Here is a 54,385-nt window from a genome sequence, read left to right as displayed (position 1 = left end):
TGTGGACGACCTCGACCAGGTCCTGCTGCGCCGCCATCACGGCATCGATGTCCTTGTAGGCGGCCGGCGTCTCGTCGATCACGTCGCGGTCCTTGCGGCATTCGACGCCTTCGGTCGCGGCGCGGTGGTCGGCCAGCGTGAAGCGGCGCTTGGCCTCGCCGCGGCTCATCACGCGGCCGGCGCCGTGCGAGCAGCTGTCGAAGCTGTCGGCATGGCCCTTGCCGCGCACGATGTAGCTGCGCGCACCCATGCTGCCGGGGATGATGCCCAGCTGCCCGGCCTTCGCGCTGACCGCGCCCTTGCGGGTCACGTAGACGTCCTCGCCGAAGTGGTGCTCCTTCTGCACGTAGTTGTGGTGGCAGTTGACCGCTTCGACGTGGCTCTGGAAGCTCTTGCGGATCACCGTCTTCGCGGCCTCGATCACGCGCCGCATCATCACTTCGCGGTTGACGGCCGCGAACTTCTGCGCCCAGCCCACCGCCCGCACGTAGTCGCCGAAGTAGCGGCTGCCTTCCTCGAAATAGGCCAGGTCCCGGTCGGGCAGGTTCACCTGCAGGCGCATCGCATCCTGCTTGGCCAGCTCGATGAACATGGTGCCGATGAAGTTGCCGACGCCGCGCGAGCCCGAGTGCAGCATGAACCACACGAAGCCCGCTTCGTCGAGGCAGACCTCGATGAAGTGGTTGCCCGTGCCCAGCGTTCCCAGGTGCTGGATGTGGTTGGTCTTGGCCAGCTTCGGGTAGTCGCGGCACAGGGCCGTGAACTCGGGTTCGAGCTGCGCCCATGCGGTGTCGACCGAGCCCGGCGTCTTCTGCCACGCGCCGGGATCGCGCGCGCCCGGCTTGCGGCCGTGCGGCACGGCACGCTCGATGGCCGAGCGCAGCGGGCCCAGGTTGTCAGGCAGGTCAGTGGCCACCAGCGTGGTCTTGCAGGCGATCATTCCGCAGCCGATGTCGACGCCCACCGCGGCCGGGATGATGGCGCGCAGGGTCGGGATCACCGAGCCCACCGTGGCCCCGATGCCGACGTGCACGTCGGGCATGGCCGCGATGTGCCTGAAGACGATCGGCAGCCGCGCCGCATGGCTCAGCTGGCGCCTGGCCTCGTCTTCGACCGGCACGCCGCGCGTCCACATCTTGATGGGCACGCCGCCACCGGCTTCTTCCTCGATGTAGTTCTTGTCGTTCATGGTGTTTCTCCTTGTGCGGCCGTCGCGCATCACGCCACGTGCAGCTCGCCACGCCGCAGGCGCGAGCCGATGCGCTCGATGCGGCGCCAGCCGCTGTTGTCGTTGAGGGTGATCCAGCGCCGCTCCTCGGAACGGTAGAACCAGTCCTTGTCCTGCTGGTAGTACACCTGTGCGCCGCTGGCTTCCCAGATGTTGGCGATCTCGTTGCTGTGCGCGCGCTGCTCGTCGAAGTCGGTGGTGGCCTTCTGGCCCATCTCGCTGTAGAGCGCGTTGAGCTGCAGCAGCAGCGCGGCGACCTCGGCCGGCATGCGCTCGGCGGCCAGGCCGATCTTCACCGCCTCGTCCAGCAGGATCGGATAGTTGTGCGAAGGGTACTTGCCGTTGAGTGCGCCCGCAATCGCCTCGGCCTTGGCCTCGTCGGCGACGTGGTAGGCCAGCAGTTCGCGGCACAGCATGATCGACAGCGACTCGGCCCGGTCGACCGCGCCGATCACCAGCGGATGCACGTACTGGAACAGCGACTTGTAGGCGTTCTCGGGCACCTCGCCTTGCTGATCGCGCCACAGGCGGATCACGCGCTGCAGCTCGTCGAGGCTGACGCCGACGCGGTCGTTGTCCCGGTCGACCGGCGACAGCGAGTGGTTCAGCGAGGTGTCGACCGCGGTGAGATAGGCTGTCGGGCCCATCAGGATCTGGTCCGCGCCAAGCGCCACCATGGTGGCGGCCGACGCGCACTCGAGCGGCACCAGCGCGACCAGCCGGCGGCAGTGCTGCCGCAGCAGGTTCACCAGCCGCAGCGACACCTGGCCGCTGCCGCCGCTCGACTTCAGGAACAGGTAGATCACCTCGTGTTCTCCGAGCCGCTGCAGCACGTGGTACATCGCGACCACGTCGCTGTGGCACACCGAGCCGCGCGGGCCGTTCCAGTAGGCGATGAGCGGCGCACCGAGCTGCTCGGCCAGCTGGGCGATCAACGCCTGCGTCTTGCCGAACAGCACCGGAGGCTGCTTGATCTTCACCTCGATGGCCGGGAGTTGTTCGTTCTTCATGTTGTTCTCTTTCAGTTGATGGGGCTGCTCAGCGCAGCCTCGGACGCCGTGGCGCCCGAGCCGCGGCAGCGTCAGCTCAGCCGCGATCCCTTCGGCAGGCGCGCGGCCAGCCACTCGTGCACGTCGGCGCGGATGTGCCGGCCCTCGAGCAGGAAGCCCTCGAAACGGCTCGGCACGTAGGGCAGGTAGACCAGCGGCATGCGCGCCTCTTCCGGCGTGCGGTCGGCCTTGCGGCCGTTGCACGCGCCGCAGGCGGCGACCAGGTTCATCCAGGTCCAGCCGCCGCCGCGCGATTCGGGCACGATGTGCTCGCACTGCAGATCGCGCTCCGTGAAGCGCTGGGCGCAGTAGGCGCAGGTCATGCGGTCGCGGCGCAAGAGCTTGCGCTTGCTGAAGGCCGGTGCGACGTCGAACAGGTTGACGCGCGAGGCGCCAGCCAACGCGATGATGGGATGCACATCGATGACCGACTGGCGGCCGCGCTCGACATTGAAGCCGCCGCGCAGCGTGGCCAGCGGACCATCGCCATCGACCCATGCGACCGAGCCCGTGGCCACATACAGCGCCGCGTGCTCGAGCGAGATCCACGCCTGCGGCGTGCCCTGGATGTCGAGTTGCAGCACGTGGCTGTGGAGCGGGTGCATGGGTGGCCTCCTTTCATGGCCGGGTCGGGGGAAATGCTTGGATGAATGGGGTGCACGAACGGAATCGAACCGTCGTCAGCGGGATCACGACCAGCGGCTCTGCCATTGAGCTACGCGCACCATGATCACCACTCGCCCAGTTCTCTCACGCGTTGGTCGAGATCCATGCGCCCGAGGCGATCCGGCGCCTGCCGGTGGAAAATCAGGGCGCCGAGACGCCTTGCCACGGCGCGAGCCAGCGGATCGCGTGGCTTGGCTGGCCGCACGACGATCGTGCGAATGGGGGTGTTGCATGTGCGCATGGCGGCTCCTGTGATGAAGTTGAGTTGGCGTTCCGCAGGGGAGTCGAACCCCTGACTTCCTCCTGGACAGGGAGGCACTCTGGCCACTGAGTTAGCGGAACAAGGTCTGGTCCGTGCGGCAGGTTTCGAACCTGCGGCCTCGTGCTCCCAAAGCACGCGCGCTGTCTGCTGCGCCACACACGGCAAAACTGAAGATGGCGTCTCGTGCGGGGGTCGAACCCGCGATCTTCGGGATGAAAGCCCGATGTCCTTGGCCACTAGACGAACGAGACAAGAAGAGAAAGTTGGTGCCCCAGGGGAGAGTCGAACTCCCAGGATTCCGCTTCTGAGGCGGACACGTCTGCCGGTTCCGTCGCCGGGGCCTTGAACGATCCATTTCGGTTGTGGCCTCACGCGATGGGCAACGCGTCGCGCGCGCTGCCCCGTCGACATCGCTGCACAGGGGTAATCGAGCCCCTGCACATCCCGCCAGGCCGTCCACGCGGCTGATCCCTGGCGGTGGGGTGAAGTCACACCCGAAATGGAGCGGGCACCGAGCGCAAGGCCCGGGGTCCGCATCTTGCGAAGCGGCGATCCGGTCCAGTGTCCGGTCGCGCCTCGCGGCAAATTCTTAAGGAGCATCCACCGGATTCAGACCACGGTGCGTGCAGCGCGATCACTGCAGAAAAACAAAAAGGCCCGGAACCTTTCGGTGTCCGGGCCTCTGCAATAGAGAGCTTGGAGGTACGCGCCTACGCGCTCCCTCCACCCGGTGGCACTTGATCCTCATACGCCTTGGCCCACAAGCTGGCTTGCGTGGCGTGCATGGGGTTCAGGCGCAGATCGAATTTCGACGGCAGGTTGCCGAGGTCGTGGCACGACGAGACGCGCACGAACGTCCGGCCCGATGCGGGTCGAATGCTGGTGTGGCTCAGAGCTGCGTTCACGTTGGTTCCTGCTTGCGTTGATGAAATTCGTGCGGCTTGGGCCGCGAAGGAAGTGGACTGTAAATAGTCTTTACTGAGGCGTCAACAGGCTCGACAATCTTTTCCTGTCTCGTTGTTGTTTTTGAACAGTGCTCCCTCTCACCGTCATCCGTCGCCGCAACGCGCTGCTGCTCCATCGGCGCTTTCTCGAACAGGCGATCGCCGCCGGCCTGCCGGCCAAGGGCCTCGACCAGGCCTTCGCGAAGAAGCTCGAGATCTCGCCCAGCATGTGGAGCCAGATCAAGAGTTCGCGGCCCATCGGCGACATCCTTGCGCGGCAGATCGAGCGGCACTGCGATGTCGATGCCGGTTGGCTCGACGAAGAAGACCTGGTCGCCGATGCGCCGGATCCGGCGGAGGAGCGCTTCATCGGCGCTGCGCGGCGGGCTTGGCGAAGGGCCAACGCGAAGGGGAAGCGGGAGCTGAGTCGGTCGCTGCGAGCGATCGCGCTCGAACAAGCGCCATCGCCGTAGCCTCATTGAGGCCCCTCGGCCCACGCCCTATACTGCGCCCGTCACGTCAAAAAAGAGGCCGTGATCGGGTTTGACAGCCCGTGCAATCACTGCGGACCAAAGCCGCAGTTCAACCACGCAGGACCTGCGGCTTTTTCGTTCGCGCCTCCATTTTTGGCGGCTCGGACGGGAGGGCGCGAGCCCTGCCGGTTTCACGCAAGTGGTTGCCCGGTCTGTCAACCCGTTCGAGCTGCCGCCCTTGATTGACAGCGAGTGCGGCGGTTGCAGCAAACCGCAATCACTTGGAGGCCTCACATGGCTGATTCCGCTCCCGCATTCGCGCCATCCCCCCAGCGTTCCACGTCTCGCAGCATTCGCGATCCAGTTGCCACCGAGGCGCTCGCCCCGCGCCCGCACAGCGCAGCATCGCTCGCCTTCAAGGCGCAAGCCGAACTGGACCACCTGTGCGACGTCCAACTCGCCTACGCCTGCATCGAACAACTGCTCGATCCGGACCGCTTGAGTGACGACGAGGAGATGCAGATCCACGCCACGCGCAGTCAGTTCAGCGCCCTGTTGAGGCTGCTCAACGGGGAGTTGAAGCAGCGTCTCGAGTCTGTGGGTGCCGCGCTGCAGTCGGTGCGCGGTGCCTTGGAGGGCGGGGCCTGACAGGCGCCTCCTCCGGTCGACCCAACCGCGATGTTCTGTTATATATGCAATTGTTGATTTTTATATAAAAAAAGCAACATACTGCGACATGGCCAGCCACTCCCAAAGCACCCAGGAAGACGCCATCCTCGCGCTGGCAGCTGAGCACCCGCTGCTGCGGGCACGCGAACTGCGCGAGCACGGGTTGCCGACGATCGCCCTCAGCCGCCTGGTGGGCGCCGGCAAGCTCGAACGCGTCGCTCGCGGCGTCTACAGCCGGCCGGGGCGTGCAATCAGCGAGCATCGCTCTTTGGCCGAGATTGCGCTGCGCGTCCCGCGCGGTGTGGTGTGCCTGCTGTCGGCACTGCGCGTGCACGGGATCGGTACGCAAGCCCCCTCCGAGGTTTGGCTGGCCCTTCCATCCAACGTGCCCGCCCCACGCATCGACCAGCCGGCCCTGCGCGCGATCCGCATGTCCGGTCCGGCGCTCACCGAAGGCATGGAGCATCTGCTGATCGACGGCGTGCAGGTTCCAGTCTTCAACGCGGCGAAGACCGTTGCCGACTGCTTCAAGTACCGCAACAAGATCGGCTTGGACGTGGCCCTCGAGGCACTGCATGACGGCTGGGCGCAGCGCAAGCTGACCATGGACGCGCTCTGGCACTACGCGAGCGTCGATCGGGTCGCCAATGTGATGCGCCCCTATCTCGAAAGCGTCACCCTATGAGTCGCAATGTCGCCGCGTCTGTTCGAGCGCGCCTCAAGCAAATCGCGGACTTCTCGAAGCAGGATTTCAACCTCGTCCTCACGCACTATGGGCTGGAACGGTTGCTGTATCGGCTGTCCATCTCTCCCCACGCGCCCAACTTCCTGCTCAAAGGTGCGCTGCTGTTCTCACTCTGGTACGACCATCCGCACCGACCGACGCGAGACGTCGATCTTCTGGGCTTCGGTCCTGCCGACATCGACTCCGCTGTTGCAGCGTTTCGCGAGATCTGTCGGATCGCGGCGGACGACGGCATCTTGTTCGACATCGGATCGATCAAGGGGGCGGACATCCGCAAGGAAGCTGGCTACGGCGGTATCCGGATCGACATCCGCGCAACGCTCGATGGCGCCCGCATCGCGTTGCAGGTCGACATTGGTTTCGGTGACGCGGTCACGCCGACAGCGGAAGCCGTCATCTACCCGGTCCTGCTTGAAGACCTGCCCGCACCGCAATTGCGCGCCTATCCCAAATACACGGTCGTCGCCGAGAAGCTCCATGCCATCTGCCTGCTGGGCATGGTCAACACGCGGATGAAGGACTACTTCGACCTCGATGCCTTGATGGCCGAGGGCACTCTGGACCCCACAGAATTGCGCCGTGCGATCGATGCGACGTTTGCGCGTCGCGTGACGGCGTTGCCCATTTCCATGCCACCCGGTCTGGACAAGGCCTTCGCGGCCGACGCCGTCAAGCAGGTGCAATGGGCCGCATTTCTGAAAAAGAACCGGCTGGACCCAGTCGCGTTGCAAACCGTGGTCATGCGGCTTCAAGAAGCATTTCGGAATGCCGGGGTCTTCTGACCCGCGCCTGCATCGGCTCCGCAGCGCCGAAGCGCGGCATGACCTGCACAAGGTCAGGAAGAAGCCGCGCTTGTAGAAACGCCCCAGGGCCCTGAAGGGCGCTGGAGCGCATAAATATGGTGGCCTGGGGCTGGATCGAAAAAACACCTGCAGCCCGCGCCAGCACTCACTTTCAGAACTACCTCGATTCTTGGGGCACCCCTTGGGGTACACCAGACCTCGAACCCCGATTCTATTCCCGCCATAGCCCGCTGCCGACCGACCAGGCACTAGAAGCGGAGTCGGCGATTCAATGGACTTCAAACGCGCGAATTTGCGTCAGCACCTGGGAGACAACCAGCGGAAGTCTCTCGCGGGAGCAAGCCGCATTCTTGATCGCCTCAGACGCGGCCGAGGACTGCAGCTGCCACCGGACAAACCTATCAGATGAGATCCCCGCATGTATTCGGAGGTACCGCTCGACGATGATGGCCGGAAGCTTCGCAAGCACGAAGTGACGGGCGTGAGGGGCACCCTCAAACCAATTGGAGAGCACCATCGCCACCTCATCAAACCTTCCGTCCACGGAAAGCTGTTGAACGATGTCGAAGACCGCCCCGCTTGGGCTGCCATATCGAGTGTTCAGAGCGTCTGCAACGATTTCAGTGACAACACGCATAGAACTTTCTCCGCAAATCTCATCGACCCTTTGGGATCTACTTTGGCGCGGCCTTTAGCTTCGCCTTCTTGGCCGCTACAGGCTTATGGCCGACAGCCGCACCTACTACTGAAGGTTTTTTTTGCTTGTTGGCAGCCATCCCCAGTTCGATGTACTTGCGGATCAGATCATTTTTACTAGTGTGCAGCTTGAATGCCTGATCGCGAAGCTCATCATCTATGGTGGGACTGATGTAAACGGTGCGCAGCACCATGTTAGAAATACCCATTTACAACCTCCAAGCGTACATATGTACATATGTACACGATAGGCACGGAAAAGTCAAGTCACAGGTACGATCTGAGAATAAGGTCGGACATCGCGCCAAGAGCCATCAGGTTCCCATAGCCTGGTCCCTGGGTGCTCGAGAGCATCGGGGCATGCAGCCGCGGAAATGTCCAAGGTGCTCCTTGGAACTCCAGCGACTCATTGAGTCCATCGCGCAGTGCATCCCTGTAGACGTCGGACCGCTTCATCGCAGGCGGGACGCCCGTGAGCAGGTTCAGGAACCACCAAGAATCGAAACCGGCCGCATCAATCAACAGTTCCGGTCTCAGAAGGACTGGAATCGTGTCCCCCCGACGTACGGCGACCTCAACGTGCGTAGATTGCGGCGTGACCCGGGTAGCACGCCCGTTTTGAAAGCGGACGCGCGAAGCAGTGGCAACCTCGTTCATCACTGTGCCCCAAACCACGCCCCGATTGAGTCGATCAAAGAATTCTCTCTTGCTTGACGGAGAAAGAGAATTCCAAGCTTCATCGTCGCTGAACAGCCTGTTTTCGAATACGCTGTCGCCCCGTGTGTACAACGCCCCTTGATCGGCGATGATGAAAATCTCCCGGTCACGATGCCCGTTCTTGCAGAGCCACGCGAGGACTGCGGCCGCCGTGCCGCCAGCTCCGATGATTGCTATCTGGCCATCTTTGCGAGACGCGGGAAGAAGCTTTCGTATCTCGCCGGTCCGCTGCCAAAAGTCGATGCCGTTGAAGATTCGACCACTGGATCCGGATTTGCTGATCCCCCGCGCCGGACCTGGCCCCGTCACGACAACACCATCAAACAGGGTGTCTGAGGCAGCGGACCAACCGCCGCCTGGAGTTTTCGACAAGATCCTCCATTGTTCGCCCTTCTCCGAAAGCCGCCCAACACTCGCTTTTACGACGCTCGCGTCAGACTTCTTGACACTCCAGTCAAGATAGGCGGCAAAGTCCTCGTGCGTGGGCGGGCGTCTGCCCCCATCCACCCAGTCCCGATACGAAGGCCGCTTTGAGCCAAGAAAGGTAGCCCAGGAGAACTCCTTCAGCGTGAAGGAAGCAACCGGCTCACCGAGGATCGTTGTGTAGGGGAAGCCTAGGTCCCGCTCTGCCGGCGTACAAAGTCGCTGAGCACCATCTGTGTAGCCCGCGCGGCCATTCCAGTTGGCACCGATCACATCCTGCTCAAAGATCGTCACGCCGATATCGGCTACGCCCTGCTTTCGGAGTGCATATGCCTTTGCGGCCAAGGCGGCAGCCTTCGCACCTCCACCTATCACAGCAACATTCTTTTTTGTCATCGTTGACCCCATGCGGACGCCACGATGGCGTGTCATACCTTCAGTCAGCAATTTTCCCTGAAAAAGGAGGGCGAACCGGCGACGTGCCTATGCGGAGGTTCAATCCAACGCTACGAGCGGCTAGACGGCCGTGCCAACTGGACGCGGCCCTTGAAAGCGCGATCGCGAGCCATAAAGTGCATCAACATGTGCGGGATAAGGGAGACCGCATCTACCGACTCGCCATATGCCTGGGAATGTTGGGCGGCATACCGGTCCAACATGTCCTTCAAATCGGCAGGCAATGTCACCACGACCTTCACGGTCGTTGACTTTGGCAATGGGCCTAGACGGAGCTTTGCTCCGCTCATTGCGACGCTCCCCGCTGGAAGAACAGCGGCTGATACGGCCGCAGCACCAAGTCCTTGCTCACCATCACCCGCATCGGGAAGCCCGGCCGGATCGTCAGCGTCGGCTGGATGCTCATGTTGCGCTTCGTGATCTCCTGCCCGACTTGGTTCACCGTGTCCTGCGCGCTCTCACGTCCCGCAACGACGATTCGGTTGCCATCGGTGCGGTTCTCCGGCGCCGCCAGCTCCGCGCCGATCCCTAGCAGGGTGGACAACGCAGCGCCGGCCAGGATGCGGTCCCAATGCCAATCGACGCCATCCTCCAGCCCGGCGTAGCCGGCAGGGTCGATGCCGGGCAGACGGTCGAGCGCAACCGACGATGTGTCCGGCAGGATCAGCCGTGTCCATACCAGCAGCACGCGCCGCTGACCGAAGGCTACCTGGCTGTCGTAGCGGCCGATCAGGCGCGAGCCCTGCGGAATCAGTAGATGGCGGCCCGTGGCAGTGTCGTAGACCGCTTCCGACACGTTGGCGATCACCTGGCCAGGCAGGTCGGAGTTGATCCCGGTCACCAGCGCCGCCGGGATGATCGTGCCTGCCATCACCTCGTAGGGCGACGCCGGCAACTGCAAGCTCCCGGGATTGCGCGTGGATGAGTCGCTTGCCTTTGCGATGAACGCCTCCTTCTGATCCTGCCGGTTCTGCACAGCCGTCGGATCGGAGTGCTGCGCTGCGGTGGCAGTGGTCCCCATCGGGTTAAACGGCTGATTGCCTGAAGCGAGCGCCGAAGGGTCAGCGGCGGCCTGTGCGGCGCCCGGCTTCGGCCCAGCGTTGCTGCCGCCGCTTCGGAAAAAAACCGAGGACCGCGCCGCCTCTTCGGCCGCCAGACGCTCGGCCTGCGCCGGATCCACGCCACCACCCGGCGGTCGAGTTTCCATCGGCTGCTGCGCCTTGACGATGGCAGGCCCTAGATCCCCCGGCAGCGGCTCGCCCAACACGGGGGGCGCCGGCTTCAATGCCGGCGGGATTCCCGCATAGTCCCTGGGCAACCGGTCCAGGTTCTCGGCGCGAGAGACGCGATCGACGTTGAACAGCTCGGTGGCCAGATTGCGCTCGCGCTTGTTCGGCTGCAGCGACCACAGGGTGCCGCCGAGCACGGCAGCGGCCAGGACGCCGGCACCGACGGCCAGCATGCGGCGGTTCAGGCGCGTGACGGGGCGCGGCGAAGCGCGCAAGGCCACGGATTCGGGTTCGACCTTCGGGGCTGCGGCCGGCGCCGTATCGGGCATGTCGGACGTCGCCATGCTCAGTTCCTCCGGTTTGCGCCTGTTCCAGCGCCCGCACTGACACCATCGGTGCGCTCGATGCGCACCACCTGCGCCTTGTCGCCGCCCAGCCGCAGTTCGGCCGCGCCGAACAGGCGGTCCACCACGTAGTACGGCGAACGGAAGCGGTAGTTCACCAGTTGCCCATCGCCTTGCGGCCCGATCACGAATAGCGGCGGCAACTCACCTTGGGTGATGCCGCCTGGGAACTGGATGTAGACGCGCTCGCCATCGTCGAAGGCGCGCAGCGGCTTCCACGGCGGACTGTCGCCACTGACGGCGTAGCGAAATCTGATCTGCTCGAGCGTCATGCCGGTTTCCACCGGCGCGCTGGCCTGGGCTTGCTGCGCCTGCTTCTGCAGGGCCTGCATCCGGTCCTTCGGGTAGTCCCAGGACACAGAGGCCATCCAGGCCTGCGGCGTCGACGAGAGTTCGAGCAGGTAGGTGCGACGGTTCGTCGTCACCACCAGGTTGGTCTTCAAGCCAATGCGCGTGGGCTTGACCAGGATGTTCACGCGCAGCGTCACACCTGACCCGCTGGCTGTATCCCCCACGATCCAGCGCACCGTGTCGCCGGCCGAAACCGTCACCAGCTCCTCGCCCTGCTGCAGGGCAATGACGGTGACGCGTCCCGGACTGGTGTAGACCTGATACAGCGCGCCGTCAGCGTAGGGCCAGACCTGGATCGCATTGACATAGCCCTCGCGCGTCGGTGCGATGCGGGCCTCCAGGTTGGCACGGGAAACGCGGAGCTTTTCGTCCGCGGGTTCCGGTGTCAGCTTCGCGTCGGAGTCGCTTGGCAGCGCTTTCATCTGCTCGGGCAGCGGCAAGGGCTTCGGCATCTCAACCACTTCGATGGGCTTCGGTGGATCCGGTAGCGGCTGCGCGGCAACGGCAACGGGCTCGTCCAGCGAGATCGTGGGCGGGGCCTTGCCCTGCGTGGCGCAGCCAGCGAGGACCAGCAAGATCAATGGCAGTACGGATTTACGGAGATGCGTGTTCACGGCTTTGTTCCTTTCATTGCATCGGTGGATTCGAGTTCACGGCTCCAGGACAGCCCGTTGACATAGATGCCCAGTGGGTTCTTGCGCAGCCGCTGCTCGGTGCGCGGCGGCTGCAGCACGACGGCCAGCACGGCCGTCCAGCGCTCCATGCCAGAGGGCGAGCCGTTCGCGAAGCTGCGCTCGATCCAGCGCACCTGGAAAGACGTGTCGCTGGCTCGCACAACGCTCGTCACCTCCACGGCCACCGAGCTTTGCCCAATGCGCGAGAACGGATCGTTCGCTCGCGCGTAGTCGTTCAAGGTGGCCGCTCCACGGTCCGTCGTGTACTCGTAGGCCTCGAGCCAGTTCTGCCGCACCACGATCGGGTCGATAGACAGCGAACGCACGTCGGTGACGAAGCGCGCCAAGTGGTGCGCGATCTGCGCGTCGTTGGGCTTGTAGGGCGTGGCCGCCTCGCCCACAGCACGCACCTGACCGGCGTTGTCCACCTCGACGACGAATGGCGTCACGATGGACTGGGCCGAACGCCACACGAGGCCGCCGGCCATCAGCAGCGCGAGGGACAGGCAACCGAAAGCCATCAGCCTCCAGTTCTTCGCCTGAACGCGCGCGCTGCCGATGCGCTGGTCCCAGACCTGCGCGGCGGCCTGGTAGGGGGTGACGGGTTCGGGCGTCGCCGAGTACCGCACCTGGGGTCGTTTGAACCGCATCTGGATCTCCTATGAATTTGAGTCAGGTATTCGAGCTGTCATGCAGGCTCGGGCTGGCGCCACTTCCTCCGGCATCGCCCGAACGCAATGTGTGCGCAGCCGTCGTCGCCGCATGCGTCATCTGCTGTTTGCGGCGCATCTGCTTGGCCCACGCGGGCTCAGCAGTTGGCGCATGGGCTTCGGACCCATCGGCCGCGGGCTTGGCAGCGGCAGGCGCAGCCGCATCGGCAACGAAGCTCGCCACCCCGTCTTTGACGGCTTTGGCGCCGGACGCGACGCGCTGGCCCACGGCGCTGGTACCACTGCGCGCGACGTTGGCAAGGCCTGCACCGGCCGCGCGCATGCCGCTGGCGCCCGATGCTGCAGCGCCGGCTTGGTAGGCGGATTTCGCCCCGCTGGCCACGGCCGTTGCAGAGCGCGCGGCGCTTGCGCCGCCGCCGATGGCTGATCGCGCGGCACCCGGCGCCATGCGAGCGCCAGCGGCCACCGCAGAACCCGCACCTGCCACAGCAGCACCGCCGGCCACGGCCAAGCCGGCGGCACCCAGCGCCGTCCCCGCCGCCGCACCCGCTCCGAGCTGGGGTGCGCCAGACACCAGACCCGTCGCAATGCCCGGCCCGAAGATCCCCAGACCCAGCATCGCCAGCGCGGCCAGCATGATGACCAGCGCATGGTCGATGGAGGGCTCGGCGCCCGGCGGCACTGTGAACTCGGCGAACAGGCCTGTGCCGATGCCCACGATCACGGCCAGCACCAGCACCTTGATGCCCGAAGACACCACGTTGCCCAGCACCCGTTCGGCCAGGAACGCCGTCTTGTTCCAGAGCGCGAACGGCACGAGCACGAAGCCTGCGAGCGTGGTCAGCTTGAACTCGATCAGCGTCACGAACAGCTGCACCGCGAGCACGAAGAAGCTCACGATCAGCACCAGCCAGGCCAGGAACAGCACGGTGATGACATCAAGGTTCGCGAACACCTCCGGAAAGCCCGTCAGGTCGCTGATCTGCTTCATGATCGGCGCGCCGGCCTCCACGCCCACGCGCGCCAGCCGGCCCGGCTGCAGCAACTGGCCCTGGGTCATCGACGAGCCCGACGCCACCAGCCCCAGTCCGGCGAACGACCGGAACACGATCCCCGACAAGCTGTTGAAGTTATTCAGGATGAAGGCGAAGGCGCCGACGTACAGCACCTTCTTGATCAGCTTGCCGATCACGTCGTCGCCACTGCCGCCGCTGGCGTTGCTCATCGCCCAGAAGAGGCCTGCCAGCGTCATGTCTATCGCGACCAGCGTGGCTGTCAGGAACCCCACCTCGCCGCCCAGCAGGCCGAAGCCCGAGTCGATGTAGCGCGAGAAGACGTCCAGGAAGCGGTCGATGACCGACAGGTCGTTCATCGGTCAGTCCTTGGGCGCCGATGGAGGCACGGGAGACGGTGCTGCGGACGCCGATGCCGCGGGCGGAGAGAACGCTGCCGGCGGCGGGGATGTGGTCGAAGAGGGCGGCGTGTACTTCGGCCCGTCGCTGCCAAAGAACCGCTGGCGCGTTGCCTCTGCCACCGCGTTGCACTGGGCATCGCCGACCTTGGCGTGGTCAACCTTGCATTGCGCGCGCAGTTCCTTCAGGCGCTCGGGATTGGCCATCAGCGACTCGACGGACTCGATGGGCGCGGGCTTGCTGCAGGCAGCAACCAACACCGCTGCGACAGCGGCCAGGATCATGATCAGAAGCTGTCTCATGGCCGCCCCTCAGTTGCTGTAGAAGTTGACCGTGTAGGGCGTGTACGTCGTGCCGTCGCCCTGGAAACGCCGGCGCACCTCGCGTGCGCGCTCCTGCACCGCGACCTGCCGCGCCTGCTCCAGCGCCGTCGCACGATCCTGCGTGATCTGGAGCTGCTGCGCCTGCATCGCCTGGCGCGATTGCAGGGCCAGCAACTGGTTCGTCGCTTGCATTGCCTGCAGGGCCCCGGCGGCCGACTGGCTGCGGTTCACCAGGTCGGTCAGGGTCCGCTCGTCGGACGTGAAGTTCTGCACTGCCTGGGACTGCACCTTGGCCGCGGTGCGCAGCGCTTCGAGGGAGTTGGTCCAGCGCGTGCGCGCGTCGGTCGCCATCTGCGTGCCCGAGATCGCCGCCGAATAAGACTCGGGGTACAGCCGACGGAAATCCGTCTCCATCTGCGCAACGTTGAAGGCCAGGCCCTGGCCCTGCTGGATCAACTGGTTCGTCGCCGATAGGGCTGCGCGCAGCTCATTGAGCGCGCTGAAATCCAGGCTGGTCAGATTGCGTGCCTGATTCATCAGCGATTGCGCCTGGTTCTGCAACTGTTTGATCTGGTTGTTGATCTGCTCAAGCGTGTTGGCGGCCGTCATGATGTTCTGCGCCAGATTGGTGGGATCGATCACGACCCACTGCGCATGCGCGGCGGGAGCAATGGCGATCAGCGACGCCGCAGCGGCGGCGAGAAGCTGCTTCTTCATGGTGAGTTCTCCTGAAGTGACGAAGGAATGAATGGAAACGATGGGATGAGGTCAGCGGCCCAATCGAGGTCGCGGTGGCGCAGCCAAGCTGCTGCGAAGCCCGAGGAAGTGGCGGCTGCGGACACGGCGTCGATGGCCCGTTGGTCTTCGGGTGTGGACGCTCCGGCAAACGCCAGCGCCACCGACCCCAGTCCGAGGTCGAAAACCCGGTTGCCCAGCCGCGACTGGTAGTAGTAGTCGCGTTTGGGTTGCGCAGTCGCGACGATTTCCATCTGCCGCCCGTTGAGTCCGAAACCCTCGTAGATCACCCGAATCTGCGGCTCGGTCGCCTGCGGGTTCGGCAGGAAAATGCGGCTTGCGCAGCTCTCCACGATGGCCGGCGCAATCGTCGAATCCTTGATGTCCGCCAGCGACTGCGTGGCGAAGATCACCGAGACGTTCTTCTTGCGTAGCGTCTTGAGCCACTGACGGATGCGCGATGCGAACACCGTGTCATCGAGGAACAGCCAGGCCTCATCCAGAATCAGCAACGTAGGCGCGCCATCGAAGCGCTCGTCGAAGCGGGCAAACAGGTAGCCGAGCACCGCCAGCACTGCCGCCTTGCTGTGCATCAGCTCTTCCATCTCGAAGCCCTGCACAGATGCAGTACCGAGCCGGTCCCTTTCGGCATCGAGCAGCTTGCCGTGCGCGCCACCCAGAACGTAGGGCTGCAGGGCCTGACGCAGGGCGTTGGACTGCAGCAGCACCGACAGCCCGGTCATGGTTCGCTGCTCGAACGGAGCGCTGGCCAGACTGTTGAGCGCCGACCAGACGGCGTCCTTCTCGGGCGGGCCGACGGTGACGCCTTCTTGAATCAAGCGCCCCTCGATCCACTCGGCCGCCCAGGTGCGGTAGCCGTGCTGGTCGATGCGGGCGAGTGGCTGGAACGCAATGGCGCCCTCGGTGCCGAGGTCGTAGTGTTCGCCGCCGAGCCCGAGAATGGTGGCTCGCATGGAGCGGCCCATGTCGAAGGCGAAGATGCGCGAGCCCGGGTAGCGACGGAACTGCATCGCCAGCGTCGCGAGCAGAACCGACTTGCCCATGCCGGTCGGTCCCACGATCAGTGTATGGCCAACGTCGCCGATGTGCGTGACCAGACGGAACGGCGTCGCTCCATCGGTGCGGGTGACGATCAGCGGCGGGCCATCAAGGTGCGCATTGCGCTCCGGCCCGGCCCACACGGCCGACACCGGCATCATGTGCGCCAAGTTCAACGTCGAAACAATGGGTTGGCGCACGTTCGCGTAGGCGTGGCCCGGCACCGATGACAGCCAAGCATCGACCGCGTTCAATGTCTCGGGTATGGTGACGAAGCCGCGACCCTGGATGGCCCGTTCGACGGCACGCAGCTTTTCGTCGGCCGCAGTGGCGTCGGCGTCGAGTACGGTCACCGTGGCCGTGACGTAGCCGAAGGCCACCTGGTCGCCGCCCAGCTCCTGCAGTGCCGCGTCGGCGTCCGTTGCCTTGTTCGAGGCATCGGAATCCACCAGCGGACTCTCCTGCTGGAAGATGGTTTCGCGCAGCAGCGCAACGATATTCTTGCGCTTGGCGAACCACTGGCGGCGCAGGCGGCTCAGTTCCTTCTCCGACTCAGCCTTGTCCAGGCACAGGAATCGCGTGCTCCAGCGGTAGGCGAAGCCTAAGCGGTTCAGATCGTCGAGCAGGCCCGGCCAAGTGGAGGTCGGAAACCCGCGAATCGACAGCGCCCGCAGGTGCTGATTTCCGAGCATCGGCGCCAGACCGCCCACTAACGGTTCGTCGGCCAGCAGCGCGTCCAGATGCATGGCTACCTCGGGCACGGCCACCGCATGCCGGCGCGTGGACACGCAGCCATGCAGGTAGGTCAAGGTCTGCGCGTCGTCGAGCCATGAGATCTCCGGCATCACGCCGTCGAGCAGACCGAAGAGGCGTTCGGTCTCGGACACGAAGGCTTCGAGCCGCTCACGCCAATCCACGCCTTCGGACCGGTGGTTCTCATAGAGCATCCGGGCCGCGCGGGCCGTCGACTCCTCAGGCGGCAGGTACAGCAGCGTCACGTGGTAGCTGCTTTCGAAGTGGCTGGCGTCCTCCTCGAAAGCGGCACGGCGTTCTTCGTCAACCAGCCACGAGAGCGGCTCGGGAAAGCTCGAATCGGGATAGTCAGCCGCTTCGCGTCGCACGGCGTCGACGAACAAGGCCCAACCGGAGCCGAGACGCCGTAGCGCGTTGTTGAGCCGCGCCGACGTGGCGACCAACTCTCCTTGTGTCGCGCTGTCCAGGTCCGGCCCCCGGAACCGTGCCGTGCGCTGGAACGAGCCATCCTTGTTGAGCACGACGCCGGGCGCCACCATTCCGGCCCACGGTAACCAGTCGGCCAGCAACGCGGGGCGCTTGCGGTATTCGGTGAGATTCAACATCGTGACCTCACACGTCCAGCAACTGCCGGTGCTTGATGTGTCGCGCGAAGACCTGCATGAATTGCGGGTCCAGGCGAGCTCCCCAGACGGCGAGCGAATGTCCGATGACCCATAGCCCGAAGCCGGGAAGCCAGAGCTGCAGGCCCAAGCCGACTGCGGCGGCCAGCGTGCCGTTGGCGATCGCCACGGTGCGCGGTGCCCCACCCAGCAGGATCGGCTCGGTCAAAGACCGGTGCAGCGGCACCTCGAAGCCGGCCAGACTTCCGATGGTGGAGTTCATGCCAGCACCGCCCCGCCCGTGAAGCTGAAGAAGGTCAGGAAGAAACTGGACGCGGCGAAAGCGATCGACAGACCAAACACGATCTGGATCAATTTCCGGAAGCCGCCGCTGGTGTCGCCGAAGGCTAGGGCCAGGCCAGTCGAAATGATGACGATCACTGCAATGATCCGTGCCACCGGTCCCTGAATGGATTCGAGCACCGATTGCAGCGGTGCCTCCCAAGGCATGTTCGAGCCGGCCGCATGCGCGGGCAGCGCCACGGCGAGCAGCAGCGCCGCTGCGGCGGCAACGTAGAGAAGCGGTTTTGCGGAAACGCGTGAAGTCGTCATGAAGGATCTCCTGTGGAAGAAGGGTTGGAAGGAGGAAGCGACGGGAAGAAAGACAGCTCGGTATCGAGCTGGTAGCCGTGGCTGTCATGGCCGACGACGCGCGCGATCTCTCGCACGCGGCGCGAGCGGCCACGGCCGGCAATGAAGACGATGACGTTGACCGCCTCGGCAATCAGGGCGCGCGGGATGGTCACGCTGACCTCCTGCACCAGTTGCTCCAGCCGCGTGAGCGCGCCGTGCGCCGAGCCGGCATGCACGGTGGCAATGCCGCCGGGGTGTCCAGTGCCCCAGGCCTTGAGCAGGTCCAGTGCTTCGGAGCCGCGCACCTCGCCGACGACAATGCGGTCCGGTCGCAGCCGCAAGGTGGCACGCACCAGGTCGGCCATGGTGCTCACGCCCGGCTCGGTGCGCATGCACACATGGTCGTCGCTGCGGCACTGGAGCTCCACCGTGTCTTCGAGGATCAGCACACGGTCGCGCGTCTCTGCGATCTCGTCGAGCAAGGCATTGGCCAGCGTGGTCTTGCCGGTGCTGGTGCCGCCCGCGATGACGACGTTCAGGCGCTCGCGCACCGCGCGGCGCAGGAACGCCGCCTGCTCCTCGGTCATCACGCCATCGGCCACGTAATGGGCCAGCGTCATGATGTGCAGCGCCCGCTTGCGGATCGCAAACGACGGCGCGCGCACGACGGGCGGCAGCACCCCAAGGAAGCGTTCACCAGTCTCAGGCAGCTCGGCCGACAGGATCGGTGCGCCCGGATGCACCTCGGTCCGCACGTGCGCGGCCACCAGCCGGATGATCCGTTCGGCCACTGCGGGCGGAATCGCTGCGCCGGTGGCCTCCCGGCCCGAGCCCAGCCGGTCCACCCAAAGCGAGCCGTCCGGGTTCAGCAGCACTTCGACGACTTCGGGGTCCTCCAACGCGGCCGCAATCTCCGGCCCCATGGCTGTGCGCAGCATGCGGATGCGCCGCTCCAACGAGGCGTCCATGCCGTTCGGATCAGGCAGGTTCACGAGGAACCTCCATGGCGTCGGCATCGGTCCCCGACTGGGCATCCGCCTGCGTCGGGTCAGCTGCAGCGGGTCCAATGTCCTCATGGACTTCGCGCACCAGGCTGCGCCCGCGCTGGATCTGGCGCGCGAGCTGTTCGATGAACTGCACGTAGCGGGCGCGCCCCTGCGCGCGAGCGGCCTCCTGCTGTCCCTCGGGAACAGGGATCGAGACCGTCAAGAAGTAGCGGACGTAGAGCGCCACCGTCTCGATCAGCACGTTCTGGTCGCGCTCCAGGCGGTCGAACTGGCGTGAAAGCTGGTCCAGGCGTTTGGCGATGGCGGCCTCACGCTGGTCCTCCCCATCGGGCGAGAGGAACGAAGCCAGCGCCGCAGCGATCACGGCGGACTTCGACACGCCCTTGTGCGCCGCGATCTGGTCCAGACGCTTCGCGTGCTCCGGCTCGATGAAGATGTTCAGCCGGGCGCGGGTCATAGCGCGATCCCGTCATCAGGGTCCAGTGCGACCAAACGCGCGGTGCGCATCAACTGCCGGTCCACGTCTTGCGGCCGCAGCGGCACGTCGTCTTCGTCATCAAGCACCAGCAGGCCCTCGCCGTCAGGCACCAAGGGCGCATCGGCGGTGAAATCCAGTTCGGGTTTGAGCTGGTGGCCACCCTCGTCGGCAAGACCGCCCGCATCGCCGCCAGAAGAAGTCGACAGTGCAGCCAGCGGTGGCAATCCGCTCCAGTCGTCAGGGCGCGTCGCGGGACGGTCCGCGTACGCGCCGGCAACCAGCACGGGCGCGGGCAGGACGCGCGTGGTGAAGTTCCGGTCCTGGTAGTACCGCAGCTTCTTCGCCTTGATCGGCGGATGGCCGGAGACCATCACGACCGCGTCGTCCTGCGGCAACTGCATCACCTCGCCAGGCGTGAGCAGAGGACGGGCCGTCTCCTGGCGCGACACCATGAGGTGGCCGAGCCATGGCGCGAGCCGGTGCCCGGCGTAGTTGCGCTGGGCGCGCAGCTCGGTCGCTGTGCCAAGCGCCTCGGAGATACGCTTGGCCGTGCGCTCATCGTTCGTCGCGAACGCGATGCGCACGTGGCAGTTGTCCAGGATGGAGTGGTTCTGGCCGTAGGCCTTGTCGATCTGGTTGAGCGACTGCGCGATCAGGAAGGCACGCAGGCCGTAGCCCGCCATGAAAGCCAGTGCGGATTCGAAGAAGTCCAGCCGCCCAAGCGCAGGGAACTCGTCCAGCATCAGCAGCAGCTTGTGCTTGCGTGCAATGCCGTCTGAGCCGTCCAGCGACTCCGTCAATCGCCGGCCGACCTGGTTGAGGATCAAGCGAATCAGCGGCTTGGTGCGGCTGATGTCCGAGGGCGGCACGACCAGGTAGAGCGAGACCGGATGGGCAGCCGAGATGAGGTCGGCGATCCGCCAGTCGCAGCGCGAGGTGACTTCGGCGACCGTGGGGTCACGGTACAGGCCCAGAAAACTCATCGCGGTGGATAGCACCCCCGAGCGCTCGTTGTCGCTCTTGTTCAGCACTTCACGTGCAGCCGAGGCGACGACGGGATGGACCTCTTCACCCAGATGCCCGGTGGTCATCATCCGGTGCAGCGTCATCTCGAATGGGCATGCCGGATCGGACAGGAAGTTGGCCACACCGCGCAGCGTCTTGTCCTCGCCGGCGTAGAGCACGTGCAAGATGGCACCGACCAGCAGGGCATGGCTGGTCTTCTCCCAGTGGTTGCGCCGCTCCAACGCGCCTTCAGGATCGACCAGAATGTCGGCGATGTTCTGCACATCTCGGACTTCGTACATGCCTCGCCGTACTTCGAGCAGCGGGTTGTACGCTGCAGACTTGGCGTCAGTCGGGTTGAATAGCAGGCAATGCGAAGACCGCGCGCGCCAGCCGGCAGTGAGGTTCCAGTTTTCGCCCTTGATGTCGTGGATCACTGCCGAGCCTGGCCAGGACAGCAGAGTCGGTACGACCAGGCCCACACCCTTGCCGGAACGCGTCGGAGCAAAGGCCATCACGTGCTCTGGACCCTCGTGGCGCAGGTATTTGGCGTCCCTGTGCGCGGTCTTGCCAAGGAACACACCGGCAGGCCGAGTCAAGCCGGTTTCGGCAATCTCCTCGTTCTCGGCCCATCGAGCGGAACCGTAGGTTGTGACGTGCTTGGCCAACCGTGAGCGCCAGATCGCCATGCCAATGGCCGCGCCCGTGGCCAGCAATCCGCTCGACGCGGCGATGACCCCGCCGCGCTCAAATACCTCGGGTGCATAGGCACCATAGAAATACCACCACTCGAAAAGCTTCCACGGCTGGTAAACCGGCGAATGCGAAACGCGGAACCAAGGTGGTCCAAGCCTGGCCTGATTGCCAAGCGCATGCGCCGTCCACTGCGTGCCAGTCCATAGGCCGGCGAGGGCGATACCCAGCACCACAACAATCTGTCCGAACAAAATACCGGTCGCACCCCGAGTCGGCATGGGCTACTCCTCCTTTGCGTCTGGATTCCAGCGCGTGCATGCTCCAGCGGCACCGCTTGCCCGAGTTTGGAATCGAGGCCCCAAACCGCACACCCATGGAAGAGCGATGGGGCGGGTTGTGGCGTAAGCTGGCGGAAGAAGCTGGGGCCGTACGACAGAGTTGCGCTTTTAATGCGTTTAACTCGTCAGCGAGTAGCAGCATCGAGGCAACTACGCGAACTGTCCAAGACCGATCACGCCATGCGGCGCGTCGTAGGAGCGATAGCTGTAACGACTAATGCAAAGTTTTGGTGTGCGCAACAAATCGTTGCAGCGAATGCGGTAGACCGAAGCGCTGGTGTTTGTGCAGCACGTACGTGGTGATACGCTCGTCCTCGTGCAGTGGTACGGCCACAACATCCGAGCGGCACAGCGTGGCAACGTGACCCGCGTCTGCCAAGCCCACTCCCAGGCCTGCAGCGATGCGCGTGAAGTAGCCGCTCAGCGTGGAGGCTTCCCCTGCGAATGTAGGAATCGTCGAGTGGCGTTGCGCGATAGCCCGAATCTGATGCAGAAGGCCCGGCAGCCGATCGGCATGGCAGGACAGGAGCGGAAAGGCCAGCACCTCGGTGATAGGTAGCGTAGGCTGCAATGCGAGTTCATGCCCAAACGGCAGCAGTGCCATGGCGCGGTAACTCCACGCGGGCTGCTGCGAGATGGTGTCGTCATTCGGTAGACCGAATGAAAAGCCTGCATCGAGCTGTTCGCGCTGCAATGCTGCCGCCAACTCCGAAGCACGCATCTCGGTCAGCTCCAGGGGCACCTCCGGGGCCACTTCGCGCCAGCGTACCAAGCACTCGGAAAGTTTGGGTTGCGCGATTCCGTCGGCCACCCCGATTCGCAACGGTGCGCGGAAGCGGACGTCCGTATCGCGTACGGCGCGATAAGTGCGTTCGACGCGGATGAAAAGCTTCCGTACCTCCTTGAGCAAACGCAGACCGGCAGGCGTCAAATGCAACTTGCGCGGGGTGCGGACAAATAACTGCACGCCCAGCTGATCTTCGAGATCGCGGATGGTCCGCGATAGCGGGGTCTGATCGATGTGCACGCGTTCTGCGGCACGGCGAAAGCTAAGTTCCTCAGCGACTGCGATGAAGTAGCGTAGGTGCCGCAGCTCGATCATTGCCACCTCACCGTGTCTGCTAGAAAACGCACGGTGATGAAGGTGGCAAGACGATAGAGAGAAAGCGTCAGGCTAGTGACATCAGTGCGATTCATTTTTTTCACTCCTTGATCTTGCCTTTCGGCAAGGTGCCCTGACTCGAACACGCCAGGTCGACATCGATGCAGTTCACGCCGCGCTGAAAAATGGCTCGATTGGTATCTCTTGCTCCCCCTTTCCGCGGGGCCCCGAAGACTCGGCACTGTCGATGCCTAGCCCACAATCCAGTTGTCTTCGCAGTCGGACCTAGTCAACTTGTCTGCATGCGCGAGTGGGGCCTACACACCAAGCACAACAAGGCGAAGCGGGCGGGAGACGCGAGAGTTGAGCATCCACTTCCCTTCCATGGAGACTTATTGGTGGTCGAAGAGCAAATCGCCCAGCAGTCGCGCGACATGCACCGCATCTCGACCGACCCATCGGCGATCTGGGTAACTCGGGTTGTGCTTCGGGAACGAGCTTGAGCGCTTTGAGGATTGACTCGTCCATCCCGTTTGCTTGGCGGATAACGATTCGAAGTTCCTGCGATGGACATACGTGCTCTATACCTACGCATATGCAAAACTCGTACTGCTTCCCCTGCAAAACCGGGGCTCCTGCGGGGCAAGGACTAGAACATCGTATTGCTGTTGGCCGATTCCGCGGGCACTTCCTGGATGACATCCCAGTGCTCGACGATCTTTCCGTTCTCGACACGGAATATTTCGACCGTCGCAAGTTCCTTGCCGAAGAAGAAGCTCTTCGCGTGAATCCAGACGAGGTCGCCCTCTGCGACCACTCGCTTCACTTCTGCCTTGGTCGGAACGCCGCTGTCAATTGCGCCTTGGATAAGTGCGCGAATTTGTTCCTTCCCGTCCGGGTAGAGCGGGTTGTGCTGTATGTATGAATCCCCCCAGTAGCGATCAATTGCGGTCAGATCCAGATTCCCGAAGAGTTCTTGCGCCGCCTTGAGGACGAGCCGCTTATTGGCGTCGGCCGTTGATGTTGATGCTGTTGTCATGAAGTTAGCCCTTTCAGTTGTTTGTAGTTACATTGCTGGTCGTTCAGAGACTTGAGCGATTGGTGTGTCGCACGAAGCCACTCTTATACGAGTACGCCAATTGCGGCGGGATCGAACTCTTTCATAGCGTAGCCAGGGTTGGCGCCTACCTTCTCTGTCCAGTGGATATCGCACATTGGGACTCGTCCGACAGCGATCAGATCGAACTCCTCGCACTCCGTCCGATCGACCAATTGGTCGAGGCTTGCGGCTTCTGAGCGCTCTCCGCCTGTGTGTGCTGAGGAACTCGTTGTTATGTCCAATAGCATCGACGCTGATGGTCGGCGCCCCCAAGGGCTTTTTCGCCCATCCGGTGATGGTTGAGGCCGTTTTCGCCATGCCACGTTCAAATGACTCCACGCGGCAGGCGCGAAACAGAACGTCATTTGGGGTCGAGGACACTTTGAAAGGCTCCACTGGGAAATGACCCGACATTCACAGGAAGAACATCGAGAAAGGTTCGCCGCTTCTCGAGCAACTTGGCGGTCGATCTTTCGATCATCTTGAGGAGCCGCCAACCGCCCGCATCTCATCCCGCCGGATATTCGATGTCGGAGGCAACCTTGCCGCCCCCGAACGACCAATCTTCCATTACGGTGTTCGCCGAGAGGCGGACGAAAACATCGTCCGGCGACAGGCCTGGTAATACCGAAAGCTTCTCCACGAGACGGGCCACAAACGCCTTCTTCTCATCACGCCGCCTTGCGTCGGACTCGATGTTGATGAGGATGAAATCGTCACTTCGCTCGCCGTCGATCCCAAATCGTCGATCGTATATAAGCGTCCCGGGCTCCAACTGTTCGATGATCTGGAACATGTCGTTCTCAGGCATGAGATAAGCCTCAACGAGGGCTTCATAAATGCTCTGTGATAGCTGCTTGATGTATTCTGAAGACTTACCCTTCAGCATAGTTACGCGAACGAGTGGCATGGTTTTTTCCTTTTCTGTGGTTTGGGGATGAATTGGCGAAAAACGAACATCAGAGTGGCACGCCTATCTGGCCACGATGGTTTGAACAGCTATTCCTCAACGCTGAAGCTCACGCCGGCGTGCCGCCTCAATCGCTCGACCAGGCTGCCGCGCAGCGCAGCGCCAGGGGTCCAGATGCCACCTGGCACATCCGGCGCACCCATCAGAGCGATCGCCGTTTCAGCGAGCATTTTTGATGACGCGCCATAACCGGGGTCGATATCGCCCTTCACTGACGTGCGCACCTTCCGCCCGTCCGCTCCGATTCCGATGAACAGGATGTCGTAAAAGCCGGCCTCACGCTCATCCTTAGTCGGCCCCTCGCCGGGCTTGGGCAGGAGGCTCATATCCCCTACGCTCGGTATTTCGCCACCGCCAACCACCATCTCGTCGTAAAGGAAATCCCTGCCATAAGGATGACCCATCAAGAGGTTCGAGCGATGGACGTTCTTGGTATCGAGCGCCGCCATGATGAACGGCCCAACGGGCCCCACGTCGGGGTCATCTCTGACCGCGTCGCCTTGAGGTTGGGTTGGCCCCTCGAAGCCAGGCGTTAAGCCAAACGGGCTCATGAAGACCGCGCGCTGCACAGCATCGTTTTGAACCGCCGCCATTGTGGCCATCACACTCGCGACAGAGCCCCCCGAAGGGCCGCCTTGCATGGCCCGCAGCCGAGCTTTCACGTGCGGCGCGGGGGCGCCCAGCGTCGCCTTAGCCGTCTCTTGGGCGTAATAGACTCCAAGCTCGAACACCAGCGAATCGAACCCGCATGAGAATAAGATCCGTGCGCCAGACGCCTTCGCCGTCGCCTCGTGCGTATCGATCATCTGACGAATCCAGGCGGGCTCGCCACACAAGTCTAAATAATCGACCCCAGCAGCCGCGCAGGCGGCCACCAAGTTTGAGCCGTAGAACTGATAGGGTCCGACGGTCGAGACAATCGCCTTGGTCCGCGCGATCATCGAGGCGAGTTGAGCCGGGTCGTTCGCGTTGGCCTCCACCAGCGGCATGTCCTTCGGCGCCCCGAGCTGATCGCGCACCTCTGCCAATTTCGCTTGGCTGCGACCGGCGATGGCCCACTTCACCTTACCGCCCACGCCATAGTGCCGCGCGTAATGCTCCGCGACGAGTCGGCCGATGTAGCCGCTCGCCCCAAAGACAATAATGTCGAACTCCGCCGCCGGGTTCATGGCAGGCTCCCTCTAGCTAATCGCATGTGCTCTTCGCTCCAATTTGCCCGAGCTGGCAAGCATTCCTCGCAGGCGTCATCGGGGCGCCCCATCGCGAAATGCCTCAACAAATCGGTTTAACTTTACAACCACCGCCCAGATGGTACTCTGCTTGGTTTATTTTTGCAACCTACGGCTTGAGTACGAATCGATGCAAACCAGGACACCACAGTGACTGCGGCGCTGTCGGAACGTGGATCGTCTATAGCAACAAGCCACTGGCATGCACACATCGGCATGAAGGAGTGAGATGAAGGGCAAGCGTACAACGCTGGAAACCAGCACTTGCGCGATCGCGCGATCCCTCGAGTCAATTGGTGACTGGTGGTCGCTGCTGATTGTTCGTGACGCCTTGGCGGGAACGCGGCGTTTTGGGGAGTTTCAACGGAGCTTAGGACTAGCGAAGAACATCTTGACCACGCGTCTGCGGAAGCTGGTTGCCTGCGGCGTTCTCACCACGGCACCCGCCTCCGATGGATCGTCCTATAGAGAGTATGTCTTGACCGAGAAAGGTGAACGGCTCTACCTAGTGGTCGCCTCGCTTTGGCAATGGGGAGAAGAATTCTGTTTCCCTCCCGGGCAACTCTCCTACGATCTGGTGGACCGACAAACGCACGAAAAACTCCGCCCACTTGAGTTGAAATCACAGGACGGTCGCACGCTCGGCCCGCACGACTTCGTTTCGCGCGCGCTCGAACGAGAAGACAGAGATCCTTCTTCAACCGCGCTGAGCTCAGGGGATCCGCTAGGAAAATGAGCGCCTGACAAGCATCCACGTCAGCGTAGCTTCACTTCGCGAGATGTTGCGGGTCAACAATTGGTATTTTTGCTCGCTCGCGTATGCGAGCCACGCTCTTGCCCTCGCGTCTGGCCCGCTGCAGGTGCGGCTGCCAACGCTTCGGGTCGATCTTGGGGATGCTGGTCAATACGTGCTCCTTCTTGTTTGATGAAGCTCGAACATCTATCGCCTTCTCGATCAATGCGGTAGGGCGTGGCTTATTGACGGCTTACGTATCACCTGCAGCATGAGCCGCGGAGACAAGGACAACTCGGCGATGGAGAGCTTCTTCAGTTCATTGAAGACCGAGCGCCGAGCGCACGGCCAGGAAGGTGTACCGGTGTACCAGTCACGTGCGGACGTGTTCAACTACATCGAGCGGCTCTACAACCCTACTCGACGTCAATTGAAACTCGGCTGGTCAGTCCGATTGAGTTCAAGAAGCTTGGGTCGGTGTCCACGCAATCGGCAGCAGCCCATGGCGCAGGTAAGTTCGATCGAACCGGCCAATATGCTCGCAAGCTCTGACACGGTTGGTCCACCCGCCGATTCCACTTCAATTAACACAGCCAGATTGACTAGCGCGAGTTAACGCACCGTTGCCATGTCGATGACGAAGCGGTACTTGACATCACTTTTGAGCATCCGCTCATAGGCCTCGTTGATTTGCGGCATCTTGATGATCTCGACGTCAGAGACGATGTTGTGTTTCGCGCAGAAGTCCAACATCTCCTGAGTCTCAGCAATGCCGCCGATCATCGACCCGGAGATACTGCGTCGTTTGCTGATGAGGCCAAATGCGCCGGGCGAAGGATTCGGCGAACTCGGTATCCCAACCAAGACCAAAGTGCCGTTCATCTTAAGCAGTGTCACTAGCGGATCCAAGTTGTGAGCGACCGCGACCGTATCGAGAATGAAGTCAAAGCTGTTGCTATGGATCGCCAATGCGTCGGCATTCTCCGAAACAACGACTTCCTTGGCTCCCAACCGCAGCGCGTCCTCGGTCTTGCTAGGCGAAGTGGTAAATAGGACGACGTGCGCACCCAGCGCTGTCGCGATCTTTATCCCCATGTGCCCAAGCCCGCCCAGCCCAACAATACCCACCTTCTGGCCCGGACCAACCTTCCAGTAGCGCAGAGGCGAATAAGTTGTGATGCCCGCACACAACAATGGCGCTACAGCAGCTAGGGCCTTTTCGTGGTGTGAGATTCTTAGGACAAATTTTTCAGATACCACGATGTGGTCCGAGTATCCGCCCAACGTATTGGCGCGCGACACTTGTTCCTGGCTGTTGTAGGTCCCGGTCATGCCGTTGTCGCAGTACTGTTCGAGACCTTGAGCGCAAGGTTGACAGTGCTGGCAACTATCCACCATGCAGCCCACGCCGACGAAGTCACCCACTTTGAATTTTGAAACGTCCGTTCCCACTTCACTCACACGTCCGACGATCTCATGGCCAGGCACACAGGGATATACCGACGGGCCCCATTCGCTCCTTGCGGTGTGCAGGTCAGAGTGGCAGACGCCGCAGTACAAAATGTCAATGGCAACATCCCGCGCCGTCAGAAATCTACGCTGGAAAGTGAACGGTGCGAGTGGGGTGGTGGCGGACTGGGCCGCATAAGCATGCGCGAGTGTCATAGCGTTTCCGATGTGGACGTTCTCGAAGGTGAACTCTATTTTTGACTTTATGAATGCCAGAACAAGCAGGATCCCCTGATATGCCGTTCTATTGAGAGTTCGATTAAAGATGGTCTGCGTAAGCTGTTTCAAGGTGCATCGATGTTCTGATTCGCATCGATTCGTATGCTCAGGCGCCTGGTATCAGTTCGCCTGGCGAGTTCAATCTGCCTGCATTCCCATCAAACTGCACTGCGCAATCCAAAGGTTGGGCAACGCAACCGCGTGTGCACCTGCATTGCGAACTTTGAAGCGGGCCGACTAACAAACCTGTCCAATAGTTCAAGCCGCGTTGGATACATCGCATGGGACTCAGAATGCACATGCCAAATCGATCATCCCAGTACTCGCTGCTCAGAAAGATCGGTAGCGCCTCGCACTTCGGCGATATAGCTAAAACGCGGTGAAAGCACTGGCAGACTTTCAAGTGCATTCACTATGTGAAACATAGTTGGAAGCTCCTCCCATGTAGAGCGGATAAATTTGACTTCTCCAATACCTGAAACAAAAGAGGTATATCGAGGCTTGGCTGAACTGACTTGTGGAGACAACACCATTTCGTCAACAGCGGCTTCGCCTACTTGGCGCAGGCTAGGGATGTAGCGATGGTGCAGAATTCCATCACTTTCCGGTGACTTCGGCGGCGCCCCGACCACCAAGTCGCTGAATGCCATCCGGATAAATTCGTGCCCTTCCCAAACGGCCGTGTGGAGTCGAGTCCCTTGTAGGATTCGGGGCTCTGGCAGCTCACAGTACAGCTTCGAAAATCCTAGTTCCTCACGGCCAGTAAGGATTGGTTCACATCGGTTTTCCCATAGGACAGACATGAATGACCCGCGAACTGATTCGCTAGCGCCGCGGTAGCGGACTGGATATGAAACCGAAAGCAGTGAATAACCGCGCCCGGCGAGCCACTCAAGTTCTGTCAACGTCACATGTTCCACAGTGACGATGGGTTCACCGTCGAGTTCGCAATTCGGCGGCAGCAATTTGCGAAGCTCAGCTTCATCCGTTAAAAAGCTGATTGAAGCGATAGTGCGCGGCGCATCACTAAGGTCAAATCTTTCTCCATTCGGTCCTTGGCGCGGTCCGGGACTGGGTCCAAACACCGTCGGCATTCTGTAACGCGAAGGAGTATCTATGCTATTTGTCATGATCAATTAAATACGAAAAGTGAAAAATATGCTGCAGGCTCTAATCGTCACGGGATTAGGTTCAATTAGCGCTTTAAGTTGCAGCCGCAACCTGAGTGGGGAAAGATGTGAAATGATGTGTATGCAATGCTCCGCGTGGGCTGCTAGATTAGATAATGCTGAACAGCTTTTTCATCCCATTCCAATCCCACGCCGGGGACATCGGGAATTAGGAGATTTCCGCCCTTGACCTCATACGGGGTCTGCAATATTACGTTGTGCCAGTCATTCCACTCTAGCCAATGGGCGGTTTCCGACACTCGCATCATATGTGCTGAAACCTCGGGATAAACGTGGGACGATAAGGGCAACCCTGCGGCACCCGCAATAGCAGCCGCTCGCGTCCATCCAGTTACGCCGCCGATGCGCATTAGATCCAGCATGACTAGATCAGATGCCTTCTTTTGAATTGATTTGTACAGCTCCCGCGACCCGTAAATGTTCTCGCCCATTTGCAGAGGAGTTTTAAGATCTGCCGCTAGGCGCGCATATCCATCAAAGTTGTCATAAAGCAGTGGTTCTTCGATCCAGATCAGTCCATGATCGTCAATCAAATGACATCGCTGTAGAGCCTCGGCGAGGTTAAGACCCTGATTAAAATCAACCATTAAATCAACTTCATCACCAACCGCCTCTCGAACTGCATCGAGAGTGGCAAGGTCATCAGCTATCTTTTCTCGACCCAATCTCATCTTCAAGCTGGTGAATCCACCTTCATCCATAAGTTCCTTAGCTTCTTCGGCCGCGGCCCTTGGTTCCTGAAGCCAAAGACCGTTAGTGTTGTAGCATTTGACTGAGCCGACAGAGCCACCAAGCATTGCACACAACGGGAGTTGCGCGCTCTTTGAAAGCGCATCCCATGCCGCCATGTCGACACCTGAAGCAGCAATCATTGAGAAACCTTCATAACCAATTAAATGAAGCGATTTCCGGACTGCATTGAACAAGTCAATCGGCGACACAGCTTGACCTTTAAGCATCGCCCCGACATCTTCAAGAGCAGCTACCAAATAACGCATAGATTTAATGATGTAAGGCTGCAGATAGCTGCGACCAATCACACCATCTTCCGTCATCAAATCAACCAAGACAATGGGCCAATCAGCAAACGAACCCATTCGCGTAACAATGGGTCGTTTGAGCTTGATGACGATTGGCCTGGCGGAAATGCTTCGGATTTTCAAAGATCTGTTGATCATTGCTTTAACCTCAAGTCTGGTGTTCAAAAAGGAAGTAGAGATTACCGGGCGATGCGTAGATCTCTTTGCAGGAATATTCCCCTCGCTAGGCGGAGCGACCTCTTATCGGTCAGCGTCATTCCTTTAACCCGCAGCGACAATCGGATTTCGAAGAGTTCCTAGCCCGCTTGCACTGATCTCGCAAACATCGCCAGGGACCATCCACAGCGGCGGCTTGCGTGCAGCGCCCACGCCAGCTGGCGTTCCTGTGACGACAACATCACCTGGGCGCAAAGTCATAACCGCACTCAATTCGGCGATCAGCGTAGGAATATCGAAAATCAGATCGTCCGTGTTTCCGTCTTGCACCAGATTGCCATTTAGGCGAGTTTGCAGCGACAGTCCCTTTGCACCTTCGGGCAACTCGTCAGCTGTCACGAGATACGGGCCAAACGCACCTGTTTTGTCGAAATTTTTGCCGATAGTCCATTGTGGCGTCCGGGTTTGATAGTCACGCAATGACGCGTCATTGAACAATGAATAACCAAAAACATGTTTGAGCGCTGTCGATTTTGAAATGTTTCGCCCGCCGATTCCAATCACAAACGCAATTTCACCCTCGTAGTCAAGCTGCTCTGACGTCTGAGGCCTTTCAATCGGATCTCCATGGCCGATCAAACTTGAATTGAAACGAGAGAATACAGTCGGATAAGCTGGCGGCACAAATCCACTTTCAGCCGAGTGATCCACATAATTCAGACCAATACAAATGATTTTTTCTGGCGAGAGCAGCGGCGGTCTAAGCGAAACCTGCGCCAAATCAACATCTTCGCCAAGTGAAAGAGTGCGCGTCAATTTTCGGATGGCGTTCGGGCCACCTTCCAGCGCGGTCTGCAGATCGCCAGCGATGCCCAATTTATCTAAGAAAAGTCCTTTAAAGTCCATTCCATCAAGGGCTACGGCCAAGCCATCGCGACCGTGCTCTGAGAAGCGCGCAATCTTCATATTAATTCCAATTTCGTAAGTATTTAAAACAATTCACCCGTGGGAAAATTTAATCTAATTAACCACATTAACGTCCACAACACCGAGCCCGGAGAACTCGGCTCGAATGTGATCTCCCGATGAAACAGGAAGCTGACGCAGAAATGAACCAGTCATGACGACCATGCCTTCAGTAAGCTGACGCTGGTATTTCTCCAGCCGCTGCTTTAGCCACAAGATCGAATTCAGCGGATTTCCCAACACAACCTCACCGGGAGCGGAGTCAATCAGTGATGTGTTTTTGAACAACGTACAAACGACTTGCCTGTAGTCTCTATCGATTTGATGCCTGACGGGCTGGCCTAGAACGATTCCCGTGTGTTCCGCGTTGTCAGCAAAAGCCACGCCCATATCGAGAACCGTTACACGCTTCTCGATGTATTCGAATGCTGGGTATACAAAATCAACAGACTCAGCCATGTCTTCAAGCGTACGGGCAGATTTGATATTTTTGTTGAGCAGAAATGCCAGCTCGCATTCAATGTGCGGCTGAATAAGCTGGCTCGAAGCTAAGGCAGCCCCAGACCAAAGCACTTTATTTTCATAAATCGATCCGAATCCAGGCTCGGAAACTCCGAGTTGTTGCTGAACAGCCTTGTTGGTTGCTGCAACCTTCCAACCAAATCGGCGAATTCCGTGGGCTTCATAGCGATCTCCCACTTGAATCTGAATAAGACTGCCTTCATCAACAGAAAGTTGGCCAGCCCATTGCATAGGCGTAGGCGTTCGTTCCCAAGCGGATCTCCAGAAAGATTCAAGTACTTCGTGCTTTTCAGTCATGATGCTGGATCCTGTAAAAAATCTGACAGAGCTATCTGGTTATGTGACGCGGCATGTACGATGCCGTTGCTTGGAGTCAGTACTCTCGGCTGGGCCGCGGCATTCAAGAATTCTCAATTTATTTGCGAGAGGTTTTCTGAGTCGATGAGTAGTGCGCCAGCATCAAAGAGCGAATTAACATGCTCCTCTGACACTCCGATACTCGAAAGTACCTCTCGGTTGTGCTCGCCTCGGAATGCAGGCGATCCAGGAGGCGTTAGTTCATCCTTGGAAAACCGCCACGGACGACCGGGCAATATGTACTCTCCGCCGCGGCGGTTCGGCACACGCTCTACTGCGCGCCAATGTTCAGCCCACACTGAGGTAGTCAAGGCAGACGCCGTACGGATCACACCCATCGCGATTTTCGCTTCGTCCAATTGGCAATCGAGAGCTGCAATGCCCTGAAATGTGTAGAACCATGTCTGCACTATCCGATGCAAGTCGGCCACATTCTGTTTTCGAGCGGTCGCCGTTGCAAAGCGCACGTCAGACGCTAGGTCAGGTCGACGCATCGCTTTAAGAAAGAATGGAAACGTAAGAGAGCCAACCAAGCTCGCACTCAACACGATCTGCTCACCGTTCGGTCCTTCAAAGAAAGGACAATCCGCCGCGCCGAGAATGGGTGGTTCGTCGTTAAGTTCCTCCGGATTCAGATCGAAATGTGCACGCTCACTCATTGCGAGCATCGTGGCAGCCATCGGAACATCGACGTGCTGACCAACACCGGTCAGGGACCGCCGGTTCAACGCCGCCAATGCGGCGATTGCGCCTTGCAAGCCGGTATACACATCAGCATGCGAGAGACTGTCGGTCATTGACCGCTCTAACGCTGCGCCGTAATGGTCCAGACTATTACGCGTAAATCCGGACTCTGCCTGAATTACAGGTGCGTATGCCATCCTGCTGGCCCAAGGTCCGAGTTGGCCATACCCGGAGATGGATACATAGATCAAGCGCGAATTGCGCGCTGCCAAGGTCTCATAATCCAATCCCAGAAACTTCATCGTTCCGGCGCGGAAATTCTCAACGACAACATCTGCTTCGTCACATAGCTTGAGGATGACGTCGAGTGCTCCCGGCACGTTGAGATCAATGCAGACGTTGCGCTTTCCAGCGTTCTGCTGCGCGTAGTATCCCGACATGCCCGAAGTCCTTGGGTAGGCGAACCGGGAAAGGTCTTGCCGTGGCGGTTCGACCTTGATCACATCGGCACCCAGATCCATCAAGGTTCGGGCACACAATGGGCCGGCGAGCACACGTGAAAAGTCAACGACTCTGATTCCACTTAGTGGGCCGCTCATGGCTAAACCCCCTCGTATTTGGTCGAGCCCAAGTCGCCTGCTTTGTACGCAGCAAGCCCGAGCACGAGGTCCTTGGAAGCCCAGATTGAGGCCTGAAGCTGCGTCATCGCCGCGTCTGCGGCGGCTACTCCCTGACTCACAGAAATGCGAATTAGTTGCTTTGATGCGGTGTGAGCGACAGTGGGGCCGGCAGCGATTTCGTTAGCAATGCTCAGCGTGGCCGACTGCAATCGGTCGTCTGGGACCACCAAGTTAAGCAAGTTCCATCGCTCCAGAGTAGAGGCGTCGTATCTGCGTCCAAGAATCGCCATCTCACTTGCGCGCAATGCACCGGCGCGTTGGGTAATCCGCTGGACTGCACCCATCAACGGATGCAAGCCGACGACCACTTCAACACATCCCAGCTTCGCCGACTCGGATGCAATGATGTAGTCGCAAGCGATTGCCAATTCCAATCCCCCCCCCACGCAGATGCCGTGCACGCTAGCGATTACTGGCAATCGACATGATTCGAATCGAGTGAGAAAGCCGGGAAGGTCATACGGATGTGCACGACCCGCGATAGCGGCGTTTCGCACTTCATTCAAATAGTCGACGTCCGCGCCTGCAGAGAAATTCTTGAGACCGCTGCGCAGAATGACCGCTCGTGACCCTGCGGACTCAGCTGCGGACAAACCATCCAGTACCGCGTCCAAAAATGCAATACTCATAAAATTGTGCGGGCGTGCTTCCATCGACAAAATGGAAACTGGGCCGTCAACACTATGCTTAATCAAATCATTCACAATTCCGCCTCTTTCTGTCATACGTTAGATACTTTGGGTCACATAAAATTTGGAGCCAGCCGCGGTGCACTCCGAGCTACAAAAATTTCTTTCGGCAAAGACCGCGCTTCTAGAGATCACTGCGGCTGCAATTTGAACTTGACCGCCATATCTGCGTACTGCTTGATAGCTGATGCGTAAAAGACATCAGCTTCTTTCAGCGACATACCGAATGGCTTGGCGGCACTATCTTTGGCAAATCTTTGGAATTCAGGCGTTTCAATCGCCTTGCGAATAGCGATGTTTAGCCTTTCGGCAACGCTCTCAGGCACATCCCGCTTCACCATAATCACACTCCAGGAGGCGTATTCAAACGTGCGATCACGCCCCTCCGCGAGAGTTGCTACATCGGGAATCTCTGCGTTGCGCTGCGATGCAGCTAGGCCGACTGGAATGATCCGGCCTTCTTTGATCATAGAAATGCTGTTGGCTGCAATAGGCAAAAAGGCTAAGTCGACATGGTTCCCGAGAAGATCCTGAATGATTGGCGCCCCTCCCTTATAGGGCACTCCTGTGATTTGCATTCCGGCGAACGAGGCAAAATCTTCACTGGCCAAATGCGATAGCGATCCAAGACCCTGGTGCGCGATGGATAGCCCCCCCTGCGCTGTTTTACTCATCTCAACTAAATCTTTGAGCTTTTTTCCTGCAAGCCCTGGCCGAGCTACAAGAATGAAGTCGCTGCGAGATAATGGGGTGATCAGCCTAAAGTCGCTCGCCTTGTATTGGGCGGACGACAACACAAGTGGCGCGAGAATCAGATCGTTCGCGTGGGCAAGCAGCGTGTATCCGTCCGACGACGCTCTCGCGACGTTCATGGCGCCAATAGCACCACCTACGCCCGGAAGGTTTTCAACTACGACGGGTTGACCAAGCGAACTTTGAAGCGCTGCGAGAATTTGCCTGACAACCCCGTCTACTCCACCTCCGGCCGGAAACGCCACCTTGACTACTATTGGCTTTGACGGATATTGCTCGCTACCAGCGCTGTATTGCGGCAGAGAGAAAGCCATTGCGATCAGACTGAATATGACCGCCTTCCAACATGCGGAAATTCTCTTGACCGAAGTGAGCGGATGATGGATTAACACTTTTGTCTCCTGGGCGTGTTGGATTGCGAGGCTTGACCCAAAGGGTCAAGCCGCCGGACCTCGACTAACGATCACCTTCCACTCATCCAGCGTCGGACAATGCTCGGTTGCGTCAGCCGTTTGTCGATATTACACAGAAAAATTTATTTTTTCAACAGGCTTGTGGGTGCGGCCATGAACTTCTGTTTTGCGAGGTCGCCGGCTCGCCATGTCAAACGCATGAGGGTGTGCGCAGCCAACGTGCACGACAAACACCCGCTGCCCGATCTGCTGGTTGTGAAGCCGTCGTACTCCAGGCCGCGCGTGAGCGATGACAACGCCTATGCCGAGTCGCGGTTTCGCACCGCCAAGTACCGCCCTGAGTTCCCTGCCAAGGGCTTTGGCGACCTGCACGCTGCTCGCCGCCTGGGCCAGGGCATTCGTGCGTTGGTACAGCGTCGAACATCGCCATCGCCATAGCGGCATTCGCTACGTCACGCCTGCACAGCGCCATGCTGGCCTTGATGCGGTGATCGCACGCGCTCTATACCCAGGCGCGCGAGCGCCATCCGGCGCACTCGGCGCGCAGCACGCGCAACTGGACGCCAGCGGGCGCGGTGACACTGAATCCGAAGCGTGACAACGTGGTCGCGGTCGACGTGGACCGCTTACCCCCCCGGTATTCGCGTTAACCCGGAGACCTTCAATCCGTGGAGTTCGCGCGCAGTCAAGCAGTACTTCCTGCAAGCCCCAGTCGTTCGCGCCCGCGCCGCCTATCGTTTGTGTGAGCGTGTTCCAAGACATGCCTTCGCGCAGTCCCAGGGCGCGCGTTTCGTCGGCTCGTCGTTGCGGGGGGCCGATGCCCGTGTAATCACTTGAAGCTCTTGCGAGCAAGGAGACAGAACAAATGGCCAAAATGAAAGCCAAGGAAGAGTACGTCCAGATAGACGACATGCCGTGGGCGCCTTTTCCCGACGCCTTTTCAAAGGGGGGCATCACCTGGAGGTTGCTTTACGTCTCGCCGGAGGCTGGCAGTTGGACGGCCGTGTTCGAGTGTCCGGAGGGCTCGTCCTTCAATGCGCACTTCCACACCGGGCCGGGCGAATATTTCCTCTACAAGGGCCGCATGGACGTGCGCGGGGGCAAGGCCGAAGGAGGCGATACGGCGCTGGCGCCGGGCTACGGCTTCGAGTCTTCCGGCGCGCGCCACGACAAGACCTACTTCCCCGTCCCGAGCGCGTTCTACATGACGTTTTCCGGGCCGCTCGCGTTCATCAACCCCGATGCAAGCGTGATTGCCAACATCGGCTGGGAAGAGGCGCAGGGCGCCTGGCAGGCGCACGTCGACGCGCATAGGTAGACGATCGAGTGCCTTGAATTCGGGCTCCGATTTCCCTCATGTCCAAGATCATCCACACCATGATCCGGGTAGCCGACCTGGATCGTTCAATGCGCTTCTACGCCGACCTGTTGGATCTATCCGAGTCCCATCGGCTGGACTTTCCGGATTTCGCGCTGGTTTACCTGCGCAGCGGCGAGTGCGAATTCGAACTGGAGTTGACGCTGAACAAGGGCAGGGAGGAGCCCTACACCCACGGCAGCGGCTACGGGCACATCGCCGCCGTGGTCGACGATGCGAACGCCGAAAGGGCGCGCCTATTGGGCATGGGTTATCAGCCCGGAGATGTGAAGGAATTCAAGCGCGGGGAGGAACTGCTCGCGCGCTTCTTCTTCATCCAGGACCCGGACGGGTACAAAATCGAAGTGCTAGAGCGCCACGGTCACTACCACTGAGTGCAAACCCCCTCGGCACCCGCGCTGCTCCCGGATATTCTGCATCGCGACCCATCGGGGTCACGTGCACAACGGAGACAACATGCAAGCAAACGCCAGCATGAAGAGCCCCTTGACGGTACAGCACTGGTCGACCGCCGGCATCCGCAGGTCCGAGGCCACTGACGCGTGGCAAGCCGCCCTCACGCAGAACTACGGCCATTGGCAGGTCACAGAATCGGTCGCCGACGGTTTCTCGGCGAGCATTCGGAGCCGCGACATCAACGGCCTGCGCGCGGTCGAGTGCGTGTGCGACCCCTGCTCGGGAAGCCGGCTGCCGCAATTTGTCGGCCGTGAGCCCGTCCCCTACATCGGCGTGCAGATTACCAAGGCTGGGCGCGAGAGATTCCATTTCGCGGGAGAGGACATCAGCCTGGGTGCGGGAGACCTGGTGATCTGGACGAGCGCGCAGCCAGCCGAATTCACGGTGATGGAACGTCTGCACAAGGTGTCGCTAGTACTGCCTTGGGCGGAGGTCAAGGAGCGACTTCCCCGTGGCACGGGATTCACCGGTACGGTGATCGACAGCCGCGTCGGAATCGGTGCGGTTCTCTATTCGCACATCGACAGCCTCGCACATCAACTGGAACTCTTCACCGAAGGCGACAATGCCGGCGTACGGCGTGCCACGCTGGAGTTGCTGACCGCGGCGATGTGCCATCGCGTCGAGGCGCCACAGCGCGGACTGTCATCGCGCTACCTGAAGCAACTGCAGGACTACATTCTCGCCCACCTGCAGGACGACCACCTGTCGCCGACCAGTATCGCGGCAGCCAACAACATGTCGCCGCGGTACGTACACATGCTCTTTGCTCAGATCGGCGTGAGCGCTTCAGTGTGGATCAGAACGCAACGACTAGAGCGATGCAGGGACGACCTTCGCAGCCGGACCTATCGGGACTGCAGCGTCGCGGAGATTGCTTATACCTGGGGATTCGCGGACCCTTCGCATTTCACGAGGATCTTCAAGCTGCAGTATGGCGTCGGGCCCCGGGAGTTTCGCGAGACGGCTCCGCGATAGCTCGTGCGGGCCCCTTTCAAGACACGGCTGGCACGCAACTCGCGGTTCCACCGCGACTCACGGCTACCTAGCTCCTCGCTCAACTAGGCTGAGCGACAACCCGCTCTCATCAGAGTGCGCGCATCAGGCGCAAGTAGGTCCGGCGTGGGCGCCGCAGCAGCAGATGGAAATCTCGCCCGACGCGCATGCATCGCTGTTTCACTGGAAAGACCGCTATCGATTCAGTCCTTCAAAAGTTCGAGCAAGACCTAGCCGGCAGTGAACGTCTGAGCCGCGATCTTGCCCTTGCGCACCACCAGGGTGTCAGTCGCGATATTCACGAAGGGCTTCGCCTCCCAAACAAGATAGGCCACGTCGCCGTCGATCGCCTGCGCATTGATCTTGAAGGCTTCCCAGAAGCCTGGCTTGACCGACTTCAGGAAACCGTCGAAGAAGCCTCGGATCTCCTCCTTGCCGTGATACTTTTTGTCATGCGTGAGGAGGACCGAAGAGTCGGAATAGTCTTGCATGATTTCGTCCAAGCCTTTGGCAAACGCACCAAGGTGATGTTTCAGCACAGTTTCGGTAGAGGCATAGGCTGCGGCAGCCTCGCCGGAAAGGATAGCCAGCGGGGCTGCGGCAAGCACCAGCGCGCCTTGATGGAATGCGCGCCGCGGTGATGATTGAATATGTAGGGGCATCGTTGTCTCCTTTCGGCTCAGGGCCGTGAACTTATGAACCGAAGAACGATACGCAGCGCAACCGGGATGGACTGCGTTCAAAGGGAAGTCGTGCTTGACTGGACGCGCAAAGAGCGGGTTTTCCCGAGCAAAGGTCGGTGCGCCTCCTGGGACGCAGTGAACTGCTTCGAGAGAGCGGCTTCACGCCGTTGAAGCCCTGCGCAGTTGCCCATGTGCATCAATCTGATTGTTGGGCTAGGCGCCGATCGGGGTCGGGATCGAGCACACGCATCTGCCGCAACTGCCATGGTCGATCGGGCGGGTCCGGACTCATGACGGACCAACGGACCAAGAGGCTCTGGACGACGCTGGTCGGAGCGGTGCAAGAGGTCTGCGTCGAGCACGCCCAGCAGCAAAGCCACGAACGAGGAGGCTCTAGCGGCTCGACGGACGGATGGTTGGGCGATACCAGGCGAGCACCAAGTTCTGCAAAAGCGAACGGCCACGCGATTGCACGTGGCCGTTCGTTGGCAGCGACCTCCAGGATGGATCGCCGACTATTGCTGCTATCTGCAGCGGCAGGCTCAGCTCAGGCGACGACTTCGGTGAGTTCTCCGGCCCAGGGAACCGGCGACCGTGACGGCGCCGATGGCACGAGGCTGCTTGCGGTATCAAGGCGATGGAGTTGTTCGGCCGAGAGGTCGACCGTCAGCGCACCGAGGTTGTCGATCAGTTGGGCAACCGAGCGCGGTCCGATGATCGGCACGGCCCCATGCGTGCCGGCCCAGGCAATAGCAACCTGGCCTGCGCTGACGCCCAACTCGCTTGCTACAGCCAGCACGGTGTCCAGAACCTGCGTGCGCTGCGCCGAGTTCTCCGGCTGGAAGACCCGGCCGCCAAAGCCTTCAGCCCGGCCCTTTTCTCCTTGCCGGTACTTGCCGGTCAACATGCCCCCGCCCAACGGTGACCAGGTCACCACGCCCAGGTCCAGGGCGCGCGCGGCCGGGAACAGGTCGGCCTCGGGCTCACGGCGCACCAGGCTGTGCTCGAACTGGGCCGCCGCAATGGGTACCGCGTGGGTCAGTTCAGCCAGGGTGACCGCACGGGCCAGGCGCCAGGCGGGGAAGTTCGACAAGCCTGCATAGAGGATCTTGCCCGTACGCGCCAGATCCTCGAAGCCGCGGACGATCTCCTCGATGGGCGTGACGCCATCGGGATGGTGCGCCCAGTAGATGTCGATCCTGTCGGTCTTGAGGCGCTTGAGGCTCGCCTCCACGGAAGCCACCAGTGCTTTGCGGCTGTTGCCGGTGACCAACCGGTTCGCGTTCGGCACGGCGCCGTTGGTGAACTTGGTGGCCAGCACAAAGTCCTCGCGCCGCCCCTGCAGCAGAGTGCCGAGCAGTTCTTCCGATTGGCCGAACTGGTAAACGTCTGCCGTGTCGATGAAGTTGCCGCCGGCCTCGGCATAGGCGTTGAAGACGGCCTCTGCGGCATCGGGGTCGGCACCATAACCCCAGCCCGTGCCGAAGTTGCCCGTGCCCAATGCGACTTGCGACACACGCAGGCCGGTTTTTCCAAAGACGGTGTATTTCATGCTTCGCTCCTTTGAGAAATATCGTGCTGCGGCTCACCCGACGATGCCGACCGGCGCGGAACCACCACATTGCCGACGGAAATCTGCACGACGCCCCCGTCCTGATTCAGGCTGTTCCTCCGCACCTTGACCAGCCCTTGCTCGGGCCTGGACTTGGACTGGCGAACTTCCAGCACCTTGCTTTCCACGTGCAACTAGTCGCCTGCCGGGCTCGACCCCGGCCACGCCCTGCGCGACGAGTCGCGCCCAAGGCTGGAGGCCGTGCTTCTCGGCAAAGCCGCGTTCCGCAACGATCACCGCAGCCGCGCCGCTATTGAGTCCAGACGCGTTGCCGGCGGTAATGCTGCCGTCCTTGCGGAAAGCGGGCTTGAGCTTGGCCAGCGTTTCGATGGTCGTGTCGGGGCGGTTGGCCTCGTCGCGGTCGAAGCGCACCGGCCCCTTGCGGCCGGCCAGTTCGATCGCAACGATTTCCTCGTCGAACTTGCCTGCCCCCTGTGCCGCGCTGAAACGCTGTTGCGAGCGCGCTGCCCAGCGGTCCTGATCTTCGCGGGTGATCCCGTACTGGCTGACCAGGTCTTCGGTATGCCAGCCCGAATGCTGTCCGCTGAAGGCATCGTTGAGACCGTCTCGCAGCAGGCTGCGAGCATGGCGGCGTCGCCCATGCGACTGCCCCAGCGCGCACCAAGCGAGAGATACGGGGCTTGATCCATGTTCTCCATGCCGCCAGCGATCGCCGCCTTGGCGTACCCGGCGGCCACCTCCAGCGCAGCGCTGGCGATGGCCTGCGCACCAGAACCGCAAACGCGGTTGACGGTCACTGCGGGCACCTGCAACGGGAGGCCGCCGCCAATGGCGGCTTGACGTGCAGGGTTCATCTTGGCCCCGGCCTGGATCACCTGACCCAGCACCACGGTATCGACAGCCTCAGAAGGCAGGCCGGCGCGCCGGAGGGTTTCGCGCACTACAGCCGCGCCCAGCGTGGTTGCAGGGGTGTCTTTCAACGCACCACCAAAGGTGCCGATCGGCGTGCGCAACGGCGCACAAAGAACGATTTCAGGCTTGCTCATCGGAACTCCCTGTCGTGAGAGCGGGTTGGTCGAAGATGAGGCAGGTCGTGGTTGCATGCGCATAGATCTTTCCGTCGGGGCCGACGATCCGACCTTCGGCCACGGCAACTTGCCGTCCGGCGTGGATCAACTTGCCTTCCGCACGCACCAGCGGCACTTGATCGTTGAGCGCGCGAAGCATGTTCACCTTGAGTTCCAGGGTGGTGAAGCCTTTGCCGGCGGGTAGCGTCGAATGCACGGCACACCCCACGGCAGAGTCCAGCAGCGTGGCGAACCAGCCGCCATGCACGGTGCCGAGCGGGTTGTAGAGGCTCCTTTGCGGTCGCCCCTGGAAGACGGCGACTCCGGGTTCGATGTGGATCGCCAGGATGTTGACCGTGTCGTTGATCGGCGGAGGGGGCAGCTCGCCCGAGAAGATTGCCTCGAACATCTCCATGCCCGAGCGGCCAAAGACCTTTCCCTTGGGCTCTGCGCCCGGAGCACTTTGGCGCGCGCGCACAAGCGCTTCGTCCGCTTCCCAGCGGGCTACTACGTCGTCGACTTCCATCCGGCACTCCTTTCGCTCGACACGATTGCACATACAAAGGTTGCATATACAATGTAGCACATGAAGAACGCCGCCAAGCCGCAAGGGTGTACGAACCTGAAGCTCCGCCAGCTCACTCGCATGGTGACGCGTCACTACGACTACCACGTCAGCGAGACGGGACTGAAGAACACGCAATACGCGCTGCTGTCACACGTCGTCAGGCTTGGGCCTATCCGTCCGGGCGAACTGGCCAAACGCATGCACATGGATGCTTCGACGTTGACGCGCAACATGCAGCCGCTGGTGGCGCATGGGTGGCTGCAGATCGGTGCGGGTAGCGATGCGCGCAGCCGCTTGGTGGAGGCCACAGAAGCGGGTCGAGCCAAGCAGACCGAGGGGCAACGGACCTGGAAGGCGGCGCAACTGGCGCTCAACGAGCGTCTGGGAATCGCGCGCGTCGCCGCGCTGCACGAGCTGCTGGACGCCTGCATCGAATGCCTCGATGACGATCCCCAAAGTTCCGCCGAAGACAACGCTGAATCAGTTGACAGCTGTAATCGCAGCAGGCGCTCCCGGAGATAACCCATTTCTATCTCCGGCATGGTGTGGCGCTGGCCTATCAAGAACACGGATCAAGGAGAAACTACATGAAGCTGCCAAAAGCGTTGGCGTTCGATGTCTTCGGCACAGTGGTCGATTGGCATCAGAGCATTGCTCGCGAAACCCGCTCGTTCGTTGCGAACCATTTACCAGGCGTCAGCGCTGAACGGTTTGCATTGGAGTGGCGGATGCTCTACCAACCGGCGATGCAGCGCTGCCGCAGTGGCGATAGGCCGTTCGTGCCACTGGATGAGCTTCACCATGAAATGTTGCTGGAGCTGCTTGAGCAATACAACTTGCCCGCGAGCCGATTTGAGCCGTCAACGCTCCATGGTCTTTCCAGCGCATGGCGTCGGCTCGATCCCTGGCCCGACGTTCCACTTGGCTTGAGCCGACTGCGAACTCACCTTCCCGTGGTCACACTGTCGAATGCCAATGTGTCACTCATGGTGGCGATGAACCGCTTCAATGGGTTGCAGTGGGATGCCATCCTCGGCGCAGAACTCGCCAAGGCTTATAAGCCCCAGCCGACGGCATACCTCGCCACCGCCGGTGCACTCGGACTCCCGCCCCAGGAGCTGTGCCTGGTGGCCTGCCACCATAGCGACCTGGCGGCGGCAAGGGCTTGTGGTTTGCAGACGGCGTATGTGGATCGTCCGCTGGAGTACGGCGGCGCGCCCGCTCCCGATGCGTCTTCCCAGCAAGCATGGGATTGGCAGGCGGAGAGCCTGATCGATTTAGCCGACCAATTCGAACGTGCCGCCGCGAAAATTCACGATGGTGGATAGTATGCATACCGTTCTCAGTTACTCCGATGCCCCGGAGGTGCCGAGCTGAGTTCTGGCCCCGCGAGTCCTTCGGAGGCTGGGTAGCTATTCGACCGGGCTATTTCGCGCCTGATGGCTGCACAGTTTCGGGCGATGGCGCAAAACTACGAATGCGCCAGTTTGGACAGCCTTCCGGTACGTGTGGCGAGGCAGCTCTTGCTTTCCGGAACCATGCAACTGCGCACCGCAGAGCAAGACGATCCGGATCAGTCGCAGATACAGATGTCGCAGTCAGACCTGGCGGCGATGGTTGGCGCTTCGCGACAATCGGTGAATCGGGTTCTCCAGCAGCTGCGCGAGAAACACGTCATCGAAATCAGCTACCTGCCCAAGTACGCCGGCAATCTGGACATCATGGCTGCGGCGGCGAGCCGAACGGCCTAGGGCACCGTGGGTACTGCATTCGGCCCCGAGGCCGCTGCCGGCGGCCCTCTCGCGGCCGTTCGTGATGGGGACCTCATCGAGCTGAGCGTGCCGCAGCGCCTGCTGCGCCTGCATGTCAGCGCCGAAGAGCTGGTCGCACGTCTCACCAAGTGGAAGGCGCCCACAGCGCCGCTGGAGAGCGGCTACTGGCGCCTGCATGTCGACCACGTCTTGCAAGCAGATGAGGGCTGCGACCTGGACTTCCTCGTTGGTCCACGAGGCGCATTTGTCCCGAGAAACAATCACCGAACACTGCGGATGGGCGCTCGCAGGCCGGCGACCGCCCCTCCGCTCAAGGCCCGGAAATCAACTCGCGCTGCGCTCTCGCGCTGATGAGCGCGTTTTCGCAGACGGGCTCCCAGGCAGGTCCACCGACGCGAGGATCGCATCGCGGCACACCGTCAGGATCTCGTCGGCCAGCGGCGAATCGTCCGGGCAGGCGCGCGACAGGACGATGGCGCCCACCACGTGGGTCAGGATGCCGAGCGACCGGGCTCGCGCCTGTTCCGGATCTGCACCATCCAATGCAGTGCCCGCGCGGCTCAGCTCAGCCAGCAGGCTCTCGATGCCAGCCAAGAACGTCGACCGGACCGCTTCGGGCTGACGGGCGGCGTCCCCGCCCAGCGCAGCCATCGTGCAACCGCTGGCGCGGGCGTCGCGATGCTCGCGCGAGACGTAGGCGCGCACGAAATCCGGGGTGTCTACTCCCGCGGTCAGCGCCGCTGTCTGCGCGATGCCGCACGCTGCGGATTCCGCCATCAGATCGGCCTTGGAGCCGAAGTGCTTGTAGAAGCCGCCGTGGGTGAAGCCCGCAGCGGCCATCAGGTCGGCAACGCCCACGCCGTCGTAGCCACGCTCGCGGAAGAGCGCCGACGCTGTTTCGACGATGTGCGCCCGGTTCGCCTGCGCTTGTGCCTTGGTGACCTTCATATCGGAGTTGAGTTGATTTTTCGCTGTGCCAGGAGGTCTCACTATACATTGATGTCGTTCATCATCAAACCCCTTGACAAGTTAGATTATGACCGTCATCATTGATGGATCTCACTTGAAAGGACCCTGATCATGAGCAACACGCACCTGACCGCACCCACCCAGTTCGTCGAGGTCGATGGCGACAAGTTCGCCTACCGCCGCTGGGGCAACGCCTCGAGTTCGCAGCCGCCGCTGTTCTTCGTGCAGCACTTCCGCGGTGGCATGGATCACTGGGACCCGCTGCTGACCGATGGTCTCGCCACTGGCCGCGAGGTCATCCTCTTCAACGGCCGTGGCATTGCCTCGTCGAGCGGCACTCCGCGCAACCGCATCGAGGACATGGCCGACGACATTGCGCTGGTAATCCAGGCGCTGGGTCTGTCGCAGGTGGACCTGCTGGGCTTCTCGCTCGGGGGCTTCCAGGTGCAGGAGGTGACGCTGCGCCATCCGCAGCTCGTGCGCAAGCTGCTGCTGCTGGGCACCGGGCTGCGCGGCGGCGATCCGAACATGGAGCCCAAGGTGCTCGAAGTCGCGCCCCGACCGGTGCCCACGGTGGAGGACTTCCTCTACCTGTTCTTCGGGCGCTCCGAAGCCGCCAAGCAGGCTGGGCAGGCCTTCTGGAAGCGCCGCCACCAGCGTGTCGACCAGGACCCGCCCAGCTCCGCAGCGGTGGCCCAGGCGCAGGCCGAAGCACATGGCGCCTACCTGCCGCCGCTGGCTGGCGAGAACCCCTACGCCTACCTGAATGCCATCCAGCAGCCCACGCTGGTGCTCAACGGGGTCAAGGACGTGATGATCCCCACGATCAACTCCTGGCACCTGGCGCAGAACATCCCCAACGCCCAGCTCCTGGTCTACCCGGACGCCGGCCACGGCGCGCAGTTCCAGGACCCCGAGCGCTTCCTCAAGCACGCCATCCAGTTCCTGGCGGAGTGACGGTGCGCACGAGTACGTGCGCCACCAGCCATTGACTTCACTCGGCGGCCGCATCGCATCGGCCGCACGTCCATCCATTCAAGAGAACGTATACCGACATGAGCAAGAAAGCGCTCTTCGAGCCATACAAGCTGGGACCTCTGACCCTCGCCAATCGCATCGTCATGGCGCCGCTGACCCGCAACCGCGCCGGCGCCGGCTTGGTACCCAGCGAACTGGCCGCGACCTACTACGCCCAGCGCGCTTCGGCCGGCCTGATCATCACAGAGGCCACCCAGGTGTCGGCCCAGGCCCAGGGCTACCAGGACACCCCCGGCCTGTACACGCCCGAGCAGATCGCCGGCTGGCGCCAGGTCACGGACGCCGTGCACGCCCAGGGCGGGCGCATCTTCGTGCAGCTCTGGCACGTGGGCCGCGTGTCGCACGTCGATGTGCAGCCGGGCGGTGCCGCGCCGGTCGCGCCCTCGGCCATCCGCGCGGCGACCAAGACCTTCGCCAACAACGGCTTTGCCGACGTGTCCGAGCCCCGCGCCCTCGAATTGAACGAGCTGCCGGGCATCGTGAACGACTTCCGCCAGGCCGCTGCCAACGCCATCGCCGCCGGCTTCGACGGCGTGGAGGTCCACGGCGCCAATGGCTACCTGCTGGAGCAGTTCATCAAGGACGGGGCCAACCATCGCACCGACGCCTACGGCGGCTCGGTCGAGAACCGCGCCCGCCTGCTGCTGGAGGTCGTCGCCGCGGTGGCGAAGGAGATCGGTGCCGATCGCACCGGCGTGCGCATCTCCCCCGTATCGCCGGCCAACGGCATCTCCAGCAGCGACCCGCAGCCGCAGTACGGCTACATCGTCGAACAGCTCAGCACGCTGGGCATCGTCTACCTGCACGTGGTCGAAGGTGCGACGGGCGGCCCGCGCGACGTGGCGCCATTCAACTTCGCCGCGCTGCGCAGCAGCTTCAAGCAGACCTACCTCGCCAACAACGGCTACGACCTGGAATTCGCTGCCGCCCAGCTCGAATCGGGCAAGGCGGACCTGTTTGCCTTCGGTCGGCCGTTCATCAGCAACCCCGATCTTGTCGAACGATTGAAGAGCGGCGCGCCGCTGGCACAGCTCAACCCGTCCACGCTCTACGGCGGAGGCGCCGCGGGCTACACCGACTACCCCACGCTGGCCGAGGCCAGGTAAGCAAACAGGCGCCGGGCCCAACGCTGCGGCCCGGTGCCCTCTGATCTGCGGAGAACGTCCATATGACCACCCAATCCACCGCCCTCATTACGGGCGCTTCGACCGGCATCGGCGCCACCTACGCCGAGCGCTTCGCGCAGCGAGGCCACGACCTCGTGCTGGTCGCGCGCGACAAGGCACGCCTGGACGCGCTTGCGCAGCGCCTGCGCGACGAACACCAGGTTGCCGTGGACGTGCTGCAGGCCGACCTGACGAATCAGGCCGACCTGGCTACCGTCGAAGCCCGCCTGCGTGACGACGCCCGTATCGACATCCTGATCAACAACGCCGGCATGGCCCAGTCGGGCGGCTTCGAGCAGCAGACGGCAGAGAGCATCGACCGTCTGATCGCGCTCAACATCACGTCGCTCACGCGGCTCGCGGCAGCAGCCGCGCCGCGCTTTGCGCAGGCAGGCGCTGGCTCGATCGTCAACCTCGGCTCCGTGGTCGGCTTCGCGCCCGAATTCGGCATGTCGATCTACGGTGCCACCAAGGCGTTCGTGCTGTTCCTGTCGCAGGGGCTGAGCTTGGAACTGGCCCCCAAGGGGGTCTACGTGCAAGCCGTGTTGCCAGCGGCCACCCGCACCGAAATCTGGGAGCGCGCCGGGATCGACGTCAACACGCTGACCGAGGTAATGGACGTCGGCGAACTGGTCGATGCGGCACTGGTCGGTTTCGACCGCCGCGAACTGGTCACGATCCCTCCGCTGCACGTGGCCGAGCGCTGGACTGCGTTGGACTGCGCGCGTCAGGGACTGTTGGCGGACATCCGGCAGGCGCACGCTGCCGACCGCTATCGACAGCAAGCCTGATTGCCCCCTCAGTTCTTCATCACTCCATCACTCTTTCCATCGGAGACACCATGCTTTACCTGTCCCGAGTCGGCCTGTGCCTGCTCGCTCTCTCTGCCACGCTGCTGTCGGCCTGCGCCACGGCCGACAAGCCGCCTGTGGCCGCAGCCACATCTGCCAAGGTCGCCACGACGCAGGGCCTCACATGGAACAGCGTGCCAACGCAGGCCCTCTCTGCGGGCGGCGTTGACTTCGCGTACCGCGAGCTGGGCCAGAAGAACGCCGGCACGCCGGTGATCTTGCTCACCCATCTGGCCGCCGTTCTGGACAACTGGGACCCCCGTGTGGTGGATGGCATCGCCGCGAAGCACTACGTGGTCGCGTTCGACAACCGCGGCATCGGCGCCTCCACCGGCTCGCCGGCTAACACCATCGAACAAATGGCGGACGACGCCATCACCTTCATCAAGGCCAAAGGCTTCAAGCAGGTGGACCTCTTCGGCTTCTCGATGGGCGGAATGATCGCCCAGGAGATCGTGCTGAAAGAGCCGCAGCTCGTGCGCAAGCTGATCCTGACGGGCACCGGCCCCGCGGGCGGTCCAGGCATCAGCACCGTGGCAGGCGTGGCGAACTACGACCTGCTGCGCGCGACCTTCACCGGCCAAGACCCGAAGCAGTACCTCTTCTTCACCCGCACGCCGGATGGGATCGAGGCCGGCAAGACTTTCCTGAAGCGCCTGCAGGAGCGCACCGTGAACCGCGATAAGGACATCGCCGCGGGGGCGTATCTGGCGCAGTTGCAGGCGCTCAGCGCATGGGGACAGAAGCGGCCCGCTGACCTTTCGGTGATCAAGCAGCCGGCCCTTGTGGCCAATGGCGACGACGACCGGATGGTGCCGACCAGCAATACCTACGACCTAGCCAAGCGCCTGCCCAACAGCGAGCTGATCGTCTACCCCGATGCAGGTCACGGAGGCATCTTCCAGTACCACGAGGACTTCGTGCCCAAGGCACTGGCCTTCCTGGCCAAGTGATGCGTGACCTAGCTGCTAACGCGAGGCCTGCATCTCAACCCTCCCATTCAAGGACAACCCGATGTCTCATACACATCTGACCGCATCCTCGCATGGCTCTGGAAGTTACTGAGCAATCCTGTCCGGGCGCTGCGCGCACATTTCCCGCCGGGCTTTGCCAGTCAGACGATGCTTTTCGTGGTGATGCCCACCGTAGATGTGCACGTAAATCTGCGGCTCAAGCGCCGCTGGTACTGGCCTTTCGGCAAGCTGCTAAGCACTGAGGGCAATCACATCCCGGCATTCATTCCGAATGCCAATTCATTCATCGAGAACGGGGCCAAGGCGCTGGGCGGTATAGCGGCATTCGTTACGTCATGCCTGCACAGCCATGCCTTGATGCGGTGATCGCACGCGTTCTACACCCAGGACGCCCAGGCGCGCGAGCGCCATCCGGCGCACTGGGCGCGCAGCACGCGCAACTGGACGCCAGCGGGCGCGGTGACACTGAATCCGGAGCGTGACAGCGTGGTCGCGGCCGACGTGGACCGCTTACGTAAACAGCGCTTGGCTGCATGACTCAGGCGACAACTATCTTGACACGGGCAGGAGCCGCGAAGCCTGAGCTTCAAGCACAGGGGGCAACTGTGGGAGCAGTGGACTGCGCGGGGCCTGGCGGCAACCACCGCGGCCGACCCGCAGCTGCTCACGCTGATTGCCCAATGCAAGGTGGGTCACCCGAGAAGTGGCGCAGGCTTTCGCCCAAAATGGCAACCAAGTCGCCCTTTCCGTCGAATTGCTCGGGATTAGCGGCACCAAATGATGGTCACGCCGTCTCCGGCGCTTTGGAAACCAAGGCGTGAGTAAGCCGATGGGCACTCGAAAACCCTAAACCCGCTCTCGCCCGGGTAGAAACGATAGTTCAGCCCGATGCAAATCCGCCACACCTTCTGAAAGGTGACGGCGGCAGCCGTTTGAACTCGAAGCGCACATGACCCGAGGCAAACAGTTCGCGTGCCGAGCTACCCAAGCCGTGGAGGCGACTGGGTCCGAGGCGGCTCGGAAATCCTGAACTGTCCTCCTGTAGGACACGCGAATCTTCGGCTCCCATCGAGGCACCCAGTCCATACTGCGCGCCACTCTGAAGCCCGAAAAGTTCCACCTTACCGCCATTTGTACGACATTGTGATATAAAGTCGACAAACCTATAGAATATCCTATATTCCTTGAAAAGAGTGAGGCGATGCAGGGTCTTGGTGGTGAGCCTTTTGTGCGTTCACCCGCTCCCGGGATCTGACTTTGGCAGCCGGGCGCCTATGTCGGCTGGCCGCACATGATCATCCTGAAGCTGGCTTGGAGTGCGGATGCCATAAGGAACGACGTCGATGACGGTCACAGCCCCTTCCTGAGCACCATCTGAGGCCCTCTCGCGAGGGCGCCTCGCGAGACGACCAGTCGTCCAGAATGACGTCAGCTTTCTCCTGTGGGTCAGCATCGGCACGGCAGCACAATTTCTAATTCGGCGCAGACAAAGATATGGGTATCTCACCAAGCAACAGCAGCATCACTCATTCGATTTATCAGGTCTTGCGCGCCGATTTGCTTAAAGGTCGGTACGCACCCGACGTTAAGTTGAAGATCGCCGATCTTGGTGATGCGCTCTCCGTGAGCTCTGGGGTCATCCGAGAGGCCTTGTCGCGGCTATCCGCGGAGGGGCTAGTTGTCGCGGAGCCGCAGCGGGGCTTCCGCGTCGCGCCCGTATCTGCTAGCGAGTTCATTGATCTCGCAGGTGCGCGAGTCGAACTGGAAGGGATTTGTCTGCGAAAGGCGATCGAATTGGGCAATGTAGAGTGGGAGAGCAGAATCATGTCTGCGCTTCACCGCCTTAAGCGTTTGTCGATTCTCGGGCCAGCCGAGGCAGAAGATGTACTGGCGGTCACTGACGCGCATTCTGAATTTCATCGCGCGCTTATCGATGCTTGCGGCAGCGACTGGCTACTTCGGGCCCGCGACCTTCTTTTCACACACAGTGAGAGATATCGATGGCTATCGTTGCTGCATGCGAACCGTGAGCGTGATCTCAACAGTGAGCATGAAGAGTTAGCGAAAGCGGTTGTTGAACGAAGGCCGCAGCTCGCGTGCGAGCTACTAGGCACTCACCTCAATCGAACAGTAGACTATCTGCTCGGTACAGACTTTCTCAGATAGCGTACCAAGCACCCCGAAAGTTTGGGTTGCGCGTTTCCGTTGGCCACCCCGATTCGCAGCGGTGCGTGGAAGCGGGCATGTTCGAAGAGCGCTTGCGGGCAGATGAAGCGATGGAGTTCAGAAAAGCAAAGCTGTCTGTGTCCCGCACAACGAGACTTCCACCGAATGCCCAGCCGCGCGGCGACGGTCCAGGGCGTGGTCGCCTGTCGCCGTCACGATTCGCAGGCCCGCCGCATGCAGCACAGCCAACGCTTCGGGCGTGCCGGCCTTGACCGGATCAGACAGCCAGCCGGCGCTCGTCAGCGTGCCCGTCTTGCTCACGATGAGCGTGTCGACGCGGCGCAGGTTGTCGATGGCGGCGGCGTCGCGGAACGACGCGCCCTGCGTAGCGCCACGTCCCGTCGCCACCATGATCGACATCGCCAGTCGACACCGCATTGATGTTTCCGGAAATGAAGCACAACTCTCGGGTGAGCCTTTGGTATTCGGTCATGTCCTGACGTTAATTCGGCTTCCGTATTCGCTCGTCTCATTGCGATGCGTTGCCGCCTAACGGCATCGCCAAGAACGTCACAGCGCATGTTTCGCGAATCATGTATGATCATCGTCATGCGAAAGACGAACCACAACGTCAGAACTGCGGCTAAGGAAGCCTCGCACGAGCGCATCGTTTCCGCAGCTGCGCGGGCGATCCGTCGTAGCGGCTACGACGGCACCGGAGTCGCCGACATCATGAAGGAGGCCGGCCTGACCCATGGCGCCTTCTATGCTCATTTCACGTCGCGCGAAGCCATGCTCACCGAAGCAGCGAGTCGGGCGTGCGCTGAGTCAGCTGCCGTAGCGGCGGAGGTTGTCGCCAGCGTGCCTTCCGAGCAGGCTTTGCCATCCATGCTTCGCGTCTATCTCTCGCGCGAGCACCTGGAACAAGTTGAAATGGGGTGTCCCCTGGCCGCACTGGGCTCGGAGACGCCTCGCCAGGCACCCGAAGTACGCCGGGTGACCACCCGGCACGTCAAGGAAATGATCGATCTTGTCGCCCGTCAGTCGCCTGACTGGGGGCAGCCCGGTGCCCACGAACGGGCACTCGTGACCGTCGCCACTATGGTGGGCACATTGCTGCTGGCCCGTGCGGTCGACGAGCCTGCACTGTCGGACAGTCTGTGCGCGGCCGCATTGAAGCATCTACCCCCCACCTAAGCCAACTGAAACATGCAGCCTAGCTGCTCGCCAGAACATATGATGAACATCATTTCAATAGCACAATACGCAGTTCAAGGAGAAACATGATGAACATGGCAAACAAGGTTGCGCTCATTACAGGGGCCTCTTCAGGCATCGGTGAAGCGACTGCGCAGCGGCTTGCGAAGGCTGGCTACAAGGTTTACGGCACCAGCAGACGTGGAGATCAGGCGGGTCGACGATCGTTCGAGATGCTGCCCCTTGATGTGACCAAGGACGAGTCGGTCGAAGCTGCGGTCCAGAAGGTGATGCAGTTGGAAGGCCGCATCGACCTTCTCGTCAACAACGCAGGCTTCGGGGTTGCAGCAGCCGGCGCTGAAGAAAGTTCGATCGAGCAGGCTCAGTCGATCTTTGATACCAACTTTTTCGGGCTGGTGCGGATGACCCGGGCCGTTGTGCCGCATATGCGCAGCCAAAAGGGTGGGCGAATCATCAATATCGGCTCCGTGCTGGGTTTCCTACCCCTGCCCTATATGGCGCTGTACTCCGCCACCAAGCATGCGGTCGCGGGCTATTCGGAATCGCTCGACCATGAACTGCGCAAGCAGGGCATTCGCGTCTCGGTGGTCGAGCCTGCCTACATCAATACGCCTTTCGACGCGAACCTAATGCAACCTGATGCGCCCCTCGACGTGTATCGAGAGATTCGCGAGGGAGTGGCGAAACGCGTCAAGGAAGCGCTAGTGGGCGCGGACGGGCCCGATGTGGTCGCCGAAATCGTGTTGAAGGCGGCAACGGTGGCGCATCCAAAGATCCACTACACCCCGGGCCTTGCTAGCCGCATGCGGCTGCTGCGTAGATTTGCGCCCGCCAGGGTGTTAGATGCAGGGGTTCGAAAAGACCTTCGACTCGAAGCTTAGGCGGCTATCCGCGTGACCGTCTTGGACCCTCCGCAAACCTCGGCGCAAAAATACCAAGGAAAGACATGCAAGCTTTTGTTCTCGGTCGATATGGGAAAAAGCTCGCATGGCCCTTGGCAGACGTGCCGACACCGGAACTGCGCGACGACGAAGTCCTGGTGCAGGTCCACGCCGCTGGCGTAAACCTGCTGGACTCCAAGATCAGGGACGGAGAGTTCAAGCTCATACTGCCCTACCGTCTGCCTCTGATCCTCGGTCACGATGTGGCCGGGGTGGTGGTCAAAGTCGGCCCACGCGTGCGCCAGTTTAAGCTGGGTGATGAGGTCTATGCGCGGGCGGACGACTTCCGCATCGGTACGTTCGCCGAATTCGCCCCCGTCAAGGAAGCCTCGCTGGCGCTCAAGCCCAAGGGCCTCACGATGGAAGCCGCCGCCTCCATTCCTTTGGTGGCTTTGACGGCTTGGCAGGCACTGATCGAGAAGGCGCGCCTGAAGAAGGGGCAGAAGGTCTTCATCCAGGCTGGCTCCGGCGGCGTGGGCACCTTTGCCATTCAGCTGGCCAAGCATCTGGGCGCCACCGTGGCCACGACGACGAGCACGACCAATGTCGCTCTCGTGAAGAGTCTGGGCGCAGACGTCGTCATCGACTACAAGACGCAGGACTTCGAGGATGTCTTGCGGGACTACGACGTGGTCCTGAACAGCCAGGACAACAAGACGCTCGAAAAATCCCTTCGCGTGCTCAAGCGCGGCGGAAAGCTCATCTCCATCTCCGGACCGCCCGATCCCGAATTCGGCAAGGACATCGGGGCACCCGG

Annotated in this window: 60 protein-coding genes, 5 tRNA genes and 4 pseudogenes (2 of these 69 cut by a window edge); 23 read left to right on the top strand and 46 right to left on the bottom strand. The window is 61.5% G+C overall.

Annotated elements, in window-relative coordinates; genetic code table 11:
* The 10 genes from QZH52_RS24190 to QZH52_RS24145 form a co-directional block, all read right to left on the bottom strand.
* Positions 1-1,189 carry the 5' portion of an RtcB family protein gene (locus QZH52_RS24190; protein WP_301813028.1) on the bottom strand. It extends 32 nt beyond the left edge of the window, so only the first 1,189 of its 1,221 coding nucleotides appear in the window; its start codon is at positions 1,187-1,189; the stop codon falls past the left edge of the window.
* A 29-nt stretch (positions 1,190-1,218) separates the two neighbouring features.
* Positions 1,219-2,238 (bottom strand): SDH family Clp fold serine proteinase, encoded by a 1,020-nt coding sequence (locus QZH52_RS24185; RefSeq protein WP_301813027.1) that lies wholly within the window; start codon positions 2,236-2,238, stop codon positions 1,219-1,221.
* Between the two features lie 71 nt (positions 2,239-2,309).
* Positions 2,310-2,882 (bottom strand): HNH endonuclease, encoded by a 573-nt coding sequence (locus QZH52_RS24180; protein WP_301813025.1) that lies wholly within the window; start codon positions 2,880-2,882, stop codon positions 2,310-2,312.
* A 46-nt stretch (positions 2,883-2,928) separates the two neighbouring features.
* A tRNA-His gene (locus QZH52_RS24175) sits at positions 2,929-3,002 on the bottom strand.
* Between the two features lie 5 nt (positions 3,003-3,007).
* The gene (locus QZH52_RS24170) at positions 3,008-3,184 is read right to left on the bottom strand and encodes a short-chain dehydrogenase (protein WP_301813023.1); all 177 of its coding nucleotides are present in this window, start codon (positions 3,182-3,184) and stop codon (positions 3,008-3,010) included.
* 25 nt (positions 3,185-3,209) lie between these two features.
* Positions 3,210-3,285, bottom strand: a tRNA-Asp gene (locus QZH52_RS24165).
* Between the two features lie 6 nt (positions 3,286-3,291).
* Positions 3,292-3,367 (bottom strand) — tRNA-Pro (locus QZH52_RS24160).
* Positions 3,368-3,379: 12 nt separating this feature from the next.
* Positions 3,380-3,456: transfer RNA gene (locus QZH52_RS24155), tRNA-Glu, on the bottom strand.
* A gap of 13 nt (positions 3,457-3,469) precedes the next feature.
* A tRNA-Leu gene (locus QZH52_RS24150) sits at positions 3,470-3,546 on the bottom strand.
* Between the two features lie 369 nt (positions 3,547-3,915).
* Positions 3,916-4,110: a hypothetical protein gene (locus tag QZH52_RS24145; RefSeq protein ID WP_301813022.1), complete on the bottom strand. Its 195-nt coding sequence runs from the start codon at positions 4,108-4,110 to the stop codon at positions 3,916-3,918.
* Positions 4,111-4,238: 128 nt separating this feature from the next.
* On the opposite strand from QZH52_RS24145, the gene QZH52_RS24140 reads away from it, so the two are divergent.
* The 4 genes from QZH52_RS24140 to QZH52_RS24125 all read left to right on the top strand — a co-directional run bounded on the left by QZH52_RS24140 (position 4,239) and on the right by QZH52_RS24125 (position 6,818).
* Positions 4,239-4,622 carry a hypothetical protein gene (locus QZH52_RS24140; protein WP_301813021.1) on the top strand — a complete coding sequence of 128 codons (384 nt, stop codon included), beginning with the start codon at positions 4,239-4,241 and terminating at the stop codon, positions 4,620-4,622.
* 294 nt (positions 4,623-4,916) lie between these two features.
* Positions 4,917-5,270: a hypothetical protein gene (locus tag QZH52_RS24135; protein ID WP_301813019.1), complete on the top strand. Its 354-nt coding sequence runs from the start codon at positions 4,917-4,919 to the stop codon at positions 5,268-5,270.
* Positions 5,271-5,358: 88 nt separating this feature from the next.
* The gene (locus tag QZH52_RS24130) at positions 5,359-5,976 is read left to right on the top strand and encodes a type IV toxin-antitoxin system AbiEi family antitoxin domain-containing protein (protein ID WP_301813017.1); all 618 of its coding nucleotides are present in this window, start codon (positions 5,359-5,361) and stop codon (positions 5,974-5,976) included.
* Entirely contained in the window at positions 5,973-6,818 is an 846-nt protein-coding gene (locus QZH52_RS24125) for a nucleotidyl transferase AbiEii/AbiGii toxin family protein (RefSeq protein WP_301813016.1), read from the top strand. The genes QZH52_RS24130 and QZH52_RS24125 overlap by 4 nt, the downstream gene beginning before the upstream one ends.
* A 289-nt stretch (positions 6,819-7,107) precedes the next feature.
* Here the strand turns inward: QZH52_RS24125 and QZH52_RS24120 are convergent, their stop codons facing one another.
* The 20 genes from QZH52_RS24120 to QZH52_RS24025 form a co-directional block, all read right to left on the bottom strand.
* On the bottom strand, positions 7,108-7,476 hold the full coding sequence (locus tag QZH52_RS24120) for a hypothetical protein (protein WP_301813013.1): 369 nt from the start codon (positions 7,474-7,476) through the stop codon (positions 7,108-7,110).
* A 37-nt stretch (positions 7,477-7,513) separates the two neighbouring features.
* Positions 7,514-7,744 (bottom strand): hypothetical protein, encoded by a 231-nt coding sequence (locus tag QZH52_RS24115; protein ID WP_157900045.1) that lies wholly within the window; start codon positions 7,742-7,744, stop codon positions 7,514-7,516.
* Positions 7,745-7,802: 58 nt separating this feature from the next.
* Entirely contained in the window at positions 7,803-9,071 is a 1,269-nt protein-coding gene (locus QZH52_RS24110; RefSeq protein ID WP_076204315.1) for a SidA/IucD/PvdA family monooxygenase, read from the bottom strand.
* A gap of 110 nt (positions 9,072-9,181) precedes the next feature.
* The gene (locus QZH52_RS24105; protein ID WP_286539695.1) at positions 9,182-9,421 is read right to left on the bottom strand and encodes a DUF2274 domain-containing protein; all 240 of its coding nucleotides are present in this window, start codon (positions 9,419-9,421) and stop codon (positions 9,182-9,184) included.
* Positions 9,418-10,704 carry a TraB/TrbI/VirB10 family type IV secretion system protein gene (locus tag QZH52_RS24100; RefSeq protein ID WP_301813007.1) on the bottom strand — a complete coding sequence of 429 codons (1,287 nt, stop codon included), beginning with the start codon at positions 10,702-10,704 and terminating at the stop codon, positions 9,418-9,420. Before QZH52_RS24100 ends, QZH52_RS24105 begins: the two co-directional genes overlap by 4 nt.
* 2 nt (positions 10,705-10,706) lie before the next feature.
* Positions 10,707-11,729: a P-type conjugative transfer protein TrbG gene (gene trbG / locus QZH52_RS24095; protein ID WP_301813005.1), complete on the bottom strand. Its 1,023-nt coding sequence runs from the start codon at positions 11,727-11,729 to the stop codon at positions 10,707-10,709.
* Complete coding sequence (gene trbF, locus QZH52_RS24090; RefSeq protein ID WP_076196625.1) at positions 11,726-12,439, bottom strand: conjugal transfer protein TrbF; 714 nt, start codon at positions 12,437-12,439, stop codon at positions 11,726-11,728. The genes trbG and trbF overlap by 4 nt, the downstream gene beginning before the upstream one ends.
* Before the next feature lie 22 nt (positions 12,440-12,461).
* Positions 12,462-13,832 (bottom strand): P-type conjugative transfer protein TrbL, encoded by a 1,371-nt coding sequence (gene trbL, locus QZH52_RS24085; RefSeq protein WP_301813004.1) that lies wholly within the window; start codon positions 13,830-13,832, stop codon positions 12,462-12,464.
* A 3-nt stretch (positions 13,833-13,835) separates the two neighbouring features.
* Positions 13,836-14,174, bottom strand: coding sequence for an EexN family lipoprotein (locus QZH52_RS24080; protein ID WP_366919318.1), 339 nt, complete (start codon positions 14,172-14,174; stop codon positions 13,836-13,838).
* Positions 14,175-14,183: 9 nt separating this feature from the next.
* Complete coding sequence (gene trbJ / locus QZH52_RS24075; protein ID WP_076196631.1) at positions 14,184-14,912, bottom strand: P-type conjugative transfer protein TrbJ; 729 nt, start codon at positions 14,910-14,912, stop codon at positions 14,184-14,186.
* Entirely contained in the window at positions 14,909-17,347 is a 2,439-nt protein-coding gene (gene trbE, locus QZH52_RS24070; protein WP_301813003.1) for a conjugal transfer protein TrbE, read from the bottom strand. Before trbE ends, trbJ begins: the two co-directional genes overlap by 4 nt.
* 7 nt (positions 17,348-17,354) lie before the next feature.
* Positions 17,355-17,627: a VirB3 family type IV secretion system protein gene (locus tag QZH52_RS24065; protein WP_076196635.1), complete on the bottom strand. Its 273-nt coding sequence runs from the start codon at positions 17,625-17,627 to the stop codon at positions 17,355-17,357.
* Entirely contained in the window at positions 17,624-17,956 is a 333-nt protein-coding gene (locus tag QZH52_RS24060; protein WP_076196637.1) for a TrbC/VirB2 family type IV secretion system protein, read from the bottom strand. Before QZH52_RS24060 ends, QZH52_RS24065 begins: the two co-directional genes overlap by 4 nt.
* Complete coding sequence (trbB, locus tag QZH52_RS24055) at positions 17,953-18,945, bottom strand: P-type conjugative transfer ATPase TrbB (protein ID WP_239467245.1); 993 nt, start codon at positions 18,943-18,945, stop codon at positions 17,953-17,955. The genes QZH52_RS24060 and trbB overlap by 4 nt, the downstream gene beginning before the upstream one ends.
* 10 nt (positions 18,946-18,955) lie before the next feature.
* Positions 18,956-19,441, bottom strand: a complete 486-nt coding sequence (locus QZH52_RS24050; protein ID WP_286539702.1) for a CopG family transcriptional regulator — start codon at positions 19,439-19,441, stop codon at positions 18,956-18,958.
* Positions 19,438-21,441: a conjugal transfer protein TraG gene (locus tag QZH52_RS24045; RefSeq protein WP_286539703.1), complete on the bottom strand. Its 2,004-nt coding sequence runs from the start codon at positions 21,439-21,441 to the stop codon at positions 19,438-19,440. The genes QZH52_RS24050 and QZH52_RS24045 overlap by 4 nt, the downstream gene beginning before the upstream one ends.
* A gap of 274 nt (positions 21,442-21,715) precedes the next feature.
* Entirely contained in the window at positions 21,716-22,603 is an 888-nt protein-coding gene (locus QZH52_RS24040) for a LysR family transcriptional regulator (protein ID WP_301813002.1), read from the bottom strand.
* A 649-nt stretch (positions 22,604-23,252) separates the two neighbouring features.
* Positions 23,253-23,642 (bottom strand): nuclear transport factor 2 family protein, encoded by a 390-nt coding sequence (locus QZH52_RS24035; protein WP_286539706.1) that lies wholly within the window; start codon positions 23,640-23,642, stop codon positions 23,253-23,255.
* Between the two features lie 568 nt (positions 23,643-24,210).
* Positions 24,211-24,612, bottom strand: coding sequence for a tautomerase family protein (locus QZH52_RS24030; RefSeq protein WP_286539709.1), 402 nt, complete (start codon positions 24,610-24,612; stop codon positions 24,211-24,213).
* An 89-nt stretch (positions 24,613-24,701) separates the two neighbouring features.
* Complete coding sequence (locus QZH52_RS24025; protein ID WP_301812999.1) at positions 24,702-25,841, bottom strand: saccharopine dehydrogenase family protein; 1,140 nt, start codon at positions 25,839-25,841, stop codon at positions 24,702-24,704.
* A gap of 289 nt (positions 25,842-26,130) precedes the next feature.
* On the opposite strand from QZH52_RS24025, the gene QZH52_RS24020 reads away from it, so the two are divergent.
* Positions 26,131-26,637: a winged helix-turn-helix transcriptional regulator gene (locus QZH52_RS24020; protein WP_286539711.1), complete on the top strand. Its 507-nt coding sequence runs from the start codon at positions 26,131-26,133 to the stop codon at positions 26,635-26,637.
* Between the two features lie 31 nt (positions 26,638-26,668).
* Here the strand turns inward: QZH52_RS24020 and QZH52_RS24015 are convergent, their stop codons facing one another.
* Complete coding sequence (locus QZH52_RS24015; protein ID WP_286539712.1) at positions 26,669-26,806, bottom strand: hypothetical protein; 138 nt, start codon at positions 26,804-26,806, stop codon at positions 26,669-26,671.
* A gap of 87 nt (positions 26,807-26,893) precedes the next feature.
* Between QZH52_RS24015 and QZH52_RS24010 the strand changes: the two are divergent.
* Positions 26,894-27,079 (top strand): annotated as a pseudogene (locus tag QZH52_RS24010) (IS3 family transposase); the annotation flags it as partial.
* A gap of 167 nt (positions 27,080-27,246) precedes the next feature.
* Here the strand turns inward: QZH52_RS24010 and QZH52_RS24005 are convergent.
* From QZH52_RS24005 to QZH52_RS23970, 8 genes are all read right to left on the bottom strand, one after another.
* The gene (locus QZH52_RS24005; RefSeq protein ID WP_301813098.1) at positions 27,247-28,299 is read right to left on the bottom strand and encodes an NAD(P)-dependent alcohol dehydrogenase; all 1,053 of its coding nucleotides are present in this window, start codon (positions 28,297-28,299) and stop codon (positions 27,247-27,249) included.
* A gap of 374 nt (positions 28,300-28,673) precedes the next feature.
* Positions 28,674-29,456, bottom strand: a complete 783-nt coding sequence (locus tag QZH52_RS24000) for an acetoacetate decarboxylase family protein (RefSeq protein WP_286541423.1) — start codon at positions 29,454-29,456, stop codon at positions 28,674-28,676.
* Positions 29,457-29,635: 179 nt separating this feature from the next.
* Positions 29,636-30,730 carry an enolase C-terminal domain-like protein gene (locus QZH52_RS23995; RefSeq protein ID WP_286539714.1) on the bottom strand — a complete coding sequence of 365 codons (1,095 nt, stop codon included), beginning with the start codon at positions 30,728-30,730 and terminating at the stop codon, positions 29,636-29,638.
* 123 nt (positions 30,731-30,853) lie between these two features.
* On the bottom strand, positions 30,854-31,714 hold the full coding sequence (locus QZH52_RS23990; protein WP_286539715.1) for a fumarylacetoacetate hydrolase family protein: 861 nt from the start codon (positions 31,712-31,714) through the stop codon (positions 30,854-30,856).
* 54 nt (positions 31,715-31,768) lie between these two features.
* Entirely contained in the window at positions 31,769-32,533 is a 765-nt protein-coding gene (locus QZH52_RS23985; protein WP_286647978.1) for a 2-keto-4-pentenoate hydratase, read from the bottom strand.
* A 113-nt stretch (positions 32,534-32,646) separates the two neighbouring features.
* Positions 32,647-33,876 carry a CaiB/BaiF CoA transferase family protein gene (locus tag QZH52_RS23980; RefSeq protein WP_301812998.1) on the bottom strand — a complete coding sequence of 410 codons (1,230 nt, stop codon included), beginning with the start codon at positions 33,874-33,876 and terminating at the stop codon, positions 32,647-32,649.
* A gap of 2 nt (positions 33,877-33,878) precedes the next feature.
* Positions 33,879-34,661, bottom strand: coding sequence for an enoyl-CoA hydratase/isomerase family protein (locus QZH52_RS23975; protein WP_286539719.1), 783 nt, complete (start codon positions 34,659-34,661; stop codon positions 33,879-33,881).
* Positions 34,662-34,777: 116 nt separating this feature from the next.
* A complete protein-coding gene (locus tag QZH52_RS23970; protein ID WP_286647980.1) occupies positions 34,778-35,791 on the bottom strand; it encodes a tripartite tricarboxylate transporter substrate binding protein in 1,014 nt (337 codons plus the stop codon).
* 270 nt (positions 35,792-36,061) lie between these two features.
* Between QZH52_RS23970 and QZH52_RS23965 the strand changes: the two are divergent.
* The 4 genes and pseudogenes from QZH52_RS23965 to QZH52_RS23950 all read left to right on the top strand — a co-directional run.
* Positions 36,062-36,462, top strand: a pseudogene (locus tag QZH52_RS23965) (integrase core domain-containing protein); the annotation flags it as partial.
* A 215-nt stretch (positions 36,463-36,677) separates the two neighbouring features.
* Entirely contained in the window at positions 36,678-37,130 is a 453-nt protein-coding gene (locus QZH52_RS23960; protein ID WP_286539725.1) for a cupin domain-containing protein, read from the top strand.
* 38 nt (positions 37,131-37,168) lie between these two features.
* Positions 37,169-37,564, top strand: a complete 396-nt coding sequence (locus QZH52_RS23955; protein ID WP_286539728.1) for a VOC family protein — start codon at positions 37,169-37,171, stop codon at positions 37,562-37,564.
* An 82-nt stretch (positions 37,565-37,646) separates the two neighbouring features.
* Positions 37,647-38,624, top strand: a complete 978-nt coding sequence (locus tag QZH52_RS23950; RefSeq protein ID WP_286539731.1) for a helix-turn-helix domain-containing protein — start codon at positions 37,647-37,649, stop codon at positions 38,622-38,624.
* Positions 38,625-38,872: 248 nt separating this feature from the next.
* Here the strand turns inward: QZH52_RS23950 and QZH52_RS23945 are convergent, their stop codons facing one another.
* From QZH52_RS23945 to QZH52_RS23925, 5 genes and pseudogenes are all read right to left on the bottom strand, one after another.
* Positions 38,873-39,304 carry a nuclear transport factor 2-like protein gene (locus tag QZH52_RS23945; RefSeq protein ID WP_301812997.1) on the bottom strand — a complete coding sequence of 144 codons (432 nt, stop codon included), beginning with the start codon at positions 39,302-39,304 and terminating at the stop codon, positions 38,873-38,875.
* Positions 39,305-39,872: 568 nt separating this feature from the next.
* Positions 39,873-40,877, bottom strand: coding sequence for an aldo/keto reductase (locus QZH52_RS23940; RefSeq protein ID WP_286621150.1), 1,005 nt, complete (start codon positions 40,875-40,877; stop codon positions 39,873-39,875).
* Positions 40,874-41,065, bottom strand: a complete 192-nt coding sequence (locus QZH52_RS23935; protein WP_286541502.1) for a hotdog family protein — start codon at positions 41,063-41,065, stop codon at positions 40,874-40,876. Before QZH52_RS23935 ends, QZH52_RS23940 begins: the two co-directional genes overlap by 4 nt.
* Before the next feature lie 154 nt (positions 41,066-41,219).
* Positions 41,220-41,944 (bottom strand): annotated as a pseudogene (locus QZH52_RS23930) (thiolase family protein); the annotation flags it as partial.
* On the bottom strand, positions 41,931-42,491 hold the full coding sequence (locus tag QZH52_RS23925; RefSeq protein ID WP_301812996.1) for a PaaI family thioesterase: 561 nt from the start codon (positions 42,489-42,491) through the stop codon (positions 41,931-41,933). The gene QZH52_RS23925 and the pseudogene QZH52_RS23930, both read right to left, overlap by 14 nt.
* A gap of 60 nt (positions 42,492-42,551) precedes the next feature.
* Between QZH52_RS23925 and QZH52_RS23920 the strand changes: the two genes are divergently transcribed.
* The 4 genes and pseudogenes from QZH52_RS23920 to QZH52_RS23905 all read left to right on the top strand — a co-directional run.
* Positions 42,552-43,055, top strand: a complete 504-nt coding sequence (locus QZH52_RS23920) for a MarR family winged helix-turn-helix transcriptional regulator (protein ID WP_301812995.1) — start codon at positions 42,552-42,554, stop codon at positions 43,053-43,055.
* Between the two features lie 65 nt (positions 43,056-43,120).
* Positions 43,121-43,861: a haloacid dehalogenase type II gene (locus QZH52_RS23915; protein ID WP_301812994.1), complete on the top strand. Its 741-nt coding sequence runs from the start codon at positions 43,121-43,123 to the stop codon at positions 43,859-43,861.
* A gap of 111 nt (positions 43,862-43,972) precedes the next feature.
* Positions 43,973-44,284, top strand: a complete 312-nt coding sequence (locus tag QZH52_RS23910; RefSeq protein WP_366919317.1) for a helix-turn-helix domain-containing protein — start codon at positions 43,973-43,975, stop codon at positions 44,282-44,284.
* A gap of 21 nt (positions 44,285-44,305) precedes the next feature.
* A pseudogene (locus QZH52_RS23905) lies at positions 44,306-44,569 on the top strand (dihydroxy-acid dehydratase); the annotation flags it as partial.
* Between the two features lie 60 nt (positions 44,570-44,629).
* Here the strand turns inward: QZH52_RS23905 and QZH52_RS23900 are convergent.
* Positions 44,630-45,253: a TetR/AcrR family transcriptional regulator gene (locus QZH52_RS23900; protein WP_301812993.1), complete on the bottom strand. Its 624-nt coding sequence runs from the start codon at positions 45,251-45,253 to the stop codon at positions 44,630-44,632.
* A 132-nt stretch (positions 45,254-45,385) separates the two neighbouring features.
* Here QZH52_RS23900 and QZH52_RS23895 point away from each other — a divergent pair, with 132 nt between their 5' ends.
* The 6 genes from QZH52_RS23895 to QZH52_RS23870 all read left to right on the top strand — a co-directional run bounded on the left by QZH52_RS23895 (position 45,386) and on the right by QZH52_RS23870 (position 51,469).
* A complete protein-coding gene (locus QZH52_RS23895) occupies positions 45,386-46,231 on the top strand; it encodes an alpha/beta fold hydrolase (protein ID WP_286539748.1) in 846 nt (281 codons plus the stop codon).
* Positions 46,232-46,329: 98 nt separating this feature from the next.
* Positions 46,330-47,418 carry an alkene reductase gene (locus QZH52_RS23890; protein WP_301812992.1) on the top strand — a complete coding sequence of 363 codons (1,089 nt, stop codon included), beginning with the start codon at positions 46,330-46,332 and terminating at the stop codon, positions 47,416-47,418.
* 62 nt (positions 47,419-47,480) lie between these two features.
* Entirely contained in the window at positions 47,481-48,269 is a 789-nt protein-coding gene (locus QZH52_RS23885) for an SDR family NAD(P)-dependent oxidoreductase (protein ID WP_286621151.1), read from the top strand.
* Positions 48,270-48,319: 50 nt separating this feature from the next.
* Positions 48,320-49,282 carry an alpha/beta fold hydrolase gene (locus QZH52_RS23880; RefSeq protein ID WP_286539754.1) on the top strand — a complete coding sequence of 321 codons (963 nt, stop codon included), beginning with the start codon at positions 48,320-48,322 and terminating at the stop codon, positions 49,280-49,282.
* 177 nt (positions 49,283-49,459) lie between these two features.
* Positions 49,460-49,669 carry a hypothetical protein gene (locus tag QZH52_RS23875; protein ID WP_286539755.1) on the top strand — a complete coding sequence of 70 codons (210 nt, stop codon included), beginning with the start codon at positions 49,460-49,462 and terminating at the stop codon, positions 49,667-49,669.
* 1,128 nt (positions 49,670-50,797) lie between these two features.
* The gene (locus QZH52_RS23870) at positions 50,798-51,469 is read left to right on the top strand and encodes a GntR family transcriptional regulator (RefSeq protein ID WP_076196726.1); all 672 of its coding nucleotides are present in this window, start codon (positions 50,798-50,800) and stop codon (positions 51,467-51,469) included.
* A gap of 117 nt (positions 51,470-51,586) precedes the next feature.
* Here QZH52_RS23870 and QZH52_RS23865 read toward each other — a convergent pair whose 3' ends face one another.
* Positions 51,587-51,889, bottom strand: coding sequence for a hypothetical protein (locus tag QZH52_RS23865; RefSeq protein WP_301813104.1), 303 nt, complete (start codon positions 51,887-51,889; stop codon positions 51,587-51,589).
* Positions 51,890-52,066: 177 nt separating this feature from the next.
* Here QZH52_RS23865 and QZH52_RS23860 point away from each other — a divergent pair, with 177 nt between their 5' ends.
* From QZH52_RS23860 to QZH52_RS23850, 3 genes are all read left to right on the top strand, one after another.
* A complete protein-coding gene (locus tag QZH52_RS23860; RefSeq protein WP_076196730.1) occupies positions 52,067-52,666 on the top strand; it encodes a TetR/AcrR family transcriptional regulator in 600 nt (199 codons plus the stop codon).
* Positions 52,667-52,755: 89 nt separating this feature from the next.
* Positions 52,756-53,568 (top strand): oxidoreductase, encoded by an 813-nt coding sequence (locus tag QZH52_RS23855; RefSeq protein ID WP_286619662.1) that lies wholly within the window; start codon positions 52,756-52,758, stop codon positions 53,566-53,568.
* 65 nt (positions 53,569-53,633) lie between these two features.
* Positions 53,634-54,385: the 5' portion of an NADP-dependent oxidoreductase gene (locus QZH52_RS23850; protein ID WP_301812990.1), read on the top strand. Its footprint extends 250 nt past the window's final position; the window shows 752 of its 1,002 coding nt (coding positions 1-752); it begins with the start codon at positions 53,634-53,636; the stop codon falls past the right edge of the window.

The sequence above is a fragment of the Variovorax ginsengisoli genome, assembly GCF_030486595.1.
Taxonomy (GTDB): Bacteria; Pseudomonadota; Gammaproteobacteria; order Burkholderiales; family Burkholderiaceae_C; genus Variovorax; species Variovorax ginsengisoli_B.
The sequence above is the reverse complement of the archived record's forward strand: the minus strand, read 5'-3'. Positions and strand labels throughout refer to the sequence as shown.

Bases quoted from the DNA above. Each gene is read 5' to 3' on its own strand.
- QZH52_RS24170 (WP_301813023.1), bottom strand. From the start codon at position 3,184: ATGCGCACATGCAACACCCCCATTCGCACGATCGTCGTGCGGCCAGCC.
- QZH52_RS24105 (WP_286539695.1), bottom strand. From the start codon at position 9,421: ATGAGCGGAGCAAAGCTCCGTCTAGGCCCATTGCCAAAGTCAACGACC.
- trbJ (WP_076196631.1), bottom strand. From the start codon at position 14,912: ATGAAGAAGCAGCTTCTCGCCGCCGCTGCGGCGTCGCTGATCGCCATT.
- QZH52_RS24060 (WP_076196637.1), bottom strand. From the start codon at position 17,956: ATGACGACTTCACGCGTTTCCGCAAAACCGCTTCTCTACGTTGCCGCC.
- QZH52_RS24030 (WP_286539709.1), bottom strand. From the start codon at position 24,612: ATGCCACTCGTTCGCGTAACTATGCTGAAGGGTAAGTCTTCAGAATAC.
- trbF (WP_076196625.1), bottom strand. From the start codon at position 12,439: ATGCGGTTCAAACGACCCCAGGTGCGGTACTCGGCGACGCCCGAACCC.
- QZH52_RS23865 (WP_301813104.1), bottom strand. From the start codon at position 51,889: ATGTCGATCATGGTGGCGACGGGACGTGGCGCTACGCAGGGCGCGTCG.
- QZH52_RS24185 (WP_301813027.1), bottom strand. From the start codon at position 2,238: ATGAAGAACGAACAACTCCCGGCCATCGAGGTGAAGATCAAGCAGCCT.
- trbB (WP_239467245.1), bottom strand. From the start codon at position 18,945: ATGGACGCCTCGTTGGAGCGGCGCATCCGCATGCTGCGCACAGCCATG.
- QZH52_RS23985 (WP_286647978.1), bottom strand. From the start codon at position 32,533: ATGACTGAAAAGCACGAAGTACTTGAATCTTTCTGGAGATCCGCTTGG.
- QZH52_RS24120 (WP_301813013.1), bottom strand. From the start codon at position 7,476: ATGCGTGTTGTCACTGAAATCGTTGCAGACGCTCTGAACACTCGATAT.
- QZH52_RS23990 (WP_286539715.1), bottom strand. From the start codon at position 31,714: ATGAAGATTGCGCGCTTCTCAGAGCACGGTCGCGATGGCTTGGCCGTA.
- QZH52_RS23995 (WP_286539714.1), bottom strand. From the start codon at position 30,730: ATGATCAACAGATCTTTGAAAATCCGAAGCATTTCCGCCAGGCCAATC.
- QZH52_RS23920 (WP_301812995.1), top strand. From the start codon at position 42,552: ATGAAGAACGCCGCCAAGCCGCAAGGGTGTACGAACCTGAAGCTCCGC.
- QZH52_RS23960 (WP_286539725.1), top strand. From the start codon at position 36,678: ATGGCCAAAATGAAAGCCAAGGAAGAGTACGTCCAGATAGACGACATG.
- QZH52_RS24180 (WP_301813025.1), bottom strand. From the start codon at position 2,882: ATGCACCCGCTCCACAGCCACGTGCTGCAACTCGACATCCAGGGCACG.
- QZH52_RS23860 (WP_076196730.1), top strand. From the start codon at position 52,067: ATGATCATCGTCATGCGAAAGACGAACCACAACGTCAGAACTGCGGCT.
- QZH52_RS23925 (WP_301812996.1), bottom strand. From the start codon at position 42,491: ATGGAAGTCGACGACGTAGTAGCCCGCTGGGAAGCGGACGAAGCGCTT.
- QZH52_RS24035 (WP_286539706.1), bottom strand. From the start codon at position 23,642: ATGACAACAGCATCAACATCAACGGCCGACGCCAATAAGCGGCTCGTC.
- QZH52_RS24125 (WP_301813016.1), top strand. From the start codon at position 5,973: ATGAGTCGCAATGTCGCCGCGTCTGTTCGAGCGCGCCTCAAGCAAATC.
- QZH52_RS24040 (WP_301813002.1), bottom strand. From the start codon at position 22,603: ATGATCGAGCTGCGGCACCTACGCTACTTCATCGCAGTCGCTGAGGAA.
- trbL (WP_301813004.1), bottom strand. From the start codon at position 13,832: ATGAACGACCTGTCGGTCATCGACCGCTTCCTGGACGTCTTCTCGCGC.
- QZH52_RS24000 (WP_286541423.1), bottom strand. From the start codon at position 29,456: ATGCCGACGGTGTTTGGACCCAGTCCCGGACCGCGCCAAGGACCGAAT.
- QZH52_RS23945 (WP_301812997.1), bottom strand. From the start codon at position 39,304: ATGCCCCTACATATTCAATCATCACCGCGGCGCGCATTCCATCAAGGC.
- QZH52_RS24025 (WP_301812999.1), bottom strand. From the start codon at position 25,841: ATGAACCCGGCGGCGGAGTTCGACATTATTGTCTTTGGGGCGAGCGGC.
- QZH52_RS24080 (WP_366919318.1), bottom strand. From the start codon at position 14,174: ATGAGACAGCTTCTGATCATGATCCTGGCCGCTGTCGCAGCGGTGTTG.
- QZH52_RS23900 (WP_301812993.1), bottom strand. From the start codon at position 45,253: ATGAAGGTCACCAAGGCACAAGCGCAGGCGAACCGGGCGCACATCGTC.
- QZH52_RS23915 (WP_301812994.1), top strand. From the start codon at position 43,121: ATGAAGCTGCCAAAAGCGTTGGCGTTCGATGTCTTCGGCACAGTGGTC.
- QZH52_RS24100 (WP_301813007.1), bottom strand. From the start codon at position 10,704: ATGGCGACGTCCGACATGCCCGATACGGCGCCGGCCGCAGCCCCGAAG.
- QZH52_RS23880 (WP_286539754.1), top strand. From the start codon at position 48,320: ATGCTTTACCTGTCCCGAGTCGGCCTGTGCCTGCTCGCTCTCTCTGCC.
- QZH52_RS24065 (WP_076196635.1), bottom strand. From the start codon at position 17,627: ATGAACTCCACCATCGGAAGTCTGGCCGGCTTCGAGGTGCCGCTGCAC.
- QZH52_RS23950 (WP_286539731.1), top strand. From the start codon at position 37,647: ATGCAAGCAAACGCCAGCATGAAGAGCCCCTTGACGGTACAGCACTGG.
- QZH52_RS23895 (WP_286539748.1), top strand. From the start codon at position 45,386: ATGAGCAACACGCACCTGACCGCACCCACCCAGTTCGTCGAGGTCGAT.
- QZH52_RS23855 (WP_286619662.1), top strand. From the start codon at position 52,756: ATGAACATGGCAAACAAGGTTGCGCTCATTACAGGGGCCTCTTCAGGC.
- QZH52_RS24110 (WP_076204315.1), bottom strand. From the start codon at position 9,071: ATGACAAAAAAGAATGTTGCTGTGATAGGTGGAGGTGCGAAGGCTGCC.
- QZH52_RS23940 (WP_286621150.1), bottom strand. From the start codon at position 40,877: ATGAAATACACCGTCTTTGGAAAAACCGGCCTGCGTGTGTCGCAAGTC.
- QZH52_RS24115 (WP_157900045.1), bottom strand. From the start codon at position 7,744: ATGGGTATTTCTAACATGGTGCTGCGCACCGTTTACATCAGTCCCACC.
- QZH52_RS23910 (WP_366919317.1), top strand. From the start codon at position 43,973: ATGGCTGCACAGTTTCGGGCGATGGCGCAAAACTACGAATGCGCCAGT.
- trbE (WP_301813003.1), bottom strand. From the start codon at position 17,347: ATGTTGAATCTCACCGAATACCGCAAGCGCCCCGCGTTGCTGGCCGAC.
- QZH52_RS23885 (WP_286621151.1), top strand. From the start codon at position 47,481: ATGACCACCCAATCCACCGCCCTCATTACGGGCGCTTCGACCGGCATC.
- QZH52_RS24135 (WP_301813019.1), top strand. From the start codon at position 4,917: ATGGCTGATTCCGCTCCCGCATTCGCGCCATCCCCCCAGCGTTCCACG.
- QZH52_RS23890 (WP_301812992.1), top strand. From the start codon at position 46,330: ATGAGCAAGAAAGCGCTCTTCGAGCCATACAAGCTGGGACCTCTGACC.
- QZH52_RS24045 (WP_286539703.1), bottom strand. From the start codon at position 21,441: ATGCCGACTCGGGGTGCGACCGGTATTTTGTTCGGACAGATTGTTGTG.
- QZH52_RS23870 (WP_076196726.1), top strand. From the start codon at position 50,798: ATGGGTATCTCACCAAGCAACAGCAGCATCACTCATTCGATTTATCAG.
- QZH52_RS24020 (WP_286539711.1), top strand. From the start codon at position 26,131: ATGAAGGGCAAGCGTACAACGCTGGAAACCAGCACTTGCGCGATCGCG.
- QZH52_RS24130 (WP_301813017.1), top strand. From the start codon at position 5,359: ATGGCCAGCCACTCCCAAAGCACCCAGGAAGACGCCATCCTCGCGCTG.
- QZH52_RS23980 (WP_301812998.1), bottom strand. From the start codon at position 33,876: ATGAGCGGCCCACTAAGTGGAATCAGAGTCGTTGACTTTTCACGTGTG.
- QZH52_RS24050 (WP_286539702.1), bottom strand. From the start codon at position 19,441: ATGACCCGCGCCCGGCTGAACATCTTCATCGAGCCGGAGCACGCGAAG.
- QZH52_RS23955 (WP_286539728.1), top strand. From the start codon at position 37,169: ATGTCCAAGATCATCCACACCATGATCCGGGTAGCCGACCTGGATCGT.
- QZH52_RS24005 (WP_301813098.1), bottom strand. From the start codon at position 28,299: ATGACACTCGCGCATGCTTATGCGGCCCAGTCCGCCACCACCCCACTC.